This is a genomic window from Halobacillus sp. Marseille-Q1614, from assembly GCF_902809865.1.
GTDB lineage: Bacteria > Bacillota > Bacilli > Bacillales > Halobacillaceae > Halobacillus_A.
In genome coordinates this window covers 1-57,671 of sequence record NZ_CADDWH010000002.1, presented here as the reverse complement: position 1 = coordinate 57,671, position 57,671 = coordinate 1, and the positions used below count along the sequence as shown (strand labels likewise).

Annotated in this window: 57 protein-coding genes and 1 pseudogene (1 of these 58 running past the window's edge); 11 read left to right on the top strand and 47 right to left on the bottom strand. The window is 39.2% G+C overall.

What is annotated here, in order from left to right:
• Positions 1 to 369, bottom strand: partial view of an STAS domain-containing protein gene (locus HUS26_RS19795; protein ID WP_173918971.1) — the 5' end (the start) only. Its footprint begins 465 nt before the window's first position; 369 of the gene's 834 nt are visible here — the first part of the coding sequence; it begins with the start codon at positions 367 to 369; the stop codon falls past the left edge of the window.
• A 699-nt stretch (positions 370 to 1,068) separates the two neighbouring features.
• On the opposite strand from HUS26_RS19795, the gene HUS26_RS19790 reads away from it, so the two are divergent.
• Positions 1,069 to 1,644: a recombinase family protein gene (locus HUS26_RS19790; protein WP_173918970.1), complete on the top strand. Its 576-nt coding sequence runs from the start codon at positions 1,069 to 1,071 to the stop codon at positions 1,642 to 1,644.
• An 18-nt stretch (positions 1,645 to 1,662) separates the two neighbouring features.
• Here the strand turns inward: HUS26_RS19790 and HUS26_RS19785 are convergent, their stop codons facing one another.
• The 30 genes from HUS26_RS19785 to HUS26_RS19645 form a co-directional block, all read right to left on the bottom strand.
• A complete protein-coding gene (locus HUS26_RS19785; RefSeq protein WP_173918969.1) occupies positions 1,663 to 1,914 on the bottom strand; it encodes a hypothetical protein in 252 nt (83 codons plus the stop codon).
• Complete coding sequence (locus HUS26_RS19780) at positions 1,889 to 2,953, bottom strand: YHYH domain-containing protein (RefSeq protein WP_173918968.1); 1,065 nt, start codon at positions 2,951 to 2,953, stop codon at positions 1,889 to 1,891. Before HUS26_RS19780 ends, HUS26_RS19785 begins: the two co-directional genes overlap by 26 nt.
• A gap of 158 nt (positions 2,954 to 3,111) precedes the next feature.
• Positions 3,112 to 3,987, bottom strand: a complete 876-nt coding sequence (locus HUS26_RS19775; protein ID WP_173918967.1) for a hypothetical protein — start codon at positions 3,985 to 3,987, stop codon at positions 3,112 to 3,114.
• A gap of 154 nt (positions 3,988 to 4,141) precedes the next feature.
• The gene (locus tag HUS26_RS19770; protein WP_173918966.1) at positions 4,142 to 4,498 is read right to left on the bottom strand and encodes a helix-turn-helix domain-containing protein; all 357 of its coding nucleotides are present in this window, start codon (positions 4,496 to 4,498) and stop codon (positions 4,142 to 4,144) included.
• A gap of 141 nt (positions 4,499 to 4,639) precedes the next feature.
• Positions 4,640 to 5,200, bottom strand: a complete 561-nt coding sequence (locus HUS26_RS19765) for a hypothetical protein (RefSeq protein WP_254434320.1) — start codon at positions 5,198 to 5,200, stop codon at positions 4,640 to 4,642.
• Between the two features lie 633 nt (positions 5,201 to 5,833).
• Positions 5,834 to 7,270, bottom strand: a complete 1,437-nt coding sequence (locus tag HUS26_RS19760; protein ID WP_254434319.1) for an SIR2 family protein — start codon at positions 7,268 to 7,270, stop codon at positions 5,834 to 5,836.
• A 196-nt stretch (positions 7,271 to 7,466) separates the two neighbouring features.
• Positions 7,467 to 7,763: a hypothetical protein gene (locus HUS26_RS19755; protein WP_173918965.1), complete on the bottom strand. Its 297-nt coding sequence runs from the start codon at positions 7,761 to 7,763 to the stop codon at positions 7,467 to 7,469.
• A gap of 165 nt (positions 7,764 to 7,928) precedes the next feature.
• The gene (locus HUS26_RS19750) at positions 7,929 to 8,207 is read right to left on the bottom strand and encodes an AbrB/MazE/SpoVT family DNA-binding domain-containing protein (RefSeq protein WP_173918964.1); all 279 of its coding nucleotides are present in this window, start codon (positions 8,205 to 8,207) and stop codon (positions 7,929 to 7,931) included.
• Between the two features lie 62 nt (positions 8,208 to 8,269).
• Positions 8,270 to 8,806, bottom strand: a complete 537-nt coding sequence (locus HUS26_RS19745) for a hypothetical protein (protein ID WP_173918963.1) — start codon at positions 8,804 to 8,806, stop codon at positions 8,270 to 8,272.
• Positions 8,807 to 8,816: 10 nt separating this feature from the next.
• Positions 8,817 to 9,830 carry a lysozyme family protein gene (locus tag HUS26_RS19740; RefSeq protein WP_254434318.1) on the bottom strand — a complete coding sequence of 338 codons (1,014 nt, stop codon included), beginning with the start codon at positions 9,828 to 9,830 and terminating at the stop codon, positions 8,817 to 8,819.
• A gap of 12 nt (positions 9,831 to 9,842) precedes the next feature.
• Positions 9,843 to 12,131 carry a CD3337/EF1877 family mobilome membrane protein gene (locus tag HUS26_RS19735; RefSeq protein WP_173918962.1) on the bottom strand — a complete coding sequence of 763 codons (2,289 nt, stop codon included), beginning with the start codon at positions 12,129 to 12,131 and terminating at the stop codon, positions 9,843 to 9,845.
• Between the two features lie 14 nt (positions 12,132 to 12,145).
• Positions 12,146 to 12,490: a cystatin-like fold lipoprotein gene (locus HUS26_RS19730; protein WP_173918961.1), complete on the bottom strand. Its 345-nt coding sequence runs from the start codon at positions 12,488 to 12,490 to the stop codon at positions 12,146 to 12,148.
• Positions 12,487 to 13,989 (bottom strand): ATP-binding protein, encoded by a 1,503-nt coding sequence (locus HUS26_RS20115; RefSeq protein ID WP_256371088.1) that lies wholly within the window; start codon positions 13,987 to 13,989, stop codon positions 12,487 to 12,489. The genes HUS26_RS19730 and HUS26_RS20115 overlap by 4 nt, the downstream gene beginning before the upstream one ends.
• Before the next feature lie 862 nt (positions 13,990 to 14,851).
• Positions 14,852 to 15,394: a conjugal transfer protein gene (locus tag HUS26_RS20110; protein ID WP_254434317.1), complete on the bottom strand. Its 543-nt coding sequence runs from the start codon at positions 15,392 to 15,394 to the stop codon at positions 14,852 to 14,854.
• Positions 15,395 to 15,396: 2 nt separating this feature from the next.
• Positions 15,397 to 15,660: a TcpD family membrane protein gene (locus HUS26_RS19720; protein WP_173918959.1), complete on the bottom strand. Its 264-nt coding sequence runs from the start codon at positions 15,658 to 15,660 to the stop codon at positions 15,397 to 15,399.
• Positions 15,660 to 16,694, bottom strand: coding sequence for a conjugal transfer protein (locus HUS26_RS19715; protein ID WP_173918958.1), 1,035 nt, complete (start codon positions 16,692 to 16,694; stop codon positions 15,660 to 15,662). The genes HUS26_RS19720 and HUS26_RS19715 overlap by 1 nt, the downstream gene beginning before the upstream one ends.
• A 5-nt stretch (positions 16,695 to 16,699) precedes the next feature.
• On the bottom strand, positions 16,700 to 18,709 hold the full coding sequence (locus HUS26_RS19710) for a type IV secretory system conjugative DNA transfer family protein (protein WP_173918957.1): 2,010 nt from the start codon (positions 18,707 to 18,709) through the stop codon (positions 16,700 to 16,702).
• A gap of 45 nt (positions 18,710 to 18,754) precedes the next feature.
• Entirely contained in the window at positions 18,755 to 19,441 is a 687-nt protein-coding gene (locus HUS26_RS19705; protein ID WP_173918956.1) for a replication-relaxation family protein, read from the bottom strand.
• 712 nt (positions 19,442 to 20,153) lie between these two features.
• Positions 20,154 to 21,656 (bottom strand): primase C-terminal domain-containing protein, encoded by a 1,503-nt coding sequence (locus HUS26_RS19700; protein ID WP_173918955.1) that lies wholly within the window; start codon positions 21,654 to 21,656, stop codon positions 20,154 to 20,156.
• 698 nt (positions 21,657 to 22,354) lie between these two features.
• Positions 22,355 to 22,789: a MerR family transcriptional regulator gene (locus HUS26_RS19695; protein ID WP_173918954.1), complete on the bottom strand. Its 435-nt coding sequence runs from the start codon at positions 22,787 to 22,789 to the stop codon at positions 22,355 to 22,357.
• 228 nt (positions 22,790 to 23,017) lie between these two features.
• On the bottom strand, positions 23,018 to 23,563 hold the full coding sequence (locus HUS26_RS19690) for a GNAT family N-acetyltransferase (RefSeq protein WP_173918953.1): 546 nt from the start codon (positions 23,561 to 23,563) through the stop codon (positions 23,018 to 23,020).
• Positions 23,560 to 24,636, bottom strand: coding sequence for a UDP-2,4-diacetamido-2,4,6-trideoxy-beta-L-altropyranose hydrolase (gene pseG, locus HUS26_RS19685; protein ID WP_173918952.1), 1,077 nt, complete (start codon positions 24,634 to 24,636; stop codon positions 23,560 to 23,562). Before pseG ends, HUS26_RS19690 begins: the two co-directional genes overlap by 4 nt.
• An 11-nt stretch (positions 24,637 to 24,647) precedes the next feature.
• Positions 24,648 to 25,385: a cytidylyltransferase domain-containing protein gene (locus tag HUS26_RS19680; protein ID WP_173918951.1), complete on the bottom strand. Its 738-nt coding sequence runs from the start codon at positions 25,383 to 25,385 to the stop codon at positions 24,648 to 24,650.
• Positions 25,386 to 25,394: 9 nt separating this feature from the next.
• A complete protein-coding gene (pseC, locus tag HUS26_RS19675; protein WP_173918950.1) occupies positions 25,395 to 26,591 on the bottom strand; it encodes a UDP-4-amino-4,6-dideoxy-N-acetyl-beta-L-altrosamine transaminase in 1,197 nt (398 codons plus the stop codon).
• A 12-nt stretch (positions 26,592 to 26,603) separates the two neighbouring features.
• A complete protein-coding gene (locus HUS26_RS19670) occupies positions 26,604 to 27,548 on the bottom strand; it encodes a dTDP-glucose 4,6-dehydratase (RefSeq protein ID WP_173918979.1) in 945 nt (314 codons plus the stop codon).
• A gap of 219 nt (positions 27,549 to 27,767) precedes the next feature.
• Complete coding sequence (locus tag HUS26_RS19665) at positions 27,768 to 28,772, bottom strand: SDR family NAD(P)-dependent oxidoreductase (RefSeq protein ID WP_173918949.1); 1,005 nt, start codon at positions 28,770 to 28,772, stop codon at positions 27,768 to 27,770.
• Between the two features lie 225 nt (positions 28,773 to 28,997).
• On the bottom strand, positions 28,998 to 30,260 hold the full coding sequence (locus tag HUS26_RS19660; protein ID WP_173918948.1) for a surface carbohydrate biosynthesis protein: 1,263 nt from the start codon (positions 30,258 to 30,260) through the stop codon (positions 28,998 to 29,000).
• A gap of 79 nt (positions 30,261 to 30,339) precedes the next feature.
• Entirely contained in the window at positions 30,340 to 30,660 is a 321-nt protein-coding gene (locus HUS26_RS19655) for a hypothetical protein (RefSeq protein WP_173918947.1), read from the bottom strand.
• The gene (locus HUS26_RS19650) at positions 30,653 to 31,222 is read right to left on the bottom strand and encodes a hypothetical protein (RefSeq protein WP_173918946.1); all 570 of its coding nucleotides are present in this window, start codon (positions 31,220 to 31,222) and stop codon (positions 30,653 to 30,655) included. Before HUS26_RS19650 ends, HUS26_RS19655 begins: the two co-directional genes overlap by 8 nt.
• 65 nt (positions 31,223 to 31,287) lie before the next feature.
• Complete coding sequence (locus tag HUS26_RS19645; RefSeq protein WP_173918945.1) at positions 31,288 to 31,956, bottom strand: hypothetical protein; 669 nt, start codon at positions 31,954 to 31,956, stop codon at positions 31,288 to 31,290.
• Positions 31,957 to 32,171: 215 nt separating this feature from the next.
• On the opposite strand from HUS26_RS19645, the gene HUS26_RS19640 reads away from it, so the two are divergent.
• Positions 32,172 to 33,239 carry a hypothetical protein gene (locus HUS26_RS19640; protein WP_173918944.1) on the top strand — a complete coding sequence of 356 codons (1,068 nt, stop codon included), beginning with the start codon at positions 32,172 to 32,174 and terminating at the stop codon, positions 33,237 to 33,239.
• A 3-nt stretch (positions 33,240 to 33,242) separates the two neighbouring features.
• Positions 33,243 to 33,659, top strand: a complete 417-nt coding sequence (locus tag HUS26_RS19635; protein WP_173918943.1) for a M67 family metallopeptidase — start codon at positions 33,243 to 33,245, stop codon at positions 33,657 to 33,659.
• 518 nt (positions 33,660 to 34,177) lie between these two features.
• Here HUS26_RS19635 and pseH read toward each other — a convergent pair.
• The 7 genes from pseH to HUS26_RS19600 all read right to left on the bottom strand — a co-directional run bounded on the left by pseH (position 34,178) and on the right by HUS26_RS19600 (position 40,821).
• Positions 34,178 to 34,753, bottom strand: a complete 576-nt coding sequence (pseH, locus tag HUS26_RS19630) for a UDP-4-amino-4,6-dideoxy-N-acetyl-beta-L-altrosamine N-acetyltransferase (protein WP_173918942.1) — start codon at positions 34,751 to 34,753, stop codon at positions 34,178 to 34,180.
• 45 nt (positions 34,754 to 34,798) lie between these two features.
• Positions 34,799 to 35,482: a PIG-L deacetylase family protein gene (locus HUS26_RS19625; protein ID WP_254434316.1), complete on the bottom strand. Its 684-nt coding sequence runs from the start codon at positions 35,480 to 35,482 to the stop codon at positions 34,799 to 34,801.
• Positions 35,479 to 36,261: a 3'(2'),5'-bisphosphate nucleotidase CysQ gene (locus HUS26_RS19620; protein WP_173918940.1), complete on the bottom strand. Its 783-nt coding sequence runs from the start codon at positions 36,259 to 36,261 to the stop codon at positions 35,479 to 35,481. Before HUS26_RS19620 ends, HUS26_RS19625 begins: the two co-directional genes overlap by 4 nt.
• A 38-nt stretch (positions 36,262 to 36,299) precedes the next feature.
• On the bottom strand, positions 36,300 to 37,280 hold the full coding sequence (locus HUS26_RS19615) for an ATP-grasp domain-containing protein (RefSeq protein WP_173918939.1): 981 nt from the start codon (positions 37,278 to 37,280) through the stop codon (positions 36,300 to 36,302).
• The gene (locus HUS26_RS19610; protein WP_173918938.1) at positions 37,277 to 38,320 is read right to left on the bottom strand and encodes an N-acetylneuraminate synthase family protein; all 1,044 of its coding nucleotides are present in this window, start codon (positions 38,318 to 38,320) and stop codon (positions 37,277 to 37,279) included. Before HUS26_RS19610 ends, HUS26_RS19615 begins: the two co-directional genes overlap by 4 nt.
• Before the next feature lie 51 nt (positions 38,321 to 38,371).
• Complete coding sequence (locus tag HUS26_RS19605; RefSeq protein ID WP_173918937.1) at positions 38,372 to 39,265, bottom strand: NAD-dependent epimerase/dehydratase family protein; 894 nt, start codon at positions 39,263 to 39,265, stop codon at positions 38,372 to 38,374.
• A gap of 209 nt (positions 39,266 to 39,474) precedes the next feature.
• Positions 39,475 to 40,821, bottom strand: coding sequence for a surface carbohydrate biosynthesis protein (locus HUS26_RS19600; RefSeq protein ID WP_173918936.1), 1,347 nt, complete (start codon positions 40,819 to 40,821; stop codon positions 39,475 to 39,477).
• A 390-nt stretch (positions 40,822 to 41,211) separates the two neighbouring features.
• On the opposite strand from HUS26_RS19600, the gene HUS26_RS19595 reads away from it, so the two are divergent.
• On the top strand, positions 41,212 to 41,829 hold the full coding sequence (locus HUS26_RS19595) for a MerR family transcriptional regulator (protein WP_173918935.1): 618 nt from the start codon (positions 41,212 to 41,214) through the stop codon (positions 41,827 to 41,829).
• Positions 41,830 to 42,092: 263 nt separating this feature from the next.
• On the opposite strand, the gene HUS26_RS19590 is transcribed toward HUS26_RS19595, so the two are convergent.
• The gene (locus HUS26_RS19590) at positions 42,093 to 42,281 is read right to left on the bottom strand and encodes a hypothetical protein (RefSeq protein ID WP_173918934.1); all 189 of its coding nucleotides are present in this window, start codon (positions 42,279 to 42,281) and stop codon (positions 42,093 to 42,095) included.
• A 128-nt stretch (positions 42,282 to 42,409) separates the two neighbouring features.
• Positions 42,410 to 42,841, bottom strand: coding sequence for a hypothetical protein (locus tag HUS26_RS19585; protein WP_173918933.1), 432 nt, complete (start codon positions 42,839 to 42,841; stop codon positions 42,410 to 42,412).
• A gap of 601 nt (positions 42,842 to 43,442) precedes the next feature.
• On the opposite strand from HUS26_RS19585, the gene HUS26_RS19580 reads away from it, so the two are divergent.
• The 4 genes from HUS26_RS19580 (at position 43,443) to HUS26_RS19565 (ending at position 47,228) form a co-directional block, all read left to right on the top strand.
• Positions 43,443 to 44,225: a ParA family protein gene (locus HUS26_RS19580; RefSeq protein WP_173918932.1), complete on the top strand. Its 783-nt coding sequence runs from the start codon at positions 43,443 to 43,445 to the stop codon at positions 44,223 to 44,225.
• Positions 44,200 to 44,490, top strand: coding sequence for a hypothetical protein (locus HUS26_RS19575; protein ID WP_173918931.1), 291 nt, complete (start codon positions 44,200 to 44,202; stop codon positions 44,488 to 44,490). Before HUS26_RS19580 ends, HUS26_RS19575 begins: the two co-directional genes overlap by 26 nt.
• A 360-nt stretch (positions 44,491 to 44,850) precedes the next feature.
• Positions 44,851 to 46,224, top strand: coding sequence for an N-acetylmuramoyl-L-alanine amidase (locus HUS26_RS19570; RefSeq protein WP_173918930.1), 1,374 nt, complete (start codon positions 44,851 to 44,853; stop codon positions 46,222 to 46,224).
• A gap of 533 nt (positions 46,225 to 46,757) precedes the next feature.
• Positions 46,758 to 47,228 (top strand): hypothetical protein, encoded by a 471-nt coding sequence (locus HUS26_RS19565; RefSeq protein ID WP_173918929.1) that lies wholly within the window; start codon positions 46,758 to 46,760, stop codon positions 47,226 to 47,228.
• Between the two features lie 201 nt (positions 47,229 to 47,429).
• Here HUS26_RS19565 and HUS26_RS19560 read toward each other — a convergent pair whose 3' ends face one another.
• The 5 genes from HUS26_RS19560 to HUS26_RS19540 form a co-directional block, all read right to left on the bottom strand.
• The gene (locus HUS26_RS19560; RefSeq protein WP_173918928.1) at positions 47,430 to 47,921 is read right to left on the bottom strand and encodes a hypothetical protein; all 492 of its coding nucleotides are present in this window, start codon (positions 47,919 to 47,921) and stop codon (positions 47,430 to 47,432) included.
• A 149-nt stretch (positions 47,922 to 48,070) separates the two neighbouring features.
• The gene (locus HUS26_RS19555; protein ID WP_173918927.1) at positions 48,071 to 48,895 is read right to left on the bottom strand and encodes an ArdC family protein; all 825 of its coding nucleotides are present in this window, start codon (positions 48,893 to 48,895) and stop codon (positions 48,071 to 48,073) included.
• A 699-nt stretch (positions 48,896 to 49,594) separates the two neighbouring features.
• Complete coding sequence (locus HUS26_RS19550; protein ID WP_173918926.1) at positions 49,595 to 49,834, bottom strand: hypothetical protein; 240 nt, start codon at positions 49,832 to 49,834, stop codon at positions 49,595 to 49,597.
• A gap of 82 nt (positions 49,835 to 49,916) precedes the next feature.
• On the bottom strand, positions 49,917 to 50,504 hold the full coding sequence (locus HUS26_RS19545; protein WP_173918925.1) for a hypothetical protein: 588 nt from the start codon (positions 50,502 to 50,504) through the stop codon (positions 49,917 to 49,919).
• A 767-nt stretch (positions 50,505 to 51,271) separates the two neighbouring features.
• Complete coding sequence (locus HUS26_RS19540; protein WP_173918924.1) at positions 51,272 to 51,928, bottom strand: hypothetical protein; 657 nt, start codon at positions 51,926 to 51,928, stop codon at positions 51,272 to 51,274.
• Between the two features lie 727 nt (positions 51,929 to 52,655).
• On the opposite strand from HUS26_RS19540, the gene HUS26_RS19535 reads away from it, so the two are divergent.
• The 3 genes and pseudogenes from HUS26_RS19535 (at position 52,656) to HUS26_RS19525 (ending at position 55,228) form a co-directional block, all read left to right on the top strand.
• Positions 52,656 to 53,207: a sporulation protein gene (locus HUS26_RS19535; protein ID WP_173918923.1), complete on the top strand. Its 552-nt coding sequence runs from the start codon at positions 52,656 to 52,658 to the stop codon at positions 53,205 to 53,207.
• Between the two features lie 99 nt (positions 53,208 to 53,306).
• Positions 53,307 to 53,558, top strand: a pseudogene (locus HUS26_RS19530) (CNNM domain-containing protein); the annotation flags it as partial.
• Positions 53,559 to 53,860: 302 nt separating this feature from the next.
• The gene (locus tag HUS26_RS19525) at positions 53,861 to 55,228 is read left to right on the top strand and encodes an alkaline phosphatase (RefSeq protein ID WP_173918922.1); all 1,368 of its coding nucleotides are present in this window, start codon (positions 53,861 to 53,863) and stop codon (positions 55,226 to 55,228) included.
• A 1,488-nt stretch (positions 55,229 to 56,716) separates the two neighbouring features.
• Here HUS26_RS19525 and HUS26_RS20325 read toward each other — a convergent pair.
• Positions 56,717 to 56,797 (bottom strand): putative holin-like toxin, encoded by an 81-nt coding sequence (locus HUS26_RS20325; protein WP_371809645.1) that lies wholly within the window; start codon positions 56,795 to 56,797, stop codon positions 56,717 to 56,719.
• A 617-nt stretch (positions 56,798 to 57,414) separates the two neighbouring features.
• The coding region (locus HUS26_RS19520) for a poly-gamma-glutamate hydrolase family protein (protein WP_173918921.1) at positions 57,415 to 57,671 on the bottom strand (257 nt) is incomplete at its 5' end.

Here is a 57,671-nt window from a genome sequence, read left to right as displayed (position 1 = left end):
AGTTTCCAACTGAAAAAAATCCTCTATTTGGTTATTTTCGTTTCCCTTATAGTATTTTTCAATAAACAACCACAACGTTCTACGTATAGAATGGACCCATTCTAATTTGAATGATAGATCAATGGAGTGCGTGGCCCAGGCAATCCCCTCTTGTTCAGCGAATTTCCTCAATGATTTTTCTTCCTCATTAATGATATACATAACTAAGTTATGCGCATTGTTAACAAGGTCGATGTTCCCCACTCGCATGATTTCATCAATCTTATTTTGAACATTCACCGCTTCCGATAAAAGAGCTTGTTCAAAGGCCTTACTATTTTCCATAAAGAATTCTTTAAATCGCTTGGAGTAACCATAAGACTGTTCCATAGGTCTCGCCCCTTTCTCTATTTTTTAAATATAATATTTATAGAGGTTAGAAACAATGAACCTTCTATTCTCAATCCAGCCTTCTTGTAAGCCAAGTAATTCAATCATAAAATCCATAACACTGACCACCTCTCCTTAATACGGAAATATGTTAAAAAACAATCTCTCAAATTATATTCTAGTATAATTTTGTAGCCTCTTCTAAAGAATATGTAAAATTACAGATAAATAAAATCCAAACTTCCTATTTTTATTAGATAATCACCCTTAACCACAAGGCTTGATATCGAGATAACTTATTTTGAAAGACCATTAACCGATCTATCTGGAAGGATGAAACCGATACCTCTTATGTACTATATTCTACAAAATGGGAATTTTCCCTACTAGAATATTTAATTTGAAAAGATAAAAAACTCGGAGTATTTCCTTTTATCTCGAACTCAAGTCTTCAAGATAACTGCCCTTATCTTAAAGACTTGAGTTCGAGATAAACCCTCTCTTCTGAAAGATTTTTCATTTACTAATCGTTTCAAAAACGTTCGTTTTTGATAACGAGCACTCAATAATTAAAAATATATCTCTTTATATTACAAATCCAGTTTCAAAAGTCGTATCAAAAACAAAGTATCAATATGTACATCAAATAACCTTTTTGATAATATATAATTAACGAAATTCAAAAAGGAGTTACAAAATATGTTATTTGGGTATGCCCGAGTCAGTACAAAAGATCAAAATTTACATATGCAGTTTGACGCGTTAAAGAAATACGGTGTGGAAGAGAAAAATATCTATTCAGAAAAAATAACGGGAACGAAAAAAGATCGGCCGGCATTCACGGAAATGATGAAGTATCTACGGGATGGAGATACTGTGGTCGTTTATAAACTTGATCGAATAGGTCGTAGCACAAAACACTTGGTAGATCTAATCAACAACTTCCAGGATAATGGCATCAACTTTGTATCCATTAATGAAAATATTGATACTACAACAGCGATGGGAAAATTAGTGTTCACAATTTTTAGTGGATTAGCGCAGTTTGAACGTGACATTATATCTGAACGAACGAAGTCCGGATTGAATGCTGCAAGAGCTAGGGGAAGAAAAGGAGGTAGACCCAAAAAAGACCAATCCAAATTGGATATGGCCTTTCGCATGTATGATAGTAAGGAATATAGCATTAACGAGATATTGATGGCTACTGAAGTAAGTAGGGCTACCTTTTATAGATACCTAACTGAACGCCAGAATTTAAAACCTGAACATTAAAGTAATAAATCCTTTTTCTTACGCTTCCTTATCAGCCCTTTTTTGTTCGTTAATTTTTAGTTTTTTATCCTGATTAGCCTTTAATTCCTGTCTTTTTCTTCTTTTATCCATCTCCTTTTGATTTCGATAGTCAATAACTTTTTGTTTAATTTCTTCAGAGTTTTGATTGCGACTCATCATTCTAATAAAGAGATCTTCAACTTTATAACAAACTGTTCTATATATACCCAATACTCTTCCCCCCTTAATTGTTGATTGTTTTTCTTGCAACATAAAACCTTCTAACTAGCCATCCTAAAACAACTACCCCCATACCACCTGCAGCCTTTTGGTTATCTTCTCTTTTCTCCTTGTCGTATTCTTTCTTTCCACTATCGTAATAGTGTTCATATAGAACTTCAGCTTTTTCATATTCATGGGGTAATTCATATGTAGCACCACTTAATCCTAATTCATGTGCTTCATTTTTAATTTCCTTTATTTCTTGGTTTGAGTCAAAACCCTCTTTGTACCAACCTTCATACTTTTCTTTATCTAATGTTGGGCTTTCATATTTTAGCATTGTATAAGCTGCCTCATAACCTTGGTTGACATATTTATCTTTTAGTTCTTGCTGCCCCTTTTCATAACCATCTTTATATGAATCTAAATAAATATCTTTTATATCGTTTGGTTCATTGTTTTTATCTTTTTTTCCGTCTTCATTGCCCAGGGTGTAATATTCCTCTTTTTTTACTTCTTCAATCTCGGATATTCCTTTTTCATATCCTTCTTTATACGAAGCTTGAACCAAATCACTTCCTATATAAGCTTCAGGTACTTCAGTATTTAAACCTTCCTTAGCTGCATCATACCCAGTCTTAAAAGCTTCTTCTTTTTCATGATTCAGTTTTTTTCTACCTTCTTTTATCCCCTTTTGATAACCAGCTGTGTATCCATCTTCATAGGCATCTGAACCAGTGGTTGTTGTATTACTCTCATCTGTTTCATTATATCCATCAGATAAACCAGCTGCATAACCATCTTCTTCACCCTCATTCTTCTCCTGATCTGCAATTTCTTCCGGCGTAGGGCCAACAGGCTCTTCTGGCTCAGTAGTAGGAATAGATGTATTAGAAGAAGAACTGCTACTTGATGACGAACTTCCTCCATTATGATAGTGATAACCTGTACAAAGACCTTTTGCTATGGATTTTTCAGTACAGTTATGACCACCATTACTATCTGTTCTTCCTGAATGGGCCTCTACAACATTTTGAAATGAAAACAGCAGCAAAACCACAGTTAATAAAATGTACAATTTTGTCATATTATTCCTCCTTTGGGCAATAGGTATTAATTTTTCCGAATTGATAGGTGTTTAACATACATAATTAAAATTTTAGAGATTAATTGAGAAATATTTAAGTTTTTTATTATGAACCTCAAAGGTAGCCTGATCCTAATTAGAGACAGGCTATAGTTAAGTTAGTGCCCTAATATCAGAAGTCTTTGAAGTAAACTATTAACATCTTCATTATAAAGTTCTTCTATAAAGGAAAAGTAGCTCTTTTTTCTGTAATTAAAACCCGCGTGTGCAACTGGAGTTCCTAGCTGAAATCCTTTATCTTGACTGAATTTTATAAACCCTTTAAGAAATTCATTAAGTTCATCAACTTTTTCATAAAATGAAATAAAAGTTGTTGAGTCTTCGATATTTAAGTATTCAGAAATCTCACTATAGTATTTTTCTCGATCTATATTTCTTAGGGGGGTGTAAATTACTGCATTTATGTTTTGTCTTTGAGCTAGGTCATTTCTAATCTGCTCAATGTTTATTTTTACTCTATTACAACTGACCCTGACATTCTTATTGGGGGTATCCAGGACTGTATAATTTATTATAGTTTGAGCAATTTGACTGTTATTTTGAAATTTGTATTCAATATTAATTTCATTATTAGTATAAATGTTCTGAATGAATGCATTGATAGTATCGGTGTCGGCATCTATAGGATTATTAGATTTATTTTCATGTTCTTTTTTAATTTCTATTAGTCTTTCAACAGTATATGATTTTTCATCATCATCAATGATATCGTGGTGCGTAGGACACAATATAATTAAATTTTCAAATCCATGGCGTTCTTCATCACTTTGTAATGGATCATATCTTGGTCCACGTTCATTTCGCGCTTTTATATGACATATTTTTCCGGTAACTTTTCCTTCAGGTGTAACTAAAGACTCTGTGCATTTCGAAAATGCACACTGATTTTGTGATAAAGAAAAGAGTCTTTTTACTGTTTTCATTCTAGGGTTTTTTAATATTTTATTTTTTTCTTCCACTTCTTCATTCCCCAAATTAATTCCTCCATTGGTTCTTTTTTACTTTTAAAAGTCTCGCATATCTTGCTAAAGTTTTAGTAGTTCAGCATTTTATAAAGGCATTAGCATACCTGTATAACAAAAAGTTTTAAAAGTGGACCCCAAAAAAGATGATACTGCGGAAGTACCGTCAATCATTCCTATCGAAGTATTCGACTGCGAACCTGATGTTTTTGAAGAAATCCTTCCGGCCCTCCTCATCTAAAGCGTGGGCTTTTTCTATTACTTGACACAGGAACTCTCGTTGCTCATCATTCAATCCGTTAACCATCGTCTTTGTGGTTTCCGGAAATAAATCACTCACCGTGATTTCTAAAGCTTTGGCAATCGCAAATATCATATTTGGCTCCGGGGCATTCCTACCTTTCTCATATTGTGAAATTGTATTGTGTTTCACCCCGATCAAATCTCCAAGCTCTTTCTGCGTCATTCGCCTCATCTTACGGTATTTCTTGATATTAGCGCCCACTGTTTCATCTATATTCATATCATCACCCCTCCTAATTTTATCGCAAGGCGGGATTGCAGCTTAAAAATACAGACCCCATAAAGGCATTAGCATTCTGACATTCCATTTTTTTCAATAAAAAAACAGACTCTTCAAGAATGTGTTTCAGCTGAATAGCTCCTAAATTCTAATACGTAATTTACTGTCCACTACAACAGAATCAGGTGCATACTTAGCTAATATTTCATTTAATTCTTTTTTGCTATCAGGGGACATAAGAGGGCTACACAAGATTTGTAAATCTTCAAAAGCTTCTTCTTTTAGTGGTAAATCAATAAATTCCCTTTCTTGTCTAGTTCTTAATTTTTCCAGAAAAAGTTCTCTACGATTACTCAATCTATTTATATTTTTAATCTCCTTTATATTAAAAGGGTATGAACGTAACCTGTATCTCCATTCTCGCTGTTCCTCCCATTCCACTCTTTTAAAAATTCCTAAATCTTTTGTCCTTATTTCAAAGTGCCCTCCAGGAAAGGTTCTGAAAACTTTTGGTTTTAACAAATAATCTTGATCAGTATATGTAACCCTAAATAAATCTACAGTAGAAGGAACGAACGAAATGTTTTCTCTTTTCATCAAATCCCATAAACCTATATTATATTCATCATCTCTTTCTATTGGTTCACCGTGCAAACTAAAATTACCTCTTATTCTCTCCGTTTTAAAAATATCAGGTTTCATTCTTAATCTAATACCATCATTTCCTCTTGAATAGTTCCATAGAAGAAGCGACTCGTTGGAATTGCTTGTCCAACTGCTTATATAAACAAACCTCCCCAACTTTTGAATATCTTCTGTTTCTCCCTCTTCTAAATCATCATCTTACTCAAGCTAGATAACCTAAAGGTTTTGTTATTTAAGATAAGTTTCAACGTTTCTAAATTTGTGTAATGGTAAAGATAATCCACCATAAAATTACCTTCTTTCAATTTATATATTGATGAAATCTACCTCTTATATTATAACAGGTAAAATAGCCCTATATTTACAATATAAGTTAAATAATTTCAGAGAGATTCCAGATTAAAATATACAAAAAATTGACGAGGTACAGGCGAACACTTCACCTAAAAACCCCGCCAAATCAACGATGTATAAAATCATGTATGGAATTTTTTTATTAATTTTCAAAAACTAACTGTTATCAACCTTTACACTCTGTTCCCGGATTACATAATCCATCTTACAGGAAGTCAATTACGAATATTTATACGATACCATTCACAAAACAGAATACATGGAAAAAGCTAACACTGAAAAGATTAGGGGGGTTCAGCCACGGAGTCGCCATTATAAATAATACGCTTCCTCTTTCTATTCTATAGGTGGGTAAGATACTTCCTCCCCTTGAATAGTAATTGTGTAAGGTTCTCTATCCTTCACTTTTTTTAACAAGGACACCATTTCTAATGAATATCTACTTACACCTTCCAAACGAACATGATAAGCATTATTGGATTCCCTTAAATTTATACCTACTTGTGCATCTACTTTATTAATAAGCTCGTAAGCATAGGACCAATAAGAACGATCATTATCATAAACTCTCTTACAAAGTTCTGTAGCCGTTAAACAAAACTGTGATGCCAATTGGTTAGGGTCTGTTATATCAGCAAATGTTACAAATGACCTTACTCCTTCATGACCACCTTCGGTAGAGGTAGTAAATGAATTTAAGAAATTCTCCCTGTCAGTTAGATGTCTTAAACTGGCAATATCAACCTCTAAATTCGTAATAGTATCACTCTTTACTACATTATAAACAGTTTCTTCAATTTGCTTTAACTTCTCTATATCAACTGAGTCTTGATATAAAGTCTCATATAGCTTTTCATAGGTGTGCAGCCTAATATAATTTACTCTAACAGACTCTCCATTACCAACCGATATTGATTTTTCTTGAGGTGGTGTTGATTCATTATTTATTGGATTCTCACTCCAATCTATAAACCACATATTTGGAATTATTGGTTCAGTTTCAGCATCTAGTATTTGTTTAACATTATATAAAATGGACTTAATATTATCGTCATTTAAACCGTACCCAATAAATATAACTGGATGCTCCATGAAGTAAGTGAACAACTTCGCTATAAGATAAATTTGCTTTTCAAAAAAGTTTTTATAATCTTGTTTCTCTATGACTATTCCACTTAAATCTTCAACCGATCCATGTATTTTCAAAATATGTCCTATGTCTGTAGCCTTTTTCTCACGTATAACTTTTTGACCCACAATGGCTTCGTATTTTGGGAACAATTTCTCAAGGAGGGTATCATAATTAGTAGTAATTAATGCTTGCGGATTAAGTCTTCTTATTAATTTAATTTCTTCTCTCCATTCATTTACATCAAGGTCAAACTTATCGGTTAAGTCTTTCAAGATCGTAGATATCTTATGTTTTAGAAATATACTTTTTGATCTTGATGTAAATAACTCTGGGGGGAACAGACTTTCATTTTCGCGATTTTCCCAAGCATAATTCCGATAATATTCAACCAGTTCAGAGGCAATTGCTGCATTATCTCCCTCATGTTCTTGAATAAAATATTCAATAGGCAAACTGATATTGGGGTTTTCATTTATTAGTTGCTCCAACAAACCTATCCAGCTTGGTGAACCTATGTATCTACGAGAGAAACCTGAACCTACAAATAATATAGGTCTACTTTTCATATCTACAATGTAACGTTTCAAGTAGCTCAATGTATCATCTAAATATATCTCGTAATTTGAAATTCCAACGGTCATAAATTTTTCTCCTTTCCACTAAACTTCCCATATAATACCATTGTACCAGTTATCCTATTAATTTTTTCTTACCGTTTATTAAAATTAAGCGAGGTCTACGAAGGTGACTCTCTTTATTACAAAAAAACATTATTACATTTATGTGATACTGTACAAATGTAATAATGTTATATAAGAAATTATCTATTATAGCCCTTTATTTCAATGCTTTTTTATGTTTTCTTTCCTTTTCTTGAAATTTAGCTAAGTCTTTTTCGGCTTTATTTCGCAAAACATTATTCATCCATTTTGTCATGAAAAATAACCCCCATGTAACCAGCAAGAAAAGAAGAAACAGAACAGCAAATTCCCTATAAAGTATAGAAAGCAAAATCACCAAAATGGAGTTAAAGATTAAGAAATAAAACATGAACTGGTCAAACTTTTTTCTTTTGTCATATCCTTCACCGATCTGCTTTTCCAATCGTTCTTTATACCAATCATTGAAACTCATTGGTTCCCTCCTAAAATGTATAAATTTATTTTCACATTAATGAATGAGCATGATATTACATAAATGGTATAAACGGTATGTATTTCAGGCGCTCTGTGTTGCATCGAAAAGGCGTTTCATGGACAATCCCCTTTCTCACTTCAACACAGAGCTTCCTAAAAACACTTAATTGGTTACATTGTTTTTTTCTAATTCATCCGCAAGAATACGTATCCCTTTAGGACTCAACCAAATGTCCCCTTCAAACTTTTGGTTATAAGGTGTAATTTCTCCTGTGACCGCACAAGCCGTTTGAACCTTATATTTCTGCAGAATCACTTGGTCATGATCCACAAAAATTTCTATAGGGTCTTTGATATTCATATCCAGAGTTCTTCTTAATTCCTTTGGAATGACCACTCGTCCTAATTCATCAATCTTACGTACAATTCCTGTGCTTTTCATTGTTGCTACTCCTTTCAAAACTTAAGTTTTATACCCCGTCACTTAAGTGACGGTTCTGTCCATCAATACTGATTAAACTCCATAGCGTCGGCTTTCCATTCTCCATTTTCCTCAATCATATCAACTTTCAATATGGATTTTGCATCACTGGGGACTCCATTAAAAGAAAGTACATTCGTAAATGTCATAAATACGGTCTGTTGGGAGCTTGAATACTCCCCGTAATAAACGTCTAATTCTTGCACATTGGATTCGATACTCTCACTCTCGTACTCTCCATCTTTTGCCGTGTCTTCAAAACTTAAATCCTTCATGAGTTGATCTGTGACATATGGACGAACGTCTTTTTCAATAGGATTCCCGTTGTATTCAAAGTAGGCTTCTACAAATTGTTCAGCTGCATCCCCAGCTTCTTCATGAATGGTATCCGTAGAAGGAACGTCGGAAGGGCGATTCTCTTGATTTTCTTGCTCTTTTTCCAGAGCTTGAACTTTTTGTTGAGCTTCTGTTCGTTCTTTTTTCAATTCTTGATTATTTTGGGTCACCACAAGCAGAAATACCACAAGAATAACGGTGATGATCCAAGGGGCTTTTTTCATAAATTCCCTCCTATAATCCCAAGGCTTCCGCAGGATCGAGAAATTCAGAGCCGTCTTGATAACGGGGGCCTGTGCTATATTCTAAATGCAAGTGAGGGCCTGTAGATTGACCGGTACTCCCACACATGCCGACTTTGTCCCCCTGATCGATGGAATCTCCTGTGCTGACGTTTAAAGAGCTAAGGTGACCATAGACGCTATATTCCTCATCATTGTGTTGAACCACCGCATAATTGCCTAATCCTCCATTAGAATGAACAGCTTTAGAAACCACACCATCTTTCACACTGTAAATGCTATCAGAAGGGGAGCAATCAAAATCTAGACCGGTATGGTGACTTCGATCCCCTGATATCGGATGCGTTCTCCATCCAAAATCGCTGGTGACCGCGACATGCTTTAAAGGTAATGCCCATTCTCCTTCAGAACCGGTAAATTCCACGGGACTTGAGTCAAAACCATCCAAATAACGCATAACATTCTCCACGTAATCAACGTCCCCGTAATTGTCCCATCCGAGTTCAGATTCTTTTTGCTCACTAAAGGCAACGGCTACCTCTCGACTGTATTCTCCGTCATTATGCTCTTGCACATAATCAATAAAACCACCGCCAAAATTATAGGCTTGAAGGGTTAATTTCACATCATAGTCTGCTCTTTCTAAGACTTCTGCAAAATATCTCACCCCTACATCAATCGAACGTTCGGGGTCTTTAATGGTATTGGGAGGAAGACCAATTGACTCGCTCGATTGCATCACATCGGGAAGTCTCCCCCCTGACTCCTGCATGGTTTTAGCCATCAGCAGCTCTACATAATCCTCAACTCCGTACTTTTCTGCATATTTTTCAAATAAAGGTCGGTAACGCTCGACAGCTTCGGAGACCTGGGCGGTTCCTTGTTCCGAAACCAGCCCATACTGAGCCTCATCTTCTTCATTCATTGTCACCATAAAGAGAAGGCTGATAATGGATCCAAAAACGAGAATAAAAAAGAGGGCAATAATAAGGATGATCTTCTTCAAAAGAATGCCCCCTTAATTCGAATGGCTGCGGTGAATCCGAACAGAATCCCGTTCCATCGTCTTCGACTCCCGTTTGGACGAGTGTCTTCGAGCCTGTTCCGGCTTCACCTGAGACGTTCGATTCACTTTGACTTCCCGGTGCCGGTGTTTAGAAACGCTTGGAGTACGCATGGTATCCGATTGCTTTGTAGTCTTAGACGGCCTTGTATGTTCTTTTTCTGTTGAGGGATGGGTGGATCGATCCCTGTCGGTGTTTGAACGGTCTTGTGAACGAACATTCTCCCTCGTAGAGGCCGCCTGCTGGCGTTCCTTAGAACGGGCAATCTCCTCTGTTGAATAGATGGAAGTGGTTCGATGCTTGCTGTGGTCTCGACTAGTTGATTCGGTCCCCTGTGAGGAATGGTCCATCGGACGAGAAAACCTTCCCATTTTCCGATCTTCAATCTGTTGTCGGGCTTCCCATTGGGTAATGGGCTTATTCTTTTCAATATGGTAGCGTTCTCGAATCTCTTGACGTTCTTGGTGAGATAAACGTTGATGTTGAGGGGTTCGACTCATGCGTTTTCGTTGGTTCTTTGTATCGGCAGACTCTTGATTTTTTCTTTTCTTCTGTTGCGGATTTCTTGTTTTCTCTAATTCCTGACGGTTATAGACGCCCATGGGCAAAGACGAATTGGTAGAAGAAGCATTCGATGGGTGGGATTCCTTCGGCTCTTTTACATGTTCTGATGATTCAGACGTTGGCTTTTGCTTTTCTTGTTGAGGTTGAGTGGTTCGTTGGCTTCTAGCTTCTCGATAACCCGAAAGATCAACGACATCTTTTGTCCTTTGATCTGATCCTTGTTGACCATCAGAAGTTTGAGGGGTACGTTGCTCGTCACGATCTTCAAGCTGTTCTCCTGCAAAGGCGGCTCCGGCTCCCCGAATACCAGCATAAGCAGCTGCCACTTGAGCTCCTTGATACACCCCATGCCGAATTTTTTCCGAAGGTTCCTTAACGGTCTTATCATACACGCGACTAGCCGTGTTCATATCCACGCTGGCGACTTTTCCAGCTGTGATAAATTCAATCATCTTGTTGCGATACTTAATCATTAAGATTAAAAGAACACTGGTAATAATTGCATTCAGCATATACATTTCCGTAGATGTTGCCGGAAGCATTCCTTCTGTGATATTCACGATCATAAAGGTGATTAAAAGAATGATCCCTACAAATATCTTCATAGCTCCGACGGCGATTAAACGACCAAACGTATACCATCCACTATTCGCAAAGCTCGGAAGGATGGAGATCAGGAAACTCACAGGTAAGATCAACGCAATCAGTAACATTAGCACTTGCAATAAGAAACTCACAAAAGCCACTAACAATAAAGGAAACCCTAAAACCAACGCAAAGAAAAAGGAGAACGCACTTACCGCAATCTTTCCATAGATGGTCGATATGCTCATGCTGGTATTCCCTAGTTTATCAACTTCTCTTTCGGCAATTTCCTCTCTTTCGGAGTACCCCTTCTCAGTTAAAGGGGTGGCTACAAGATTGGTTATCCGGTTGCTATCATCAGCTGTGATGGTGTCTTCATTGGTGGTCCCGTAGTTCATCGCAAGGTAGGGATTATAAACGGCTAAATCAAAGTAAGCATTGCGTAATAACGCTTGGGAGGCTTCCATTCCGTTGGATTGGTCAATATCTTCTGTGGTGAGGAAAGCTCCGGCTGACATCACAGCCCCTTGGGCTTCATTACTGATGCTATTCATCGTTTTTAAGAAGTAACTGGATTGAGAAAACCAAACCCCAGCCACCACAAGCACACAGATTAACTTCAACGAAGATTGACCAGCTTTCATGCCATTACGTTGAGCGACATAGAAGAAGAACAGTTGAAGGACAGCAATCACAAAAAGAGCCACTCCAAAATTATCATAGAGCACGCCCCACAATTCTTCACTCGCACTCCCAATATCGTCCGCAAACTGATTGACAATCTCCAAACCATATAATTCTCGTAAACCCGCATCTACGATATTGGCAACAAGTTTGGTCATGCCAAAAAACATATTCGCAATCCCATTCATCATCTTATCGAGTTCATCCAGACTAAAGGGATTCCAACTTTCCTCAAAGTGAGTGGTCGCTTGGTATTGCTCCAGTTCATATTGTTCAGATTTTAATTCCACACCCCCTTGTTCCTCGGTCTTTGGGTCAACCTTAGGAGCAGCAAACACACTGTCCAATGGCACAGAAACTAAAAAGCAAAATACAAGCAAACCAAGAATGAGCCTCGAGGAGTCCTTCATGTATATCCTCCTTTCTACGAGTCTTCCATGTTCTCTGTGTAATCAGGTTCCATACTATTCAATTGTTTTTTTAAGTCATTACTAGCGTTAATTTCATAACCATTATCACTAGATTCATAAAGGGAATCAGCTTCATGATCGGAACGTATCATATAAGCTATTTTGATATACTTCCCATCTTCATAGACGGCTATTTGAGCATCTTCTCTTTCTAGGGTTTCAATATCTTTTTTAACTCCTGGCTCTTGTAGAGACTTATTTTCTTTCTCTATAACTTCCTCAATTTCTTGATCATATGAGGGGCTACAAGCTCCTAACGCAAGAGCCCCTAAGAGAACCAATACAAGCCATTTCTTCATTGCATAATTTCCTCCTCTGCTTTTGCGGAGTACGATTGATCCACCGTTTTAAAAGCTTCTCTCCATTCTTCAAACAAGCAATCAATCGCTAGTTTTCCAGTGCGGCCATAGAAATCGGTAAAGAGACAATGTCCTTTTGTCATGTTTTCTAGTAGCTTTCGGTTCTCTTCGACGTTTTCTAAGTTCATAAAGGAAAGAATATCTTCTCGTTCTGCCCCTTCATCAAAGGCGAACTTGGCCCCAAAGTTCCCGACATCATCATCACTTTCTACATCACTTACCGATTGCGTCACAAAATAGAGTTGATTGCTGTAGGAACGGCCAATGCGTCTCATCGACTTCACGAGTTTTTTACCGCCACGGGCTTTCGTCAGCATCCATGCTTCATCAAAAATGATCGCTGTTTTTTCTTGTTTGCTTCGACTGCCAAACTTCTCACAGAATTTAGCCAAAGGGATCATCAAGCAAAGACTTTTCCGTTCACTATCGCTATAAAAATTCGGATCATCCGCAGCTTCGGGTAAATCCAGCCCTTGGATTTGAAGCACGTTGATCTTATTTCCTAAACGCAACCCCTCATACGATCCATCGGAAAAGATCAGCTGCAGAATCGAGTTCTGGACAATCTGAAACAAAAGGTCGCCCGCATTTCGAACGTTGCGGTTTTCACTTTCCTGTAGACGTTCCACCACATGCATCATGCCTCGCTGCTGTCCCTTGGCTCGTTCTTCAATCACCTGTGTTAACGTTTTTAGCAGCTCGGTTTTGACGTCATCTTTGCCGTTCATATCATAGATTTGTTCGATAATCCCTTGAGCTGTATCCTTGGCTTCATAACCTTCTAAAAAACAAATAGGGTCTAATACGCCATGATTGGAAGGAATAGAAGGATCGAGCGTCACATAACGAAAGGAACGAATCAATTTGGTGAATAAAGGGTAATTCACCCGGATCTCAGGGTCTTCAATCGCCTTTGTAAAATTTTCTTCAATTTCATTCTTCGGATCGGTAATCAGTACATTGACCTTGAGAAAGGAGAGGTACATCATAATAAGCTTTACAAGGAAACTCTTCCCTTTCCCGGTCTGTCCTGTAATCGAAATATGAGGGGAGTCTGTGGAAGCTCCCTTGATCCCTTCATTCGCCATAAACGGATGAAAGAGGGAGATATCACGACTCGAGGCCACCGATTCCTCCAAATATTTCTTCCCGATGCCTTTGGATATGCGGCCAAAGTAAAACCCGATGTTAGACCCTAGTTGGTTACTCACCCCAAAGAGGTTTTCTGCAAACCCCGTATGGGTCGTCTGCTGAACCCAGTTCTTTTCAAATTTTAAAGGTTCCCCATGTAAGAACTTATAGAAAAGGGGGAGTTGATCAGCGATCGGACGTACGCAATAAATTTCCTGATCCTTTAAGGAAGTAATTAAATGATTGGCTCGTTGCTTACACTCCGCTTTTGTTTGGCCCGACACCACAAAAGCCGAAACCCATTCCATAAAGATTTCCTCATTCCCTTTAATGCCGGACTGTAAGCGATTGAGATACTGATTATAGCGTACAAGCTTATCGTCCACGTCTTCCCCAGCTTCCGCCATATCCTTATCAGTTTCTTTAAAGCGTTGCTTCGCAAAGCCAATTTTTCGCAACGATTGATCTTTATCTTTATATCTCGCTTTCATGTGCAACTCGACGGGGAAGGGAAAATTCTGCGCTTTTTGGTAAAGGTGCGTATATTCTAAATCACTCGGTAACTCATCAGCGACAATAAAGCTAATGTACGATTCTCCTTCGGTCGTTTGAAGCTTTAAAAATCCCATGTCGGTAGGATCAATAATCGCATCCGTGATATTCGTGGCTCCCCGTTTTTGCTTTTCTTCTTCGACCGCATGGTGAATATCACGAATGAAGTTATAACGGTTCACGTAAATCAGCTGGTCTTCTGTCAACCTTCGCCCATCGACCCGAATGATTTGTTCAAATAGCTCTTGCTCAACCTCTTGAAATCGATCAAAAAATTCGTCGGTTAATTCGCGTTCCAGCCCAAACCAGTGGACGATCGAATCGGTCACGTTAGCAAACGCGTGTTTAACCATCCCTCGCATATCCTCAGATTCATCTAACAAATTGGTTTTCAAGCGAACCCCTAATACAAAATCCGCATCGGTGATAAAACCAAGCTCATGTTCCAGCATCTTCATCGTTTCTTGGTTATAATACTGACCAATTTCTTTGGTATCCTCCGAGAAGTCACGCTCTAAATATTCAAAACGTTTTTCTAAATCCATCGACCGAGGATACATTTCTAAATGGATCTCACGGTATTTGGCCAACTGTTCAAACAGCTGCCGATAGGAAGCCTTATGATTCTCTAACTTTTCGTAATTCGCGACGGGTATGACGCTCGGAGAGATTCGGTAATACGCCCAGATTTCCCCGCTTTTCGTTAGCATGAGGTTGTCGTGTACGGTTTTGATCGGAGTTCGAAGTTGCATGAGCCTTCCCTTCTTTCCGTTGAATAATGGTCTTCTCAAAAGTGATAGCTTTTGTGTGGCTATAAAGCACTTCTTCATCATTGGCTATGCGTTTCTTCGGGAGATACCATCCAAAGAAGTACCGCATAAAGTCATACATGAAATAGTGGATACGCTTCCCATTAAAAGACTTCTTCAATAAAAATCCGGATAAGAGATACGGAATCCCTACATATAAAACCAGCGTTAAACCAGACATGATTGATCCCACAGCGTTGACCACATCACGGAACAGAAGCATAATCCCTAGGATGACACAAGCGACGGTCACCCGTAAGAGGGCGATGCCGTAAGGGAGTCGAACATCGCCAATCCGGTATAAGGTGATTGGATGTTGAAACACTCGTTTGTAATTGTAAGTGACTTTCATGGTTAACCTCCTGTTACATTCCTCCATATGCCCTCAATATTCTCTAGCATGCCATCAGGGTTACCGACGGCGAAAAATACAAGCGCCGCAATGATCATAAAGCCTATCAATTTCCCCCAACTTTGTCGGACAAGGTAGAAAACCGCAAAGATGACTAACACAATGGCAACTGCATTTCCTCCTTCATTGACAGCCCAATCTTCAATCCCATCCAAAGTAGGCAACGTACCAAACACCACAGTATTCATCATTTCAAATAAATTCATCATGATTGACCTCCTAATGTATTCGTAAATTCGTTCACGTAAAAACGGCCGTCTTTTTTCACAATCTCTAACGTGAATCTCTGCTGGTGGCGGGATTTAATATCTTCATCTTCAAAGGTAGCTCCCGTTTTCACGGTATACTGTTGCTCACCCTCTTGATAAATTGTAGGATCATCTAAAGAGACAAAAGATTGAAGCCCTCCTAAGGTTTGCGGATCATCCATGACGTACTCCATATCCTTGGGCTCCCCACCGGCATAGTCGGTAAAGAATTCTTGCAGCCATGCTTTGACTTCCTGAACGTCCTGCGTGTTGACTTCCTCTTGACCTTTCATGGAATCCTGTATTTTTTCACCTTCTCCATTCAAGGAAGGAATATGGGTGAAATAAGGGGGTTCCACGACACTATATTGGCGTTGCTCGGCTTGGATTGGAAGGTTGAGTAAGGCTGATTTTGAATGCTTCGTTTCTTCCCCCTCCGATTCCTTCTTGCTGCCTTCTTTCTCCCCTTCTTCTACAGTGACATTTGTGTAATCCACGCGATACTGTAAAACAATGCGACCCTCATGCTCCTCAATGTTATAAAGCGTCTTTTCATCAAGGGTTCGATACCCATTGATATTTTGATAGGAGGGTAAGGGGACACCTTCGGCATAATAACTGTCTAATCGATCAAGAAGTCCCTGGCGTTCCTCTCCATCTTGAGGAATATGGATATACGCATCCACAACTTGATCCCCATAAACTTCTATTTCTTCTCTAGAATACAAACCGTTGGAGGATCCGACACTGGCTTGGACTTCTTTCAATTGCTCGGTATTATCCTTACTGTAAAGCAAGGCATTTCCCGACCGAATGAAAGCTAAAGGGGAAGCGATGACGAGCAAAAGAAGTAAAGCCCATAAGAGAACACGCAGCCCCTTTTCTGAAGAACGTTTGGCTTTAGGGAGCTTTCGGCTATCTTTCTTTGGCTTTTTAAATTGAGAGAAAAAACGTTGGAGTTTGGACTTAAGGGCTTGGATCGATGCCTGCATATACCTCACCTTCCTTTTAAAAGTGAAACTTTTGTTTTAGGAGCTAAAGGATCTAAACCTTCTAAGGGGTTTCTAAAATAAACGATCCGACGCTTGGCCCGTTCCTTTACCGATTTTTGAAAAACAGCAAATTCTCCTGTGGTAAACTCTTTAATTTGGTCAGGATGGACATAAAACCGATTCACATTACGAGTGGTGCCTTTTTCACTTTTGAAATCAAGTCGTTTAAACATCGTCCCTTTGTTTTCTAGCTGGTGGGTGATGTCTATATCTTTAAAAGTACCGATCACATTGGATGCCTTTTCTGGAGAAGAATCACTATTGGAACGCCCGAGGAAAAAGGTGTTCACGTTATCAATGACCTGTTGAGAAATGTCATGACCTTGAAGAGTTAGATCAGCAAAAGATTGAATCCCAATCACGGCTCTAAAATTAGCACTTCTAGACCGAGCCACAATATCGACAATGGTACTTGACCCATAAGCCCCAAATTCATCAAAAACTCCTGTAATGCCCTGATTCTGCTGTTTTCCAAACTGTTGTTGCACCACGTTGGATATATCAGCAATCACGAAACGAGCAAAACGTTTCATGAATTCGGCATAGCTTAAGGAGTTAAAGGAGAAAACCACACTTTCACCTTTTTGCACGATATCCATAAGATCAAGTCCATCTTCGGTATCGTCTAACAAATGGCCGAGTTCCGAATACAACAGCTTTTCCAGCTGAGACTGCATCCCTCGAAATAATTGACTCGTCTGATCTTCACCGTTTAAAATGGCTTCTTCTTCCTCCTCGGAGAGGATTTCCTTATCAAAGAAATACATCATATACTTTTTAGATCGCTCAGTTTGTTTGGTGCGCTCAATGACTTTTTCTTGAACTTTGTATTCCATAGACTCTTCGGAAGAGGGACCACTACTCATAACACCTAGAATGTCGTCGATTTTAGCCTGATCAGGAACGGTTTGTTTTACAGGAACTTTTTCTTGAATGGTTTCTTCCACGGTTTCATAATCCTTGGTGAGCACCTCATAAATGCGAGGAATGGATAAATATTTCGTCACATTCTCAAGATCACGTTTAAAGCCATAATCATCCAGAAAATGAATCACTTTCTGCAATTGGTTTTCTGCTTCATTTTTGTAAAATTCATTGCTCCAATCAAAAATCGCCATGATCCGGTCGGTAACGCTTGTGCGGTTTCCATTTCGAATCGGATTGTATTTCAGTTGGGTATGCTCAGAGAAGACATGCAATTTCCTTCCGTAATAATCACATAAAGACTGAAGCTCTTGGATCGTTTTGGGATCTCCTTTGCCATCAATGAAAAAGACCGTTTCTCCATTCATCAAAGTGGGCTCCACTAAAGAATAAGAAACAATGGTTTTACCACTCCCAGTAGTACCCTGCAGCAAAACATGCTGATTCATTTCTTTTAAGTCCATGTGAGCTGCTTTTCCATATTCATCAATGCCTAGCAAAACATCGGTAGTCCGTCCTTCTTTCTGAATCTCAGCTTTTTTAGCCTTCCGATACTTGGCCTGCACTTTGCGGTTCAAATGATATCGCTGGTTAAAGATAGAATAATAGTCTTTGGATGCACGATACTCTAAAATGGCATCCTCCTTAGGTTTAACCACTTTTCCTTTAAAGAACTGATACACACTAAGGAAAATTCGAGCAACCACAGTAGCAGAGGAAAGAATCAAAACATAAGAAGCAACACTCATTTGAAAAGCTTCCCCTTGATTAACTGCTGCTTGAACCGGAGCAATCAAACTCTCCATCCCAAACAACGAAAACATAAAGGGAATGTATTGAAACAACTCGGTCCATCCGGCCACATAAACGGTCAGAGCAAAAGTAAGGCCACCTAGAAGACTACCGTACGTCAACCATCGAACTTTCTTGGTACTTAGGGTAAGACCAAAAAGCAAAAGAGCTACTAAAACAACAGGAAAGAGCACCACCAGGAGAGCAACACCTAAAAGAATCCCTGCAATCACTCCCACAACCTCTAAAACATCCTGATCTTCCTTTTCATGAGCCAAATAGAATCAAACCTCCTCGCTGTCAATAACCTCATGTAACATCAAGAATTGAATATCTACGCCAACCCCCTTTGCAAAAGATTCCACATGGTTACGAATGCCTTCATCTTTACAAATGTAAAAAACTTTAGCGTAAGTACTTTCTTCCAAAGAATGCTTATACTGTTTAATTTTCTTCTCAATACGCTGATGGGTTTTACGATTCAGCTCTACTTCAAAAGCAAAAGGTTTGTCTCCAAAAATCAATAAGAAGTCAGGAACCTCTTTGGATAAATGTCTGAGCTTATTCGGCTTCTTGACCTCATCGTACGATAAAGACAAAAACGCTTGACGTGTGATCTCCCTCTCTGTACGAAACGTCACCGAATGACTTTTTTCTTTATACTGTTGCATCAAAGCATGCACAATCTCATTCACCGTCAAATCATGCTGTAATTGCGAATAAGAAGAACTTGCCCCCGTCATGATCTGACCAACATATTCAGAACCTTTCTTCGTAATCCCGCTAACCTTTCTTCTTCCAAACGACCTTTCTTCGATAAATCCTAATTCTATCAGCTGCTGCCTTCCGCGCCTTATCGTATTAACTCCCATGTAACTCAAAAACTTCTCCAGCTGACGATTCGTAATCACCCCAAACCGATCAATCGTCTCTAATACTTCCTTCCGTTTTTCACTTAAAAGAAAATCCATATTTAACAACCCTCTCTATATCAATATAAGCACCTCCAAATATATAGGAATAATTTTCCCTAAACAATAAAACACCACCATAACATTAATAAACAAACCACTTAACTACCACTAAACACCTATAAAATCACCACTACACTTTATAAAATCCCCCACTCTCACATCTCTTGAACTTATCTCTTGAACTTATCTCTTGAACTTATCTCTTGAACAATCTCTTGAACTATCTCTTGAACTATCTCTTGAACTATCTCTTGAACTTAATCCCTCCCTCACCTTACTCACTGAAACTAACTTAACCAATAACACTACACACTTAGATCTAAAAGTATTATCTTTTGCTCTCGTGACCACTCAATCGTTGACGTAGTGATTGAGTGGTCACGAGAGAGTTTGTTAGATAATACTTTTAGATCGGTATTCAACCAAGAAGTAAAAGGAAGAATCACTACCCATAAAAAACCAGTTTATCACCATATTTTATCCAAATACTACCATAGAAAAATTAGCCTAACAAGGGATGTTTTTGAAATTTTACAATTAATTAAAAAATTGCGAAATCTTAAGATCAAAAGTATTTATATCCAAATTTTCCGAAGCACCTAACAGATCTGTGAACGTATAAGAAAACTTAGTGAGAATGTAATTTATAAAGAGACACACAAACCCAGGAGAGTAAAGATATGTATTGGCAGACTGGCCTATTAATTTTTCAACAAATCATCGGGGTCCTACATCGTTTTTCATATTCGATGACCCATTCTTCAAACGGAAGGAAGAACCACTTAAAAACATATTCTAACGACTGATCCTCAAATAGAAAGGCTTGGTACATAGATCTCCAGGTCACTCCATCACGAATAAGCTTTTTACGCAGCTGTAAAAAGCACTTGAATAGAACTTCTCGACTGGCAATGTATGTTTTTTGACCACGGCCTTTGCCTTTCACTACTTTCATAAGCTTTTTGGAACGTTTGAATACTTCCTTTAAAGAAGAGACAGCCATCCCTAAACGTTCCGCTAACTTGACTTGGGAATCACAAATAAACACATCCGTTAGCTCTTTTTCAGAGCTTGTATGTACTTTTAGATAGTCTAAAATGTCTTGTTCCCATTCGTCATAATGAGAGCGTTCACGGTCTTCTCTCGCTTTTTTAAACTTATACCATCCTTGACCGGCAGCAAGGTTAATCGATTGATCGGTCCATTGACCGATTAACCCTTGAATATACTCCTTCTTGGCTCCTTTGTAGCGCCCCGAGTACGCCGACTTCATGGTACGTGTAAACTCTCTTGGGCTCATGGGGTTTTCTAACTGAGAGTTGAATTGATCTAACTCATTAAAAGCAGCTTCATATGTACGGCCACTGGCATAATTCGCAATGGCCAGCGTCAACAAGGCATTATTGCGACTGTTCATATAGTGTCCTTGTTCGATATGAGTAGAGTTGAGAAGCGCCCGATACCATTCTTGATGGATCTGATCATTCTGATTGGGAGCATAGACCACGTGGAAAGCTCCTTTGCGCTTTCTTTTCTCATACGCTTTGGACCATTCGATAAAAGCAGCGGCGGACGTCGTTTGCTGATCATCAAAATAAAGAATGTTTTTAGGATTAGGGATCCGGTAAAAACCAAAAGGATTACATCCTGGATCAATCGGCACATGGCTGGCCAATGCTTCTTTGATGTTCGCGACAATACGATCAGCCACTTTGAGCACCTGATAATTACTGGCTTTCGTTAGAAACATCGGGGTTTCCAGGACAAAATAGAACTGATAGCCTCGAGGCGTTTCTAAAATGGCATTAGGAGCCGGCAATCCTTCTTCTTCACACGCTAAGAAAAACGCAAACAAGTCCGTATTTTTGGTATCAATATCAACGACAAAGGCATTGATTTGCTTTAAATTTTCTTTCGTATGGCCTTGAATGATACGTTCTTTAAAATCTATGTAGGTGCCGCCTAAAAACGTGTTAGGGGTCCAATGCGTCAGCTGGCGGGATTGGGTATGTAACGTCTCATAAGAGGTAACGATATGTCCTTTTCCTTGCATCAAATCCTCTTTGGAAGGGGAGACAAAAACCACTCCCCTCTTCTCAAAGTCTTGTTTATAAGCTTCATGCTGTTTGGGCAGAGATGCTTTGGAACCTCTCGGTTTATAGGTTTTTAAACTACGATGAGTAATAAATTCGATCACGCGGGATACATCCATAACTGACCCTCCTTTTTGAAAATGGCATACAAAAAACCGTTACAAGCGTTAGCCCGTAACGGTCTTCACCATTGCTTTAAATAGAAGGGTTTTGCAGAATTTACCATCTTTAAAATTGCATAAAGAAGCCGAAAATTCTTGCACAAAAAGGAATGATATTATATAGTAAAGTATATAATATATCCCAAACCATGATGTGTGAGAGCAACATGGTTCCTATTTAAAGCTAGCGTTGGTTGGAAGCCTGTGGGCTAGCTTGATTGAAAAGAGTGTTGTTGTCAGCAACACTCTTTTTATTTATGTAATTGTTTGTCTTCTTTTCTAGTAATCTATCGAATTTATCTATACTATACCGTGTCTCTTCTTTCTCGTCTACCCCTTCATTCCCTTTATACCAGCTAATGACAGCGCATACATACTATAAACGTTTACGTTTACGTTTGTGTTTTAAATTTGGATTTCCTATTCTTACAAGGGGTGAGGAGTGATTTACATTTACGTTTACGTAAATGTAAACATCTAAATGAAAAAATTTAAAAACCTTAAATTTTTTTTCATTTTCCCTCTTTAAAGAGGCTAGTCGACAGGAAGAAATGAGGTTTTTTGCGCTTTATAACAACAACATAAAAATTGGATGCTCATGAAAGGTGTCAAGGAACAGAAGGCAAAGGGGCATCCGTTCCTTAAGTGTCAGCCTCTCATTGATCTTTACGGCCTTGCCAGCGTTTCAGGCCTTCTTTCTTAATGCCCTTGGCATCCAGAGGAAAGCCATCAAACATTTCCTTCGGGCTTAGCGTTGTCTTCCCTTCCCCCTGCTGAATGGTGAGATTGATCGTGTCGATTAATTTATGAAGTCTCGTACATTTGTTCATTAACATTTCCTTTTGCCATATCAATGCTTGTTGGGAATTGAATAAAGGACTCCAAATCATCTTATTGATATCATTTAAAGAAAAACCGAGTTCTTTAAAAAATAAGATGAGCTGAAGGGTTTCTAAGTTTTCATAGGAATAAAGACGATACCCCGTATCCGTGATCTTTTTAGGCACTAATAAGCAAATTTCGTCATAATAATGAAGCGCTCGAATACTAACCCCCGCCAACTCAGACACTTCCTTTACTTTCAACAGCATAATGGGCACTCCTTTATTTTCTGTGTCTATACCATGAACAGGACATCTAGGGCTTCTTTTGGTCTCTCTGGATATGTTCTGTATTTCTAGTCCATACCCCTACTGTAGACTCCTCCATTACATACAATATGTTTCAGGATCTAGACCTGACACTGTGATTAAGCCTTAAGATTTACGAAGGAACCAATAAAAAAGAACCTAGGTGCTAATCAAAGATTAGACTTCTCCCTAGGCCTCGTCTATTAAAATTTTATTTCTAACTTTTCCCCATTGATCTTTAAACAGCGACATATGAACGACATTTTTGTATTCTCCATGGTCTTGGATATGATCCACGTACAGCGCCTCGAACTGAAAGCCCAAGGCTTCGTGGAATTTCACCATGGGTTCATTCGTTTCTAAAATTTCAGCGCATACCTTATGGATGTGAAGTTTGAAAAAGATCTTATCGAGAGCGTTTATCACCATCATTTGATTCATGACCTCGGATTTCTTTTGATCACAAATAAAAGGGGCCCAGTAACAACGTGAATGTTTAGGAGTGATATCGAAAAAGCTAATGAGTCCCACAGGCTTCCCCTTATATCCAATCCTATAGAACTTATAATGGGGGTTATCTTTTATTCCCCTATACCACTCCGTAAGGGCTTCCCTGGTGAATCCTTTTGGGACGCCTAGGAGAGCCTCCCACTCTTTGGTATGTTGCCACTTATAGATCAATGTCAAATGTTCTTCCTTTAACGGGTCCACACGATGACGGTGAAGGCCTTTCATACTTCCATCCCCTCCATTATGTACTGTGCCACTACCCCGTGTTTAAAATCTTTCATGATGTTCCGTGACGCTTTGACCATAGTCCTTACTTGAGCGGGAGAAGTAATCAACTGTTGGATCGCTTGGGCTATTTTTCTTTCATTGACGTGCTTGCTCATGCCTAGGTGGTAAATGACCCCTAATTCTGATAGATAGGATAGAATTTCCGACTGATTACGAGAAACCTCAATCGTGATGGATGGTAAAGAAACAAAACATCGTTCCCATGTAGTGCTGCCCCCGGCCCCGATGGATAGATCCGCCTGCATCATTAATTCCGCCAAGCAATGGATATCGGTATGGATTTTAATATTCGGTGTGTTTTTACATTGATGTTCAATGGAAGCAGAGTGAGGGTTGGAACTTCCAATCACCACATCTACGTGAATATCTGGATGATTGATGAATTGGATCGCTCTCACAGCTTTTAAGGTTTCATTAGTAGGATCACTTCCTCCAAATGAAATCAAAATACGCCGAACATATCCATCTCTTGTCTTCGTGCGATTAATGTTTTTAAATTCTTCTCTTAAGAGAAGGTATTGGGGGCCGCAGAACGTGATGGCATGAGGGGGCACAAGATCGGTATATCTTTTTTCAGGATGTTTAAATAAATTTTGGTCTAATAAAAGGTCACAATCATGACGCCGATTCGCTAAGTCATCGATGACCATTACATATTTTACGTAAGGTCTCACAGCTCTCTCCCACCCTCTGTCGAGACCATAATGATCGATGATCAACCAATCAATGTTCCCTTTCCTTATCATTTGAATTGTCTCTAAAGCATCTTGTTTCCAAGAGCTGTACAACCAGGGACTTTGAGAATTTTGATTCATGGAAGGTGAAGAAGTCAATAAGCAAATATCAAAACCCAAATGTTTGATGAACTCGTTGAGGTCTCCCGGAAGTTTGCGACAAAGAAACGTGATATCGGCTCCCTTGTCTCTCAAATTTTCTGCTAAAGAAAGACATCTCATCACATGACCGGCCCCTATGGTATGAGAAGCATCCGTCCTTATAAAAATTCTCATTTAGTCTTCCCTCATCCTTCTTTTTGGGCAATATGAGCATTGATTTTCATCCATTGCGGATGTCTGTTTAATAAATCAAGAACCCTTTCCATGGTAAACAAAGGGGACTGGGGATATAGATGTTCAATGATCTTCTTTATAAGCAAAAGATCTTCCGGAGTGTCTACGGTCCAGCGATGGTGGCTTTCATCATTTTTATAGGGAACATTGGTTAGGGAAAAAGTGGTGGGGCGACTCGTCATATAAGGGGTGACATGCTCTCTTTCTTTAAGCGTATGGGCATGGATATGGGCTTCTCGTAAGGATGAAAACGAAAAAACCTCGGTATCCATTCCTCTCGGGTAGGTCCTCTGCAGCGTATTGGAAACATATCGTAGCGGAGAGATATCATTTACCGATAAGTAGACCTGAACGACCTTATCTATTTGTAAGGGATCAATGATCGGACAGTCTGAGGTGATGCGGATAATGGCCTGAGCCTTCACCGATAAGGCAGCTTCATGATACCTTTCTAAGACATCAATTTCAGACCCTCTATAATAAGGAACATTTAATTTTTCACACAGGGAAACAATGGGATCGTCCTGCTTTAAAAAAGTGGTAGCGATGACGATCTCATCTATTAATTTTGCCTCACGGATCCGTTCGATCTGATGCTCAAGAAGAGGCTTGTTAAGAACGGTTTTCAGTACTTTCCCTGGTAAACGTGAAGATCCCATGCGTGCCTGAATGATGGCCACCACTTTCATTGCTCCACCTCATTTTTTCATAATAGAAATGACCTTCTTCACTCCATGAATGACATCTTCTACATCTTGTTGAGACATCTTTGGAAATAAAGGAAGCGTAATAATGGAATGATAGATAGCTTCTGCCTGGGGGCATATGCCCTTTTGATACCCTAACTTCTGATAGTAAGGATGTAGGTATACCGGCAAATAATGGACATTCACTCCAATGTTTTCTCTTTGTAATGCTTTATATATCAAGGCTCTATCCACCGATAATTTTTGCAAATCGAGACGTAAGATGTATAGATGCCAGCTAGAAAGAGTGCTTTTACTTTGATAAGGGAGGATCGTGCCCTCCAATTTTTCAAAGGCTTGGTTATAAGCATCCGCATAGTCCCTTCTTTTTTTGAGAAAGGTATCCAGTTTATTGAGTTGGCTGAATCCCAGGGAAGCCTGGATGTCTGTGATCCGGTAATTGTACCCGAGGGATTGCATCTCGTAGTACCAGTCTCCGGGATGATCGATTAGCTGATCAGAGTCACGCGTAATCCCGTGGCTTCTAAAAAGCTTAAGTTTTTCATAATACAAAGCATTATTGGTTGTGATCACGCCTCCCTCTCCTGTGGTGATGTGCTTAACCGGATGAAAGCTAAACATCGTCATATCGCACAGAGAGCCGACCATTGCCCCCTTATACTCAGCGCCTAGCGCATGGGCCGCATCTCCAATAACGATTAAATTGTTCTCCTTGGCTATCTTTAAAATCTCCTCATATTCCGCAGGTTGTCCTGTGAAATCCACGGTAATAATAGCCCTAGTTTTTTCATTAATCAGAGCTCGAATCGAAGAGGGAGAAATATTATACGTTTTTAAATCGACGTCCGCAAAAACCGGAGAGCCTCCTACATAAAGGACACAGTTGGCACTAGCTGCGAATGTTAAAGGGCTGGTAATGACTTCATCCCCTGGTTTTATTCCTGCCGCAAAGCAGGCAGCATGCAAAGCAGCTGTTCCACTTGAAAAAGCTACGGCGTATGTCGTGTTCACATAACGAGCAATAGCCCTTTCAAAACGATCGATCCTAGGTCCAGTGGTCAGCCAGTCACTCTTTAAGGTCTCCATAACGGCTTGAATATCGTCAGGGTCGAGCCATTGCTTTCCATAGGGTAAATACGATTTTCTAACGGGCGGACCCCCATATAAAGCGAGCTTATCTTTAGTCATAGTTGTCCCCCATCATATTAAATCAGTTGATTTAATCCACTTTTTCGTCTTTTCAATGCCTTCTTCTAATGTAAACTGCGGTTCCCACTTTAATAATTTCCTGGCCTTCGTGAAATTACATAATAGCTTAGGAATCTCGCTTTGAGGGTGAATATGAGCGATATGCTGAATCAGCTTTTCATCTTGAACAATCAGTTTAGCTAAAGCATTGATACTAATGTCCTGGCCCAGTCCTGCGTGAAGGACCTCTCCATTTACTTTAGGCGAATAACCTGCTTCCACGACAAACCGGGCACAGTCTTCTACATAAAGTAAATCTCTCGTTTGCGTCCCATCCCCATAAATTTGCAGAGGGATTCCGTTGATTTGATTTTTTAAGAATATGGCAACGACCCCACCTTCTCCCCCTGTTTTTTGATAAGGACCATACGTATTAAAAGGACGAAGCACCGTCACTGGAAGATCATACGTATGGTAATAGGAGAACACCATGTTTTCAGCAGCCACCTTAGCCCCCGCATAAGGGGAGGCTGTCTTGATAGGGGCCGTCTCTTTTATCCCATCTTGATTTGTGGCCCGGTCGTACACCATGCAGGTACTCATGAATACAAATTTAGTCCTTTGCTCTTTGCATTCTTCTAAAAGGTTAAACGTGCCGACGACATCATTGAGAAAAGTCGTGCGGGGATCATCAATACTGTCCTGAACATTTATACTGGCAGCTAAGTGATAGCAAATATCAAAGGATTCCAAAAACACATCATGAATCAAGGTCGTATCTTTGATATCACCTTTAATAAACTTCCGAAAGTTGGGGAGTTTTCGGAATTCCTTAATATTTTCTTCCCTTCCGTTCGATAGATCATCTAGAACCCAGACCTGATGACCGTCTTCCAGCAAACGAGCAACGACCCACCTACCTATAAAACCCGCACCGCCTGTAACCAGGATATTCAAAAGCCCACATCCTTTCCTATTCCTAACACCAAGTACATTATATTCATCTTGTGAAACGGACATAACCGTAAAAAGGACGTGGGCTTGTCTTGCTTGCTTTGCGGCCTTGCCGTTAGAAACAAACCTCTTGCTCATGGTCCATCCTCTTGGTGAGAGTCATTATAATTTTAAAGGGAGGAATCATCCACTAAACCTCTGAAAATCCTCCCTTCTCAAGGATTAAATTAAATGGGCTTCCTTTAATAAAGTACGTAATTGTGCGATATCAAGGGGATCCTGTTCCATGGACCCATACGTTCCGGGGGTCGGCTTTTTAGCTTGATGGTAAGCCAGGGAGTTAGAAGCATTCCCAGGGATGATAAACATATCTGGTAATTCCCAGGCTTCTAAAGATTCATCGTAAGTCATTAACTCTTCATACATCTTCTCGCCAGGTCTTAGCCCCATGAGCTCGATGGAAATTTCATCGCTATCCATCCCATGCTTTTTACAAATCTCTTCTATTAAGAGGGATCCTAAATCTTCTAGTTTAATCACAGGCATCTTTAAAACAAACACTTCCCCGCCTTTAGCTTCTTTGAGTGCTTTTATAGTTAATAAGGTCGCTTGTTGTAAAGTCATCATGAACCGAGTCATGTCTTTATCCGTGATGGTAATTTTCTTCTGTTGAAGAATTTGCTCTTTAAAAAGGGGAATGACGGAGCCTCTAGACCCCATGACATTTCCAAACCGAACACTGGCAAAGATGGTCTGCCCCTTTTCTCTCCCCTGTTCGGCCGAAGAAATTAATTTTTCACCAATTAATTTGGTCGCTCCATACGCATTTGGAGGAGATATAGCTTTATCAGAGCTCGTAAACACCACTTTTTTAACTTTTTGAGCAATCGCCGCATTGATTACATTTTCTGTACCCATCACGTTTGTTTTGACGGCTTCATAAGGATTATGCTCACACATAGCCACCTGCTTCATTGCTGCAAGGTGAAAGACGTAATCGATACCTTGCATGGATTGATGTAATCGTTCAAAATCCCTTACATCTCCAATTACTGCCTGTAAACGATCATCATTATTAAATGTATTGAGCAATTGATATTGTTTATATTCATCCCGGCTATATATCTTAACCAGTTTGGGATCTTCTTCTAGGATAGTTGAGACCAAACGTTGGCCAATCGTTCCTGTACCCCCAATGACCAATATTTTTTTATCATTAAAAAACACAACGCGCTCCTCTTTTCCAGTATAAATTGTGCTTAAACCTATCAATCAACCTTCCGTTCAGTAATACTATATATATTCTAAAAATGATTATTGGTGAGAAATAATAGACTCTAACCTAGGGGTTTTGGACACCGGCATTTATCAAGAAAAAAACAAAGCAAGATAAAGGCTAAGCTTCTTCTCCGTCAGCTTCACCTTTATACATGCTTTGCCTTTCCATCATCGTTAGCATCCACTGTCTTCTATTAAATATAAATTCATACCTAGAGAAGTAACGTTGTATACCTTGTTTTTCCCTTCAATAGCATCGAGCTTTTCAAAAAAGTGGAGGATTTCCTTCTTTAATAAAGAAGGAAATAAATGTTCTAATTTTTTACTACTTTTGGCCTTGTATTTTATTTGAGGGGACCCTGAAAATTCCTCTTGGGGCACAGGGAGCTCTTTCATGAGGCGCAGGATTGACGTAAAGGAGTATTCATCTCCCGTATAGTAACGATCCAAAAGGGATCGAGCCCCCTGAACGGAAAAGGAAAAATCATTCTCCTCTAAAATTTGGCGAGCGAGGGATTCTACCTCTTCTACCTTTGTGGCCATTATTCCTAGTTTGTCAGGTAATAACAAGGCGGGGGCCGGAGATGAAAGGGAAGGGACATAACTTATGATCGGCTTTTCGAGTAAAAAAGCTTCGATACTTGAGGTACACCCATTATGCACGACCAGTTTAGCGGCCAACAGCCATTGAATGACACTGCCCTCATGAAGGATCGACACATTCTTATAAGAAGCTAAGGCTTTTTGGTAAGAAGCCACATTTTCTGCTGGATGAGGTCTAAGAACGATCGAGGTTTCGGGAAATCTTAAACTAAGGAATTTCGCCATTTCGATAAATTGATAATATAATTGTTTAATATAAAGCAAAGAGGGATGGGATTCTCCTTCTTTTTTTCTCTGGCTTCCGTTATACAAAGGAAACCTAGTATTAATAAGAATGAAATCGCCATATTCAGCTTGAATATCTTTCGCTTCGTTTTGGTATAATGGGCGGTATTTGGGGCGTAAAAGATCGAACCTTGGGTTTCCTACCATATGACATTTGGAAGCATGTTGAGGGTAAGCTTTGGTAATGATTTCCTTTTGATAGGGGCCCCAGCAGTATTCGTGGGTTAAGAACGTAAACAGATCCCCCTTCATTCTTTGGTTGAGGTAAGGAGAAGGATCAGAAAAGACCAACCCTTCTTCATCCAGTTCCACCACGCAATGTCCATGGGTGACCGCACGTTCCATAACTTTCTTTCTAGGCGAATGAGGATAGCCTTTTAAGAAAAATAGGCCTCCCGGTAATTCGGCAGCTGCGGCCTCCACCATTCGATGCTCCCCAAGTACGACACAATAATTCTCTTGAATCGCGTAATAAGCTAAAAGCATTTTAGCCTCTAGTTCTCTAGCTTTTCCTTCGATCGGTAAATACAACCAAGTTTTTTTAGCCATGTCCGATTCACCCTAAACCTAAGAGTCATAGGGGAGCATAAACGTCCCCTTCATTTTCCGTGAGTATTGATCTCCCTGTCTATTGGTGGGATTTAAGGACCTTAATGGTTTCTTCAAAGGCCCCTTTTGTTTCTTGAATGAAATCATCTAATTGAGAGGAGAGATCTTCAGATTCAAACGAATTGGGCTTCTCTCCATTACTAAGCGAAGTAGATTGGATGGTTTTTAGAAGCATAGAAAGTCCGGCCATCTGAAGCGTTTGATTATCTATATAAATGAAACTATGAGAGTGCTTAGCTTTCTTCTTTTTCTTCACATCATCGATATGCCCTTTCAAATATAGGAGCATTAATTTTTTCATTAACAGTTCTTGTTCTGTATCGTGGGATTTATTAGCCATTTTGTTTTTCCTCCCCCACTTTTCCACTGATGTTGATTTGGTTTAAGGAACTCTCTCCTTCTTTCAGTTCATCTCCATAAACAAATCCCATAATGCTGCCTTTGTAAGAAGGGGAAGATTTCCATTCCACTAAGAAGTTAGAGAAAACTAACGTTTCCAAAGGTTTAAGAATGTTCGCCTCTGTAGGTTTTAGCCAAAAGAGTGTGTTCACATCTTCTCCTTCATTGAATCTTTCCCAGGCATTGCCCAGCTTCATTTTTTGCTTGGTGCCTTTATACACATACTTTCCAGAAAACTTAAACGGATGGTCATCTGATAATTTAATGCAAATGTAGGGATTATGAAGGGGGACATTACCTAAATTGGTTAAGTGGAAGGAACCCAGACAAATATTATCAGCTGCTGGTGTATGGTCAACACTCATAGAATATGTAAAGTAACTAATGACTTGAAAATTCGCTGGTTTTTTAATAGTGGAAGTAAGCTCATTGATTTGCTGGAGATAATGAAGGTTTAAATTTTTCCACTCCTTTAATTTGTTGGAGATTTCTTTGTTGTCCATTACCCTTCACCTCCAAATGAAATAAAGAGAGGAATGGTTTCCTCTCTCTAATTTATGTCAAGCGCTTAACCATTATCACCATTATCCCCGTTAGGGAAAATTACTGGACACTGTGGTGGCATTGTAGGAGCAGGACATGCTGGAAGTTGAAGTTGTTCTCTAGGCGCACAGAAATCAGCTACAATTTCTAAAGTTACATCAAAAGTAGATTGAATGCTCTGGCATAAACGAACTGTAACCGTGATATCTGTAAGCTCATCACCTTCTGTTCCATTTTCCACACAAGTCGCTGTACATACAAAGCAACTCAAGTCAGTGTAAGTGACTTCTACATCAGTACCTTCTGGAGCACATAGAAGGACTTGCTCACAACGTGTAAACGTTGCCGTGCCCACCTCAACAGTTCCACCGCCGAGTTCAGCAATCAATTGAACAGAAATCGTTACCTCAAAAGTTTTCTGAATGTTAACTAGTTGTAAGGTTACAACTGTATCGCCAACAGGAATTTCTACCTCTTCTCGACCTAGAATAACAGTATCTAATGGAGCAACTTCGCAAGAAATTCCATTCTCAGCAATATCATCACAAGTGATTGGATCTCCAGTTGGTCCCAATGGTAAATCAAAATCACCCAAAGTTAAATCAAAAGTTGCCTCATTAATGACCCAGTCGTATACTTTCTCAGTGTTAATACACAGGAGCTCTTGGCCCCCAGTTAAATTTTTTGCTTGCATAATTGCAAACACCTCCGAATAAGATTTTTTTGGTTCATACGTAGCTTATGCACTACTCACGATACTGTATAATGAGTTAGCTGATTATTGCCGAGATAAATGCGAATTTTTATAAATATACTTTAAGAAATGAATTAAATTCACGCCTTGAGATGTGTAACGGATTGTTAGGGTTTCAATAGTATACTAATGGGCGGTAAAAAGGGTGATAAGTGATGCATCAATACAAGTTATATAACATTAAGGATATTGAACAGTTAAAACGAAAACTTGCCATTTATGAACAGGCGATAGAAACTAAGGACCATAGTCCAATACTTGACTACCAACCAAAGGAGAAAGACGATAGTACCCCTTCGAACGCCCAACATTTGAAATCAAAGGGAGACATGAAGGTTATGGAAGAAAATTTTGAGAAACGTATGGCGGAGTATAGAAAAGAAGACTCTGATCTATCCGATAGAGTGGATGAAATTTCTGCTACAGTCAGAGAATTGAAACAAGATATATATAGGATGTTGGATAAATTGGACCTTAACCAGATCAATCGTCTAGCGGATAAAGTGTCGGAAATTAATCAAAATCAATATATCGAACGACGACAAATAAATAGTATCACTGAACAAATTACGGAACTGCAAGAACAAATATCTCCATTAAACAGTCATGCGAAACAACAAGCCCCAGCCCCTAGGCAGTCCGAATATCGCCAACTACAAAACATGCTGCAATCCTCTAGATATTCAGGGCAGGATCCGGTTCAAAGATATCCTAATATGCCAGAAAGACAAAATTTTAGCTATGTCCGAAATCGGAACAATAGCAGCAGAGCAACTCCACCTTCTGCGATGGAGAACACCCTCCATAAGGGGAATACACAAAAAAGAAGAACGTTCCAACAGAATCCTTCTCAAGTGAATAAGAACATCATTACTTCTAAGAACCAATCCGGTAAAAAAAAAGCTGAACCTGAAGAGGAGTTCAGCCACAAACCTTTCTCCTCTGTTGCTGATGATGCCCCTTCAACCATCAATAAGGAACCTTTAATGGGATCGCCAGTAAAAGAGAATGTGGACCGATCTCAAAACGTTCAACAAGAACAAAAGCCAGTTGCATTTACGAAGCCCTCTACTAGCACCAGCCAATCATTTTCTCAAGATAACGCTAAATCTTCTACAGAGCACATCAAGAAAACTTCGTCTGAACAGGACTCATCCGTAGAAACAGAGGATAAAAAATTAGAGTTTGCCTCCCTCTTTTCGATTTTTCAAAAGAAGGGCTAACCCATGAATAGGAAACAGATTCATGTCCCTCCAGCTATTTATGATTCAATGCTCGTCCACGGGAAATCTTGTTTACCCTATGAAGCATGCGGGTTATTGTCAGGAAAGGGAAACTTCATTAAGGCGATCTGGCCGCTAGAAAACGAATGGAAGACTGCGCACCGTTTTTTTGTAAGTAAACAAGTGGTGGAACAAACGGTAGCAAGAATCACTCAATTGGGAGAACAGGTACTGGCTGTCTATCACTCACACCCGACAACAGCACCTGTTCCTTCTATGTATGATATTAAGAATCACCCCGATCCGACCGTTAAAATGGTGATCCTATCCTTTAAAACACCAACTCCCCTAACAAAATGGTTTGACATTCAAGGCTCTACATATGAAGAATGCCCCTTTTTCATTGATCACTCGCTATAGCCCGAGCCTTTTTCCTAGAATTGACTATAATAACAATATCACCAACCTAGGGAGTTGATTGTTATGAAGTCCAGGAAAAAAAGCGCAAACGGGAAAAAAATCCGTGTAATTTCAGGCAGACCGGTCGTGAGAAAAACCTCGTCGTCTACTAATTCCACAGTCCGTTTAGGGGGATGCTGTGGAAAGAAAAAAACAATATAGACCATTATTGTTATCTCCTCCGATTAAGATACCAGAACGGTCTATTTTTAAAACGCAATTATTCATTTATTATATATATATTTTATAACCTAACTTCTTTATCCGACGGGATGAAGAAGTTTTAAATTTTTCCGAAGGAGTTTGCCATCATCGAAAAAGTGTTTGCACAAATCCCTTATCCATAACATACATTTAAGTAAGGGTTGAGCACCTTGGTTGACTTGAACTTTTTCAAAAAGATGAGATCCTATAGGGGGAATCTCATCTTTTTGTCTTGCTCTCCCTTATATAAAAGGAACCACTGGAGTTGATCATCCTTATCCTTCAGAACCGAGGGTTCTCTTATGCCCCTCCCACTGGTCTTTAAATATGGCGTAAGAGATGACGTCTACATATTGGTTGTTTTTTAAATGATGTTGTTTTAATACGCCTTCTTCCTTAAAACCAAGTCTTTGGTGAAACCGGATACTCCTCTCATTTAAAGCGATGACTTCGGCATATAATTTCCTTATCCCTAAATGTTCAAACGCTAAATCCAACCCTGAAACCCCCATATACGTGCCAGTTCCTTTCGGCACATTGGCTTCCCCTAAGTAAAACCCCCAATAGCATAACGTGCCCAGTCCTCTCCCCTTCCTCATTCCAAAAGGGTTCCGCAGGCTTTCCATCTTGAAATAAACCACCCCCACAGGGGACTGTTGATACTCAAAGATAAAAAAAAGATCCTTATTTTTATCTAAAGAAGAAAACCATTGCTCATGTTCTTTTTGACTTACAAAATGATCGTGAAACATATGGGGACGCACCCGATCAGAGTTTCTCCATTGTAATACCTTACTTAAATCACGTTCTTCTAAATGTCTAAGTGCATATAAGCGTTGATTATGATCCATCGGTTTCTCCTTCCCCACCGATTGATGGCTAAACGAAGGAATGATTTAAAGCAATTTGCGGCCTAACATAAAAGCTTCGGCAGCTTCGACTCCTATGGTAGCCCCGCGCAAACCAGATAAATAAAGGGAATTTTTAACGGATCGAGCATGTGGCCAAGGCCTCATCTCATTGTTGTATTGCTCTAAAGCATTCAGCTTCAGATCTATCGTATCCGATACATCCACAAACCAGTTCGGTGTAAAAGCGTTGGCCTCTATAGGTTGCCATTCTGTACTGGAAGTCACCTCAAAAAATAACAGTTCTCTCACTTTATGCTTGTTGGGAATAGGACGGCAGGCTGTAATAACTGCCTGGTGAATATGCCGATGGTCTGTATTTACATCACCAATGTGATGAGTATAAACAATGTCTGGTTGATATTGGTCGATCAATTCCTCCACTACTTTAATGATATCTAAAAGGGGGATGGAATCCATTCGGTTATCGGGGAAATCATAAAGCTTTAACTCGGTTACGCCAATCACTTGATTCGCTTTGTTAGCCTCTCGAGCAAGTTTCTCTAACTCTTCTTCATTTTTCGAACGGTTCCTCGTTTTATCGCGACTGGTAATGCCTTCGGCTAAGATCGCCACGTAGACTTGATCCCCATCCTTGACATGCTTAGCCATCGTCGCCCCACAGCCTAATATTTCATCATCTGGATGAGCCGCAATCACTAATATGTTCAATTCTGTTGCTCCTCTCGATACTCGCCTTTGTACCATCCGATCACTTTCTTACCCTGGATAGGAGAATGGGACGCTACGACTCCATCCCTTTTATAGGGGCCCTTATAATTAAACGCCATTCCTTGTATATCGGTGAGAGCTCCCCCTGCCTCTTCGAGGATCAAATGAGGGGCCGCCACATCCCAGTCTTTGACCTCCACATCTTTTATGAACAAATCGGCCGTTCCATCGGCTACTTTGCAAATCTTTAAGGCAATACTCCCACATTCCACATAGCGCGAACATGAGAAATGATCATACACAGCTTTTGCTATGCCTTGGGGCGAAGGGGTGTTATCAATGACAGAAGAGATCTCTTTGCTTTTCCTAAGCTTGAGTTTAGATCCGTTAAGAGAGGCCCCCTCACCCTTCACAGCTACGTAAAGGTCATCCAATTTGGGCGCATAAATTGCAGCCATGATCGGCTGGTGATTTTCGATTAAAGCCACTTGGGTGACGAAACCCGAATAGCCCTGAGCAAAACTGGCCGTTCCATCAATAGGATCGATTAACCAATACTTTTTCGGCCTATGGTGGACCAAGGACATCGGGTCTTCTTCGCTGATCACAGGAATCGCACCATCCATGTCTTGTAAAGCCTGCTTTAAATTATGGTGGGTCAACCGATCAGCTTTGGCTTTAAACTGCGTTCCTTCCCAGTGCCCCTTCTTCCCATTAAGGGACTGATCCAGGAGGAGCTCCCCAGCTTTTAACACGATTTGTTCCATTTTTTCAATCATTGCCTTCACCCTTCCCAAGCAGAACCTCTCTCCATGGATCACTCTATATTTGTTTGACGGTTTAGAAAATCTTCTTCTGAGATACATTCATCCAACGATTGCCGAAGCAAAACGATCCCTTCCTTCCATACCAGGGGAGCTGATGCTTTCCTTCCTGTTAAGGCCTGATCTAACAACACATTTAGTTCGTCTATTCCACTTGCTATCGTTAACGAGACACTGGTTGAAAAACGCGGATTAATCTCAAATATATAAGGTTCCCCATGAGGGTCGAGTTTTAATTGAACGTTGAATGGCCCATTAGCTTTCATCTCTTTCTGAACTTTTGAACAAATACGGATCACTTTTTCGTTTCTTCGGGTCACCGCCATTTTTGTGATATTTTGTTTGTGAACAATTTCTTTAGGAATGACACTTTGGACTTCGCCATCACGCCAAACCACCACAGAAACCGTAAATTCCTTTCCAGGAATATATTCTTGTACTAAGATGGATGACAATTGATCTAAACCATTACAGTACGCCTGGAAATCTTCTTTTGTTTTTAGCACTTTCACCCCACGGCTTCCTCTCCCTACTCGTGGTTTTGCAATGATCGGGAAAAGCAAACCTTCGCACCCTTCACTGGCCAGTTTGGTTTTCGGTACAGGAATTTGATGCCGGGCTAACTGATTCATTAACTGATATTTATCCAAACATAGCGCTGTGAAATTTCTTTGAGGCAAAAGAACAGGGAGATGCCCCTCCTCCTCGAGTTTTATAGCACTCAATAGCTCCTCATCAACCAAAGGAATAACCGCATCTACCTTTTCTTCACGACAAATTTTTTTTAGAGTGGGAAAAAAGTGAGAGGAAGTTCCAGCTGGCAGAATAAATCCTTTATCAGCTATATATAAGCCAACCGCATGCCGGACCATGTCTCCTGCGATGACTCGAATTCCTTTCTGCTTTAAAAGTTTAATCAATCCAGGAACGGCAGCCCCCCCTGCTCCTGTAATAAACACGGTTCTCTGGGTCATTTAAAATCCTCCCAACAAATCCAATGATCTTCTTTTATGTTCTTCTTCACCGTCATTCCAACCAAATGTTTATAAAATTGAGGAGAAACTCCGTATCCTGGTCGCTTTATGCATAAGTCTTCCTCTTTAATGATGTCTCCTTTAGCTATGTTTCTTGTTGTATGCAAGCTTCTTCTGCCTTTATCAAACATTTCTACTTCTTGATTACGAGGGCCATTTTTGAGGCCATCCCCTAAAGCCTTCTCTACGTCTCTAATTTTCGCCACCATCGCTTGAAGCTCATTAGGTTCCATAGCAAATGGATGATCCGGTCCCGTCAGGCTTCGATCTATAGTGAAATGTTTTTCAAGGAGACAGCTTCCTAAAGGAATGGATGCTAAAGGGATATGATCTCCAATGGTATGGTCAGAATAACCCACCAAACACCCGAATGCCTGCCGCATGGTTTGAATCGCCTTTAAGTTGGATAAGTCCACCGGAGCTGGATAAAGGGAGGTACACTGCAAAAGGACGATTTGATGATTCCCTACTTCTAAGCAGCTATTGATAGCAGCTTGGATATCCGTATAATTAGCCATCCCCGTAGAAAGGATCACCGGTTTTTGATAACGAGCCATATGCTTGATTAAGGAAAGGTCCGGTAAATCGAAAGAGGATACCTTAAAGGCGGCTATATTTAACTTGCCGAGTAAATCAACAGCTTCATAATCACAGGCGGTTGATAAAAACGTAATGCCTGTAGATTCGGCATATCTACTTAATTCTAAAATCCACTCCCTATTTAATTCTAAGGATTCTATAATCTTAAAAGTAGACTTTCTGTGTTTCTTTAAGTACTTAAAATCAGGGGTGTATCTGGAATAATGTTGTTTCGCTTGAAACAATTGAAATTTCACAGCATCGGCCCCAGCTTCAGCGGCCACCTTGATTAACTCTTTTGCCTGCTTGAGATCCCCGTCGTGATTGGATGCTGCCTCGGCCACAATATACGTACGAGCATTTCCTAGTGGGGTTTGATCGATAACCACGGTTGGATCCATTTTTTTGCCCCCGTTCTATTAAGACTTTACTTTTATCAAAGAGAGATGAGCCTAGTTTTTCATTTGTTTAAAATAAAATTCAATGAGAGGATCAAACGTTTGGTGAATCGTCGAGAAAGTAAACCCTAAACTTGTGGCTCTGTCCGTGTTAATGGAGCACGATCCATCTAATTCATACCGGGAAGCATTTTCTCCGGTGACCCTACTTGTAATATTGACAGGCAACCTCGTTTGTTGCTGTATTTTCTTGAGAAGTTCCCCTATAGAAAGATCTTCTCGACAGCCTGGGTTAATGGCTCCGGTAAATGGGGATGCACCCATTTTACATAAGAAATCAGCAGCCTCCGCAAAATGGATAAAACTATATCTTGCATTTATATTAGAAACACCAATGGGTTCATTCTTTAATACTTTATTCATATGAAACTCTAACCTTTTCGTATGATCTCCTTGACCAACGACGATAGGAAAGCGAACAGCCACCACTTCAAATTTTCCATGATTAAGTAATACAGATTCAGATCCTCTTTTTCCTTCCTGATATCCAGCATAACCTTGATAGCTCTTTTTCGTGCGATACTTAAAAGAAAAATGATGGGGATTAAAGGCTTCTTCCTTTTGGTTTATCCCAAATGGATAGACAGCTTGAGAGGAAGTCAAAATATACCGTTTCACTTTTCCTTCTAAGGAAGAGGCAGCATCAAAGGCTTCCTTTGGGGTATAACAAGTTTGGTCGTAAACGATATCCCAACTCTTGTTTTTAAAAGCTTTTAAAAGAGTGGATTGTTGCGTACGATCAATGATTAAACGCTCGACTTCATCTCCAAAAGGATCACTTGTCAAACCACGAGTGGCTATCGTCACTTTATTCCCGGATTCTAGTAATCTATTTATGAGTTGTTTTCCAAAAAAACGGGTGCCGCCTAAAACCAAAATTTTTTTCATTGGAGTCCCCTTCCCCCCTACGGTTCATGTACTTTAAAAATATACGGGCATTTTTAGGCCCACCTGTAAAGAACACACTTACAAACTTATTCATTTTATGCTTTGACTATGACTCGATCGGTCACGAAAAAACACCCCTATAAAAGAAGAGGTGTTTTAGATGATAGATGTGAATGACTTCACAACTTGCTCCATACATGAAATTTGGGTTAACCTGGTGTAATCTCAAATAGTTTATCGTGTAATTTACGGATCACGATTGGGTGATTAGCCTTTTCAATATGATTCAGTGCCTTGAAAAAATCTTCAATTTCATGAACTGTCAAATGGGGAAACTTCTGTTTTACAATCGTATTGACCTGGTAGATTCGTTTGTTTGATTCTTTCCTTAGTTTATTAAGCAAAGGGGTATGTCGAGGAACGCGAGTGAGAGGACTTTCAGCTACGGGAAGTTTATTTAATACTTGGAGGATGTTTTCATAGGCATAGCTTTCCCGAGCAGCAGCATAATGCTTAGATAATAATTCTAATTTTTTGTCTTCATTAAATTTGTGGCGATGGAAGTTATAACTGTCCATCTCATGATCCATAAATTGAAATAATTCATCTAGATTATGAACCTTTATGGAAAGTTCATTAGGTAGATCAAATGTGTCCTCTACAGTAGTTACATAGGAAATCACAGGTCTTTCAAGCAGGAAGCTTTCCACACCTGTCGTACAGCCCGTATGAATGACAAGTTTTGAAGCCATAATCCAATTGACGACATTGTCTTCATGGACAACATATACATTCTTGCACTCTACTAAATCTTGTTGGTACACATTAAACTTATCACTCGGATGGGGGCGAATCACAAAGGTAAGATTGGGATACCTCGTACTAGCTTTTTTGATCATGATGATAAAGTCTTTATATTCCCTCGTCATTTTCTTATGAATTTTTTCTCCATAAGCTTTTCGAAGATTAGCGACCACTTTTCTATTGAGGGTTCCATCATCGTTTATTGATTTTGTATAGAGAGGGAATCTGGTGTTAACAAGGATAAAATCCCCATACTTCTTCTTGATCGCTAATGCTTTTTTTTCAAACAAAGTCCTGTACTTTTTCTTCAATAGATCTAGGCGTGGATTCCCGGTAATCAAACACTTGTTCCTTACTCCTGGGTAAGCCCTAATAATGGTATTTTTTTGAACCTCTCCCCAACATAGTTCATAATCAAGCAAGTCTAAACTCTCTCGGCTTACATGTTTTTTGAGATATAATTCTTTTTCTGTTAGCGGGAAGCCTTCTTCTTCGAGGTTGACTACTGTGTGGCCTTTACTTTTAGCCATTTCAAACCTTCTTACTTTATCTACACAGGTATAACCTTTATCAAGAAAAATACCTTTGGGCAAATACTCCAGAGCTTGTTCCACCATCCCGGACAGCCCTAAAACCACTCGATAGCCTTGCTGGACAGCATAATACGTTAAAAGTAACTTTGCATCTAATTCCCTTACTTTAGTTTCAATGGGTAAATACACCCACTTGTTATTTCCTTTTTTCTCCGGCATGTTTTTGCCTCCCTTTAGTAATTAAATTTACGTTTATTCCGACCTTCCAACTATCATAAGAAGAAAAGTAGCTGATTCAAAATACAGCTTTATCCAAAATAAACGTTTATTTATTTTACGTACGGTTAGACAAACGGATCGTGGTATTTACAATTGTTATAAAAAAGGGCAAACACCTTAAGGGTTATGTTAGGCCATGATCTTAAGAAAAATTGGCCAAATTTTTTAAATCAAATCATTCGCCTGTACATATACAAGCTTCACCCTAAAGTATCAAAACCTCCTATATTTCTTAAAAGGAAACAAATGACGATGTGACGAATATATAAGACAACTTATTAAGTCGATAGAATGACTTGTGCCGATGAAACGACTACATTACGAGGGAAGGTGACGAAGATCGATTACGAGCGCACGTACACACTTGCTGAAATTGCTAAAAAGATGAAACGCCCCCGCACTACCCTACAGTCATGGAAAAATCAATTTTATGAATTTCTGCCGTCTGTAGGACGCGGGAGAAACATGCGTTACGAAGAAGTGGCCTTAGAGGTTTTTAGTATTATTGAGAGAATGAAAGAAGCTGGAGAACCTCCAGAACGCATTCGAGAAGTACTACAAAATTCCGCACCCATCAGAACGATAGACGACGTACCAAATGACGTGATGCCGAAACCTATCGTAAACACGAGGATTGACGGATATGAAGCTTTTTTCAAGGAGATCCAAAGGCAGAATCAACTATTGATAGAACAAAATGAATCCTTCCATAAACAGAACCAAGAACGAAAAAAAGAGTATGAAAAATTAAAAGAACAATTGAACAACATCCAGGAAACCAATGAAACGTCAAAGGAACATATGCTACAGCAAGAGAATCGAAGAGATGAACGGCTAATGAAAACCATGAAAGAAATGATGGAACAAAAACAAAAGCCAGGGTTCTGGTCTCGATTATTTGCTACTCGAAAAGAGAATGATCCTGAGACTGAACAAACGTTAAGATAGACTTTCACAAATATATGAGACACCTCACAAACGTAAACGTTGATGTTTACGTTTGTTTTATTTTAGGAAGTTAAAATGTCAAGAAGTATGCGCATTTAAACGGTAATCCCCATCTTTCTATTAAACAACAGGTCATTTAGCTTGAAAGTAGTTCCCAGCTAGGATAGAGGTTGGAATCAATAGAGAACTTATAAAAAAATGGACAATAAAAATGGCATCTTTTTATAGATAGAATCAAGATGCCGAATCAATATCATTTTTAATTATGAGACTTGAAGGTCTTCCGGAGCTAACTTAATGGCATCTGCCCTGCACTCAGGACATTGAGTATAAAGAACATAAATAGACTTTTCGTTTAGGTGGTGCTCTCTTACTTTAATTATTTTCATTCTGTCATTAAAGCAACTTACACATCTCTTTTGGATGGTTTGACCTTTATGATATTGATTCATAAGAAACCTCCTAATTAAGGGGATTTTTTACATCTTTAGTCTATCTCTTGGTTAGATGGAAATCAATAGGAAACAAGGTGTAGGAGGAAGTGTTTTTTGTAATATAATCAAAAAAGTGTTATCCTTCGTTATCCCTTCTTTAGTGCTTGTTTCAACAAAATATTGGCGATCTCTGACACCCTCTTTTTCTCTTTTAAAGCTCTTAGTTGGATTTCCTCATGTATGGATTCCTCTATAATATAAGTAACTTTTTTCAGGTTCACTACGTTTCTGGAATTCTGGTTTTCTGGAATTCCAACTTTCTGGCTTTCTGGTTTTCCAGAATTCTGGCTTTCTGGAATTCCAACTTTCTGGCTTTCTGGAATTCCAACTTTCTGGCTTTCTGGTTTTCTGGCTTTCTGGTTTTCTGGAATTCCAGCTTTCTGGCTTTCTGGTTTTCTGGAATTCTGGCTTTCTGGTTTTCTGGAATTCTGGCTTTCTGGAATTCCAGCTTTCTGGCTTTCTGGAATTTTTGCTGCATCTACTTGTTCTTTAGATGCTTTCCCGAATATTAAAGACATAGATAAAACCTCATGCTCTGGACGATCCCCAGCATATACCCACTTACGTGTGGGTCCATGACCATCCGAACGGAATCCCACCCGTCTCAACGATCGGGGAAGACTGGTGCGATCAACCCCAATATCTTTGGCTATGTCTACTTGTTTTTCTCCTGAGTCAAAACGCTTCAACAATTCACCGTAAGTGATCATCTACAACACCTCCGATATGTTTATCTTTAATTTCTCCATCTTATATGAATTCTCCTGCAACTTAGAGGCAAGTGAAAGAAAAAATGTATCTCTTTTGAAGCCTCATAAAAAACGTTATTAACCTTAAGCAAAGACTACGGTGTAATAACTTAACAATATGTAATAAAGATAAACAAGTGGGGTAGAAAAAGAAAGGTCTTTTATAAAAAGGAATATCTCCATAAAACGTCTTTGAAAATAATACAATAATTACAAACGTAAACGTTGATGTTTACGTTTGTGAATCCTATATATAAACACTCTTGATCAAAAGCATAAATTGAAGACCAGGTAAGTATTAAAATGACAAACATTTACGTAAACGTTTGTGTTATGATAGTATGAAGAAAAAGTTTGAAGGAGGGAGATTATGGGGACGACCATAAGTTTCGGTATCCAAAAAGGTGGGGTAGGAAAAACAACCACAACAGCTATTTCTAGTTATCTCTTAGCAGACATGGGATATCGGGTACTCGCAGTTGACTTTGATAGCCAAGGAAACCTGACAGGGATGCTTACCCAAAAAAACATTTATGATTTTACAGAACACACCGTATTACAGGCATTACAAGAGAAGGACCCAGTACCCTACATACATCGCGTGCGTGACAACTTAGATATTTTACCTGCAGAAGATTTTCTTTCTATACTGCCACGTTATATCTATAGAGAGTATAAAGGAAAACCCACTGATTTACTGAGAGAAACATTAGATGTAGTAAAAGAAGAGTATGATTTTATCCTGATTGATTTACCTCCAAATCTAGGAGATCATACCATTAATGGACTGACAGCTTCAGATTATGCGGTCGTTATGCTGCAATCAGAACCTTTTTGTTATGATGCGCTAGATCGTTACTTAGAATTTTTAGCAGGGGCTCAAGCTAATACAAATCCTGATTTAGTTTTAGCCGGCATTCTTACAACCATGTTGGATGCTCGAGCCACCATTGATTCATCTATATTAGATCAGGCCAAAGAAGACTTTGAAGATCTTGTTTTTGAATCGGTCATTCGTCGCAGGAGCCGAATCAAAGAGTTTTCTATTGAAGGCATTCAAAACCGATTAAAAGCTGACCGTGATGCTCTTGCCCCATATCAGAGTTTTATTAAGGAGTTGATCCATCGTGTCAAAGAAAGACAAATACAGTAACTTATTAAATAGAAGAAATTCTAGCGCAGAAAAAAATGAAAAACAATTAAATAAAGCCCATGACTCTCTATTTCAAAAAGAAGAGCCTAAACAAGAGAAGAAAAAGGCTGCGCCTCAAAAAAAGAAAAAATTTGAGGACAAATATAAACGAGCTACATTTTACATTGAAAATGACATCATCAAGCAATTAGATAGCCAAGCAGGAAAAGAGAAGGGGGAAAAAACCCGAATCGTCAATGAGGCTCTTCGCCAATTTTTATCATAAAAGTTCAGCACTACAAACGTAAACGTTGATGTTTACGTTTGTTTTTTTATGGGGATTAATCAATCTTACTACCGCCGTCCGCAACTTGCTTCCGTTGCTAAAGGTTTGCGGTCAGAACCCATCAAAAACCGCTGCCTTCCGATCCTCAACCTAGATTAGGTGGAGAAGATTACTTGAAGACTTATGATTTGTATCCACTTTATTTATAGCCATCCCCACAAATACAAACGTTTACGTAAATATTGTTATGAGAATCCAGCCTCTTATTTTTATGAGATTGCAAGATTTCTTACGGTCCATACAAGTCTCTAATCCATGCATATACTAGTACCATACTCTTGAAAGGAAGAATAATTAAGTATGAAAACCATAGTAATTGATCCCGGACATGGAGGCACAGATTCAGGAGCTACATCTCAAGGTTACTTTGAGAAGAACTTTAACTTATCGATTGCTAGTAAGGTTAGAGATTTTTTATTTGAAAACTACGAAGTTAAAATTGTTATGACGAGAGGGAATGACACAACCGTCTCTTTACAAGCACGTTCCGATCTGGCTAATGCTCAAAATGCTGATTTTTTCTTATCTATTCACAATAATGCAGGTGGGGGAACCGGATTTGAAAGCTTTATCTTTAATGGTACTGTTTCTACAATTACGCATACCTATCAAGATGTCATTCACAATCAGATCATAAATGCTATCGCTTCAAAATATAACGTTACGAATCGCGGGAAAAAAAGAGCGAACTTCCATGTTCTTAGAGAGACCAGAATGCCTGCTTTGTTATTAGAGGTATTGTTTGTTGATAATAATCGAGATCTCTCCCTTCTTAGGAACAATACGTTCATTAATGACGTTTCCATTGCTATAGGCCAAGGAGTCGCAAGGGCACTTAACTTATCAGTTAAAACTTCCCCTGATGGACTTTTTAAGGTTATTGCAGGTTCGTTTACCGAAAGAAAGAACGCAGAAGATCGCGTTGAATACCTTAGCCAAAGAAAAATTAGCTCATTTATAGTTCCAACCACAATCTCTGGTGTTCAATATTATCGTGTTCAAGCTGGAGCTTTTGCTAGCAGAGAAAATGCTGAACTTCAAGTAGAAGCTTTAAAAGCTGCTGGTATTACCGACGCTTATATTATAAGTGACACTGTTTCGCCGCCAACTCCGCCTCCGCCCACCCCTGAAGAAAGATTTACGATCCAGGGAGTCTCTCTACTAAACGCCTTTCAGCTCGATCATTTTGTAAAAACAGTTAATCCTAATGCGCCATTGTTAGGGGAACATTATATAAAGTATGGGGCCATCTACGGGGTTCGGGGAGACGTTGCTTATGCCCAAGCCATGCATGAAACAGACTATTTTCGCTTTACAGGTCTAGTAGACAAGAACCAAAATAACTTTGCTGGCATCGGAGCTACAGGACCGGGGAATCCTGGTGCAACTTTTAAAACACCGGAAGAAGGAGTGCACGCTCATATTCAACATTTATTCGCTTACAGTTCTAAACAAAATATCCCTCCAGGATATGAAAAAGTAGACCCTAGATTTGACCTTGTGACACGTGGAAGTGCCACAACATGGACTCAATTAAATGGGAAATGGGCTGTGCCTGGAACCACTTACGGGCAAAGTATTATATCTCTGTTCAAGCGTAATGCAACTTATACAATCGGACAAATTGAAAAACAGGTAGAAGACCTCCAAAACTTATTGAAAGAGATCGAATAACAAAAAGAAGGATTGTCCCAATGACATTTTTTCTATTTCCCCACATCATCTAATTTCCAACTAACGTTTATGTAGGTGCATTTGTTTAAAAATGAGATTTTTAGAAAAACACAAACGTAAACGTTGATGTTTACGTTTGTGTTTTTTGTTCACATTAGTAACAATATATCTTTTACAATCCTTTTATTTTAATTGCTTGATCACATCAGTCAGTTAATGATGTATCCATCTATTCAAAACTCTATGAAAGAATGTGGTTGGATTATTAATCTTCTCTAACCCCCCTTTTAATAAAAACACAAACATTTACGTAAATTTTATAGACGTCCATTTGATTTTATATAGCGTTTACTATCACTCAGATAAAAAGGAATACAAAGGGGTTTCACAGTGCCCATACTACTAGATAACTATTAAGAAATTATATCATTACATAACCTAAATTCGTCATTAGTTCTATTGGCCTCGTTTTATCTAGAATATTATGGGAATACTCTTTCTGAATTCAAATCATCTAATGAGGAGGCATTTATATGAAACACTATTATTCCTTCAGCTTTATCTTAGTGCTTGGCTTAATTCTAGGGGCTTGCGGTACATCGGATAATCAAGAAAATACAGATTCTTCAGAGGAGCAAACCCAGGAATCCAATGAGGAAACTTCGGAAGAAACCGGTAATGAAGGGGAAGATACGGAGTTTGTATCTGGCGTTGATACTGTCATTAACTCCGTCGAGCAATTGAATAGTAGCTTAGAAGATTCAGCAGATGCCAATACAATTAATGAAGAAGGAAAAACACTTGAGGAAAATTGGGACCAAATTGAAAAGAAAGTAGAGGAACAATTTCCAGATCAATATGCGAAAATAGAGGAAAGCCTTTACCCACTTATTGATGAAGCAAAAAAAGACTCCCCTGACGTGGAAAAGATGAAAGAATGGATACAACCTACTTTGGAGAGCTTGAATGAACTTAAACAAAACATAGACAACACGCAGGACTAGGGAAGCAATATCTCTACCCGGACATTTCGGAGCTCCCCATTTTCTCAAGGAAAAAGCGCAACCGTTGACGTTTGCGCTTTTGTTGATATTCACTCAAAAGGTGATGGTATAGGATACGAATGAGAGGGCGTTATCTTTCAAAAAACACCCCCTATCAATTTCTTTAAATATAACAAACGTAAACGTTGATGTTTACGTTTGTTATATTTTTGTGGTGCGTATTTTCATTGTCCCCCTTTTTCCTTTCTGGATTTTTTCTATATATTGGATCAGGTAACGCTCTGTGATCCGTGTTGGTATATATCCAAGTCGTTCGTAAACTAAATTCTCTAATACAAACATTTTTCTCGTCATATATGTGTATGCCTCACCGGAAACCTTTTCATATTCCTCGTACTGGCGATCCTCCGAAATATCCATAACCTTATGAAACACAAGATTCTGATGATACATTGTACCACGCTCCGTTCTGGCTTTTTTCAACAAATCCAACAATTCAAAGGTAGAAAGCTTCATAAGTTCCGGTGTGGATTTATGAATATAGCTCTCTAAAGCGAATTCTCGTATCCTGACGCTCACTCGCTCATGATTTTCTTTTACCTGCGATACCTTTAGCTGCATGTCACAAAAATCACAGAAATACCCCTTTGTTATTTGTTTAAGTGGAGTTCCACAATAAGCACACGTCTTCAATTCATGTTCCTCCTTTATCCCTATTGAATTCTTTCTTTGAGAGTTATCCCTTTAAGATGGAAACATTTACGTAAACGTTGATGTTTACGTAAATGTTTGTGTGATGTTCCACTGTAGTAGCCTGCATGGTCGACCCATGCAGGCCACTTTTAATGAAATTCAGTACGTAGTATGTGATCACTGGCTTTTTGTGCTTTTTGAGAAGCACTTACAATTAAAGTTTTATCGTCTTTTAATTTCCGCAACCATGATTGAATATAAGAGGCGCTATTATCAATCGTTTGATTTTCAATCCCGGTTACCCCGCAAAGCATCGAAGCTCCTAACTCAGCAATCAATTCTTCTTTGCTGTAGTTCTTACTGCCAAAGCGAATTTCTCCAGTAATCCCTTCTCGGTGGAGTCGGTTCTTATGACCGGTGCTGTGCACCATTTCATGAAATAAGGTGCTGTAATATTCGTGAATGTCCTCAAAATCTTCTTTAGGAGGGACGTTGATCCGATCCTCAAACGGCACATAGTAGGCTCGGCCACTAACAAAGGTGTAAGAAGGGGCATTGAAATATTCTTCTTTGACCTTTTCAGCTTCTTCAATGGGATCATGTTCGAACGTTTCAACGGTTCGTTTCGTTTCTAACCCTTCAACTTGAGAGCCGACTTCAAACACTCGATAATAACGAAGCAAAGGAATCTTTTTATCTTCTTCCGTTTCTTGATCTGCGACGTGAAGCATCTTCCAAAACACCACAATATGAGATTTTTCCCCTTTCTTTACCTTGCCGCCAGCTTCTTTGATCTGTTTAAAGGTGGCATATTCTCCGCCATCCAAAAGCATGGTATTAATACCTCGATAAGGTTTTTGTGTTTTCCAATTAACCGCCATGCCATTTCTAAAAGGTTTTCTCCAAGGGACAACTCCCTGCTCCAACTTCTCAATCATTTGGTTGGTAATCATTTCATAAATTTTTTTACTCATGATTTTCTCCTCCTTATTTTTCTTTTGGAACTCCGAAACGAAGGGGGTTCCCCAAAAGGGAATTATTTTTCCCTTTTGCTATGGAGAATCTCAAAACGCCCATAAAAAGGAGTCCATAATTCCATGGAATACCGTAGCGAAGCGAGGATATGCCGTGAAAGGTTATGGACTCCTTTTTCATTTTCTTAGCTTGCAGCAGGAAAGGTTCGGGTGTCCTGCCTGCTGCAAGGTTAGAAAATGTGGGACGTTTTACGATTCGGAGTGCAAAAGGAAAAATAACCAAAATAAAAAAGCAGACGTTGGTCTGCTTTCCTTTGTGTGAACAATCCATTTTGCTATTGAACTTCGACTCGTCGTCGGCCACTTCTCTTTAAGCATCATACATGTCACTAGAAATGTAACGAATGAGGCAAGGTAGTACTTTAGAGGGAGTATACGTAGGGGAGATGTTCATGATCAACAACTACAATTTGACGATCACCACCATCTATAGGAGACGTACAATCAATAAACCCTTTAGACGTTTTAAAGACCTGTCTTTCTTAAGAAAGACAAACGTAAACATCAACGTTTACGTAAACGTTCAACACCTAAATAGATTCTTTTTTCTAGACGATTTTTACAAGGAAAAGGGCCTTTTGGCCACGGAATTCATGTTGGAATTTTCTTCCTGTTATCAATCCCTCAAAAGCATAAGCGTTAGTTGGCGGACCGATGGTCATAAAACATTTTCCTATCTCCTAGTTTCTTAATCAGTCCTTCTTCCTCAGCTTTTTTCCAACGCTTGACCGATAGGACGTCCAATGCTTCTTTCTCTCCTTTTGTTCTACCTCTAGTTCGCTTTCGTCTTCCGTTTCGACTTTCCGCAATGCGCTTATTCGCTTCTTTTCTGTTGGACTCAATTCGATGATTTAGATCCTCTAGTTTCACTTTTTTCAACGCTCCCCCACCTCTTGCTAAGACTAGTATGGCTCAGCTATTGAACCTTTATGACGAAGAGAGCAAAAAAAGAACCCACAGATCATGTCTCTGTAAGTTCTTTCGAGTCAAACCACGGTTCAATAAGAGGGTAAATATTCACTTGTTTGGCTTGTTGAATCAAGTAATCCAGGTCTATATCATCTTTGTGAATTAAAAACATTCTATACGCCCATTCGTAATCTTCATCCTCTTCCGGGTACTTTAGGGTAAAAGCAATCCCTTCGATTCGATGAATAATGATATCCTCTACACCTATGACGTACAGTACCTTCCCATTAGGAAGGGAGATCTCATACACACGATCAAGACTCCCTTCCAGCTTGTTTGAGGGGACTTCAACGGCAATCTCAGATTCTACATGATACCATTCCCGTTGAGTGCGCTGGAACCCTAATTTAGTAAGAAGTTCATCAAATAAATCCCAACGCTCACTCACGAAATCAATATCATGGGTGTGATAATCATTTCGGGTATAGATTTCAACCGATAACCCGCCTACGACAATAGGAGTAATTCCCTTATTTTTAAAATAATCGGTCAAGAGGGAAGCAAATTCAAGTTGACGTTCAAATTTAGGCTTCTCTCCCAAGAATTTAAGAGCTTCTTTTAAGTCTCTAACGGTAGTCATAGTACATGGACCTTTGCCCTGTTTTAATGATCTTCCCTGCCCTAACAGCTTTTTGCCATCGAGCTATCGATATCTCGTTTAACGCTTGGACTTCTCCAGGGGTACGGGGCCGAGATTTCTTTCTTCGCGCTGAGGAGCGAGCTGACGTTCTTATGACCGCATTCGCCTTTTTACAGTTATTATTGATATTTTGGTTGATTTGTTCAAGAGTAACCGTCCGCATGAATCTCATCCCCACCTTTTAATGTTATTATTTACCTATATAATACCTTACATTTCATCCATTGAGAAGTATGGAAGGATTCTTTTAATGACAGTGTAACCCTTGCGAATAAGAATTAATCATTACAAGATCCTGGTAGCCAAACACGAAGAACATACGCTAAAAAGGTGGTTCTTCCTACTCTAACGAAATTCGGCTTTTATTTAAATGTCGAACGTGCTGTCATACAAGATATAACAGTCCCACTATCGCTTGCTCTATGCGGATTGAAAACATCTATCACTCTGCTTACTGTAATGAACATATAATTATAAAAAGAACGGAGATCTGCTACAATCTCCGCTCGATGATCCCACTACATTCACAAGAAGTGTGGTGGCCTTAGATGGAAAATAACCCACCCTTTAGCCGCTAAACTAACAGGGTGGGTTATTTTTTGTGTGTTTCAATGACAAGCACTATCACAAACGTAAACGTTGATGTTTACGTTTGTTTTATTATATTTCCGAAGGAAACGTAAGGGAAGAGAGGATTTCGTAAATTATTACCCTAGTAAGCCCCCATTATCAGGCGCCGGAAATGTGAAGGATGGTGGAGTAGTTTGTGTAGTGCAGCGATTCTGATTGACATCACAGATGTTTCCAGATCCATCTTGCAGTACAGGACGGGTAACTGTAATGGTAGTGCGTAAAATAATTTTAAATAAGATCCCTTCGAGTAGATCACCTACAACTGGACCTGTGAGGACGGGAACACCGGGTTGTGTGAAAATTCCTTCAACTTCAAGAGGGGTTTCTTGTAATATATCTTGAGGACAAGCTCCCGGAAAATCCGTATGTGCTTGAAACGGAATACTCGTAGTAAGAGGCGCGAGCACTACTCCCCCTACAAGGGTTATTGTAATTGTTGCAGGAATAAGACCGATATTAACTACTTTATCTCTAATGACGCGAGCGTTCATAGTAATTCCATCCAAATTTGGAACAACACTTATAGATACAATATCCTCCAGTGATGTCAGACCGTCAAAAGCAGTAATTGGTAAGGTTGTTTCTGCTACTTTCTGGACCGATCTTGATCCAACGACAGAGTTCACTAATATGCAGTCGGTATCTAAGCATGTTTTCTTAGGGGCAGCTGTAGCATTACACGAACACCCCTCTTCTTTCTTACAGTGGTTATGTTTGGATTTTTTACTCACTTTTTTTACATCGCCATGGCAACAAGCTTTTTTTCTCACATACATAGGTTCTTACCTCCAGAAAATAAGAAATCCCTATAATGCTATGACAAGAGCCCGGATTGGATTGGACTCAAACCTATTTTGATGGATTAGTTGCTCTTCACCCAAGCACTTATTTTCCGTACAGTACCCATTTACGGATATCTATTGTTAGAAAATAAGCGAAACTTAACTGCGCACGTTTGAAGTTAATTTTTGTACAATTACAGACGAATGCCTAATTCACCATTAACACAAACGTAAACGTTTGTGTTAATGTTATTATACTCTCATTGTAGAATTATTTTCCATCATGTTACTTCAAATTATTTTACCCTATATATAAAACCTTGAGCTTTCGGAGGGATAATGTGAGTCAGTATCAAGTAGGAGTTATTTTTAAGCCGAAGACCCGACGATTTTGTATAAAATTAATCGTCCTTGACATGGTTTTTCGTCATTTTTAAGTCCGCCACCAAAATTGTGGGTTTATGTATATGTGTTTTTCTTTTGTATGCTTAACTTGTTGACGAGTATTCAAGGATGATGTAAGATAAGCTACAGTTTATGAGTATAGACTGCGCACAGAGGAGCCCATTATTACTCCAAAGGGGAGTAACTTACAGTTATGTCGACGGCTAAACTGGCTACATTAATGTCGTTTGCGAGACCTTTGCCATTTCAGGTGAAGGTATGAAATTACACGTTGAAAGACCTTTACCAACCATCGGTAAAGGTCTTTTTTGACTTTATTAAAAGGTGGAAGATTAGCATTCGTGAGGTAAAGTCCAAATATTTAAGTTTAGTACAAGAGTTAAGTGATATAAATAATCTAAGTGCTTCATTCAAAGATTTTAGGAGGGCATTTAAACTGAAAAAGAATTTGGTGAATTTTTTAAGAATAGGGCGGCCTAAAATCGACCTGATTCTCGACTCTCAGAAATCAAGTAAAATGGAAGGGATATTTTCTCTATACGGTGGCTGGACAGAACAGCGCATTCACCGCCTTGAATGTGATCTTGTTAAAGTAGCTAGAGGGGAAAAACCAAATTTTGTAGCTCCAGTAGTTACAAGGCTCATGGCTCAAAGTATTAAACCTAAGGAATATATTGAGGTACCTTTCCACTACCAGCTGCCGGCAGATCTTCCGCCTTTACAAAAAGGGGAAGTTTATCAACTTCAAACAAGACTTGTTGTAGATAAGAATATGAAATGCACAGATACGGATGAATTAACAACTATGCATCAACTTTCTTAATTAGAAAGTGCTTTAATATGTAGCATTGTAATAAGGGCAATTGTATTTACTAAAGGTTATAAAAACATGGAGGTGAATCCCTGTTTTTTTGGGGACTGATTGGATATTATACTCGTAACGAATTTGTTTTTAGTTGTGCTTTTAATTATATTAACTGCCTTTTTTGTAGGGTCAGAGTTGGCTGTTGTCAAAGTGAGGCTCTCTCGGTTAGATCAATTAATTGATGAAGGAAATAAAAAAGCAGTAAAAGCAAAAAAACTAGACTATTACCTTTCTGCCTGTCAACTCGGTATCACCGTCACAGCATTAGGTATTGGGTGGTTAGGAAAACCGACGGTAGAAAGACTTTTAAGTTTACTGAACTTAGGAGGGCTTTTTTTAGTACTTATAAGGTATTGTCCCTTTTTGGTTAACGATTCCTGTTGTCTTCTAAAACAAGGACTTTTTATTCGAGTCCATGATTCTTACTTCCTTTCTTGAGGATTATTTACATTTATCCCCTTTATTTTAGTGCTATCTAAAGAATTTTTTTACTTTATTATGTCTAATGAACATTTACAATTTTTAACATAATATCAAAATTTAATTAAAATTACCTGGCAGGTCTATGTTACACTTTCGATGAATTCATAAAAATTGGGAGGAGAGTACATATGTTCAAGAAGTTAAGCATTATTGCTCTGGGGACAGGGCTGATTCTTGGGGCTGGAGGAGGCTGGGTGCAGCAGGCTGATGCACAAAAGCCAGACTGGGCTGGGAAAGGTAAACCTGATCATGCTGGGCCAAAAGAAAAGGTGGAAAATGTGATCTATATGATTCCCGATGGTTTTAACGCAGATTACGCTACGAACTACCGTTGGTATAAGGGGGAAGATGCGGTATGGGACGAGCATTTAAAAGGGCTGCATAAAACCTATTCTGAGGATTCTAGAGTCACCGACTCCGCAGCTGCCGGAACAGCCATGGCATCCGGCGTAAAAACGACTAATGGTACGGTAGGATTGGATGAGGAAGGAAATGAAGTGGAAACCATCCTTGAAGCTTCAGAAGACCAAGGGAAATCTACGGGTCTAGTGGCGACCTCTACGATTACTCATGCTACACCGGCTGTATTTGCCTCTCATGTGGAATCTCGTGATAATGAAGCCGAAATTGCCAAGCAAATGCTTGCGAACGATGTGGATGTAATGCTCGGTGGCGGCAAAGACTTCTTCGTACCCGAGTCTGAAGGGGGAGAACAAGAGGAGAATCTAATAGAGCAAGCTAAAGAAGAAGGCTACACAAGTGTGGAAACGCAGGAGGAATTAATGGACGCCGATGATATTGATGTAGAAGACGGTGAAAAACTTCTAGGTTTATTTGCCGATGGTCCTTTAAATCCTGAAATTGACCGAGAAAGTACAGAACAACCTAGTCTTTCAGACATGACTGAACGTTCGATTGATGTTCTTGAGCAGGACAAAGATGGATTTTTCTTAATGGTTGAAGGCAGCCAAATTGACTGGGCTGGACACGATAATGATCCAACCTGGGCAATGAAAGATACAGAAGCTTTTGAACAAGCTGTAGAAAAAGCCATTGAATTTGCTGAAGAAGATGGAAATACACTTGTCGTTATAGCTGGTGACCATGAGACTGGTGGAATGACTGTTGGATCTAATGGCGTGTATGACACGAAGCCCGAGCTTGTAAAAGATGTTACAGCAACGGGAGCAGCCATGGCTGAAGAATTAAACGAAGACCGTTCCAACGTGGAGGAAGTAGTAGAAGATCATACACCGTTTGACCTGACCGAAGAAGATGTTCAAACCATCCAGGAAGCTGAAGATCCAAAGATGGCTATTAACCATTATATCAGTGATGAAGCCTTAGTCGGCTGGACCAGTTCGGCCCACACGGGGGTGGATATTCCTGTTTATGCTTACGGTCCCCAATCCGATTCTTTCAGTGGTCTGCTTGATAACACCGACCTTCCAAAGATTATGGCAGAAGCTATGAAAATCGATTTAGCAGATAAATAATATGAACCTTTTATAAATAGAAGAAACGGCAGTCATGTGGCTGCCGTTTCTTAATTAGTTGGTTTAACTCAATTCAGTTGATCCCAAAAAGCTCTTCCTTCCTCCAAGAGCTTTTTTCTTGTTTTTTTCCGTTTCTCATTATTCATCGCGCGACAAGATTGACAATTTAAAAAATCCTGCCCCTTACCTATAAAGTAATGAAAAGGTCTTCTCTTTTTACATGTAGAACATATCTTCTCTCGATGTTTAAAAGATTTTTGGCTCAAAATATCCCTTCTTCTTCATAAATAATATAGGAAAGTCACCTTTGAATCATTTGTTGGTTGGTCTGGATCTATTACATTTTGCGTCCATTATAGTAGAAAAGAAAAGTCGATGTCGAGTGTGTTCACAGATATTTTGTTTTTTCTTAATGGAAGAATAAGGCATTACATTGTTGAATAGAAGGTTTCGAACGGCATTGTTTCGGAAATTTTACTAATATGACATTATCATTACAAGATATAATGATCATAAATGGGGGGTGCGAAATGCCAAGTTGGTTACGCTTCGTGAGTTTATTCTTTTTGACCATCCTTGCTCTTATGGGATATCTTGGGGGATTTCTAGTATTGATGGATCAACTTGTATCCTGAAGAAAATTTCTTATGATCGTCATACTGGAGGAGGGACTGATCCTTTTTCCTTTCCTCTATTATTTGTCCCAACCTTGAATTGCTTCATCATCGGGGGGGGATGGTTAATCTCACCCTCGACGAAAACGTAAACGTTGATGTTTACGTTTGTTGTAATTCCGATATAAAGGGAAAGTGAGGTCATTATGTATACTATAGGATTCTATGAAAGACAAAAGAAATGAGGGCACAATGCATATCATTTCTTTTTGGTTGGAAGTTGCAATTGCTGTCTTTAAGTGAAGGCATTTAGCACGGCACGACCCGTGCAATGGGAAAGCCCGGTAAAAGGACTCAACCATAGTATGTATGAACATTTCAAAAAAGACTAAAGACTTGCTTATCAGGGAAATGAATGCGATAAGGGAGGAAACAGGGATGGAGGAGTGGGAGAAAAAATTATTTATGAGGCAGCTTAAACACATAGAAAAACAGTATAAAGTATGTACAGATACCAGATTTAAATTAAAAATACGACAAGAAGTACTTTTTTTTAGAAGACTTCTTTTGGATAAAGACTCCATTTATAACAAGTAAGACCTTTTGGAATCATCAAATCCCAACGGGGTCTTTACTATATGGACTAACTGATAAACCGCCCCTGTTCAAAAGTTGACCAGGTCATTATATATAACTTGCTTTCGGTCCTTAACTTGAAAAGTGTGATTATTTTTTCTATAATGAACATATAATTATAAAAAGAACGGAGATCTGCTACAATCTCCGCTCGATGATCCCACTACACCCACAAGAAGTGTGGTGGCCTTAGATGGAAAATAACCCACCCTTTAGCCGCTAAACTAAACAGGATGGGTTATTTTTTGTGTGTTTCAATGACAAGCACAATCAACGTTGCGAAAGAGATCATGAGGGTTAACGTCTCAAATACTGTCATAGGCTACACCCCCTTTCTATGAGGGAGTGCCACCGCCCCATCCTGTTTGCATAGTGGTATCCATATTATAGCAAACGCAAAATAATTTGTGGGAAATTCGGCGATATTTTTACCCACCCAAAAAACAGGGAGGTCTCCCTTCTTTTCATGATTCTTAATCAATGAGCTTTTAGGTGAAAGCAATAGTATGTCCTAGTCTTAATAGACAATATGCATTGCCAAAAAACGTAAACGTTGATGTTTACGTTTGTGTTTAGTGTGCTATTTTACTCTCATTGTAGAATTTCTACGTAACTGCTTTTTTCAAAAAAACGAATGAATAGCATCAGTTTCTGGTGAGACGATGAGACTCAGATTCAAATAATTCCTGTTCTTTTGATGCTGCTTAAAAAATTATACAATTTTCAGCTCTTTTAGTGAGTAAACTCCTATTCCTTAATATTTAACCCCAGGACTACCCTTAGGAGGATTCCATGAAAAGTAGCCAGCTAAGTAAAGTGAATTCGGATATAACCAAAGAAAAATTCGAGAGCTTCCTGAAAGAGAAAAACAGGAAAAAAAGAAGGCTCGAAAACCAAAGAATATTGATACTACTTCTGGTAAATAACGCATCTGCATTATTCAAATTCTTTCATTGCGGCTTGTATAGATTCCACATAAACTTTGAACTCTTCCGTTTGATTGGAGGAGTTGCTTCGAGAGGAAAAGCTGATATCTCCGTTTTTAAAAAATGCTTTCCTCTGTGCCCTTGTAATCTCCAGCTGCACGCCTCGTTCTGTTTTTGTTTTGTTTGTGAAATTGTCAGGGTGATCGCCGTTAAGGTGCTCAGGAGTTACAGCTACTTCAAACCCATTTTCCTCTAAATGCCGACTCA

Coding starts and splice junctions, on each gene's coding strand:
- HUS26_RS19700 (WP_173918955.1), bottom strand. CDS start 21,656: ATGGATGTATCCCGCGTGATCGAATTTATTACTCATCGTAGTTTAAAA.
- HUS26_RS19570 (WP_173918930.1), top strand. CDS start 44,851: ATGAAAACCATAGTAATTGATCCCGGACATGGAGGCACAGATTCAGGA.
- HUS26_RS19720 (WP_173918959.1), bottom strand. CDS start 15,660: ATGAATTTATTTGAAATGATGAATACTGTGGTGTTTGGTACGTTGCCT.
- pseC (WP_173918950.1), bottom strand. CDS start 26,591: ATGACTAAAGATAAGCTCGCTTTATATGGGGGTCCGCCCGTTAGAAAA.
- HUS26_RS19695 (WP_173918954.1), bottom strand. CDS start 22,789: ATGCTGTTGAAAGTAAAGGAAGTGTCTGAGTTGGCGGGGGTTAGTATT.
- HUS26_RS19745 (WP_173918963.1), bottom strand. CDS start 8,806: ATGAAAAAAGCCCCTTGGATCATCACCGTTATTCTTGTGGTATTTCTG.
- HUS26_RS19690 (WP_173918953.1), bottom strand. CDS start 23,563: ATGAAAGGCCTTCACCGTCATCGTGTGGACCCGTTAAAGGAAGAACAT.
- HUS26_RS19590 (WP_173918934.1), bottom strand. CDS start 42,281: ATGAATCAATATCATAAAGGTCAAACCATCCAAAAGAGATGTGTAAGT.
- HUS26_RS19645 (WP_173918945.1), bottom strand. CDS start 31,956: ATGCAAGCAAAAAATTTAACTGGGGGCCAAGAGCTCCTGTGTATTAAC.
- HUS26_RS19525 (WP_173918922.1), top strand. CDS start 53,861: ATGTTCAAGAAGTTAAGCATTATTGCTCTGGGGACAGGGCTGATTCTT.
- HUS26_RS19715 (WP_173918958.1), bottom strand. CDS start 16,694: ATGCAGGCATCGATCCAAGCCCTTAAGTCCAAACTCCAACGTTTTTTC.
- HUS26_RS19755 (WP_173918965.1), bottom strand. CDS start 7,763: ATGAGTTTCAATGATTGGTATAAAGAACGATTGGAAAAGCAGATCGGT.
- HUS26_RS19545 (WP_173918925.1), bottom strand. CDS start 50,504: ATGACTACCGTTAGAGACTTAAAAGAAGCTCTTAAATTCTTGGGAGAG.
- HUS26_RS19565 (WP_173918929.1), top strand. CDS start 46,758: ATGAAACACTATTATTCCTTCAGCTTTATCTTAGTGCTTGGCTTAATT.
- pseG (WP_173918952.1), bottom strand. CDS start 24,636: ATGAGAATTTTTATAAGGACGGATGCTTCTCATACCATAGGGGCCGGT.
- HUS26_RS19760 (WP_254434319.1), bottom strand. CDS start 7,270: ATGACCGTTGGAATTTCAAATTACGAGATATATTTAGATGATACATTG.
- HUS26_RS19640 (WP_173918944.1), top strand. CDS start 32,172: ATGCATCAATACAAGTTATATAACATTAAGGATATTGAACAGTTAAAA.
- HUS26_RS20115 (WP_256371088.1), bottom strand. CDS start 13,989: ATGGAATGGGTTTCGGCTTTTGTGGTGTCGGGCCAAACAAAAGCGGAG.
- HUS26_RS19655 (WP_173918947.1), bottom strand. CDS start 30,660: ATGGCTAATAAATCCCACGATACAGAACAAGAACTGTTAATGAAAAAA.
- HUS26_RS19600 (WP_173918936.1), bottom strand. CDS start 40,821: ATGCCGGAGAAAAAAGGAAATAACAAGTGGGTGTATTTACCCATTGAA.
- HUS26_RS19555 (WP_173918927.1), bottom strand. CDS start 48,895: ATGAGTAAAAAAATTTATGAAATGATTACCAACCAAATGATTGAGAAG.
- HUS26_RS19780 (WP_173918968.1), bottom strand. CDS start 2,953: ATGACAAAATTGTACATTTTATTAACTGTGGTTTTGCTGCTGTTTTCA.
- HUS26_RS19610 (WP_173918938.1), bottom strand. CDS start 38,320: ATGGATCCAACCGTGGTTATCGATCAAACCCCACTAGGAAATGCTCGT.
- HUS26_RS19585 (WP_173918933.1), bottom strand. CDS start 42,841: ATGTCTTTAATATTCGGGAAAGCATCTAAAGAACAAGTAGATGCAGCA.
- HUS26_RS19605 (WP_173918937.1), bottom strand. CDS start 39,265: ATGAAAAAAATTTTGGTTTTAGGCGGCACCCGTTTTTTTGGAAAACAA.
- HUS26_RS19765 (WP_254434320.1), bottom strand. CDS start 5,200: ATGAAACCTGATATTTTTAAAACGGAGAGAATAAGAGGTAATTTTAGT.
- pseH (WP_173918942.1), bottom strand. CDS start 34,753: ATGGATCATAATCAACGCTTATATGCACTTAGACATTTAGAAGAACGT.
- HUS26_RS19770 (WP_173918966.1), bottom strand. CDS start 4,498: ATGAATATAGATGAAACAGTGGGCGCTAATATCAAGAAATACCGTAAG.
- HUS26_RS19660 (WP_173918948.1), bottom strand. CDS start 30,260: ATGGCTAAAAAAACTTGGTTGTATTTACCGATCGAAGGAAAAGCTAGA.
- HUS26_RS19730 (WP_173918961.1), bottom strand. CDS start 12,490: ATGAAGAAATGGCTTGTATTGGTTCTCTTAGGGGCTCTTGCGTTAGGA.
- HUS26_RS20110 (WP_254434317.1), bottom strand. CDS start 15,394: ATGAAAGTCACTTACAATTACAAACGAGTGTTTCAACATCCAATCACC.
- HUS26_RS19705 (WP_173918956.1), bottom strand. CDS start 19,441: ATGGATTTTCTTTTAAGTGAAAAACGGAAGGAAGTATTAGAGACGATT.
- HUS26_RS19735 (WP_173918962.1), bottom strand. CDS start 12,131: ATGAAGGACTCCTCGAGGCTCATTCTTGGTTTGCTTGTATTTTGCTTT.
- HUS26_RS19580 (WP_173918932.1), top strand. CDS start 43,443: ATGGGGACGACCATAAGTTTCGGTATCCAAAAAGGTGGGGTAGGAAAA.
- HUS26_RS19680 (WP_173918951.1), bottom strand. CDS start 25,385: ATGAAAGTGGTGGCCATCATTCAGGCACGCATGGGATCTTCACGTTTA.
- HUS26_RS19620 (WP_173918940.1), bottom strand. CDS start 36,261: ATGATTGAAAAAATGGAACAAATCGTGTTAAAAGCTGGGGAGCTCCTC.
- HUS26_RS19635 (WP_173918943.1), top strand. CDS start 33,243: ATGAATAGGAAACAGATTCATGTCCCTCCAGCTATTTATGATTCAATG.
- HUS26_RS20325 (WP_371809645.1), bottom strand. CDS start 56,797: ATGACAGTATTTGAGACGTTAACCCTCATGATCTCTTTCGCAACGTTG.
- HUS26_RS19650 (WP_173918946.1), bottom strand. CDS start 31,222: ATGGACAACAAAGAAATCTCCAACAAATTAAAGGAGTGGAAAAATTTA.
- HUS26_RS19750 (WP_173918964.1), bottom strand. CDS start 8,207: ATGAAAAGCACAGGAATTGTACGTAAGATTGATGAATTAGGACGAGTG.
- HUS26_RS19615 (WP_173918939.1), bottom strand. CDS start 37,280: ATGACCCAGAGAACCGTGTTTATTACAGGAGCAGGGGGGGCTGCCGTT.
- HUS26_RS19790 (WP_173918970.1), top strand. CDS start 1,069: ATGTTATTTGGGTATGCCCGAGTCAGTACAAAAGATCAAAATTTACAT.